The following is a 57,671-nucleotide window of genomic DNA, read 5'->3' as shown; positions in this document are numbered from 1 at the left end:
AGCGGCAATCGATCCTGCTCAGCCGTTAACGGAGGAGTCGCCAACGCCGGTCAGTCAAGCGGATTACCTGGAGAAGCATGGCATTCTCAGGGGCTATGGCTGGTATCAGGCGCAGCTGCCAACCGTTCCCGAAGCCGGACGGCAGCTAGGCTTCTTCCTGAACAAAGGCAGCGACGTGCTGTCGCTCTATGCGGAGGGGCGCTATCTAGGCACGTTCGTTCCAGGCGGCGCAAGCAAGTACATCCCGCTGGATGACAATGCCGGCATAAGGTCGATCGCCGTTCGCGCCGAAATTTGGGGCCATTCCAACTTCGACGATCCTCGTCTGCCGGGACTTCGGCTGAACGCCATGAAGGGCATTCGCGGTTTGGCCGCTATTACGCGGATTCGAGAGCTCTCCGCCAATTGGCGATACGCGATGGCAGATCCGGACGATACGAACAGACAGCCGGACGTGCCGTTCCTGTCGGCAGCCTCCAAGCCGATCGTCGCGTTCGGCGGCTGGCTGAGCGGCCGCTCGTTCAGGCGGGAGTGGTTCGCCCGCTCGATCGCCGCTTCCGCCCAGACGACGGCGCGGGTGCTCCGCTTCGACGGGCTGGAGGGGACGGCCGAAGTTTTCGTGAACGGCCGGTCCGCCGGCATGGCGCAGCCGCTGGACCCGTTCATCGATCTAACTGCGCTGACGTCGCCGGGCGAAGAGATCGAGCTCTCCGTGCTCCTCGAGCGGAATATCGGCCAGCAGGGCGGACGCGTTCAGCTCCTCGAGGGCATGGAAGCGACCGACTGGCGGCTGGTCGGCGCAGGCGAGGAAGCGCTTCGCGATTATGCGATAGCGACCCGACCATCTGCTTCGGCGGTCGAATTTCCGGTCTCGCTAGCGCCCGGCGCGGTGGCGCTGCTCTATGGCGCGCCGTCCGACCCCAGGCAAGACGCCAGCGCCGGTTGGCGCGTAACGGCGCAGGGCCAAGGCCTTAAGGCAACGGTCTTCTGGAACGGACGACTCGTCTCGCGGCTGTGGCTGCCGGGCGGGGATGCGAGGCCGACGATGACGGGCGGCAGTCCCGACGCATTCTACGTACCAGGCGCTTGGTTCCATAAGCCGGATGAAGGGACCGACGAAATCATCGTTCTGCTCGAAGCGGTAGACGGCGGCCATCCGGCCGAGCTGCGCGGCTTCGAGGTTACGCCACTATAAAATAGCCGCGACAACCGCGGCGCGAAAGGAGGAGATGGCGATGGCGCAACTAAGCCAAGCGAATCCGGCCCCGGGAGCCGCGATTCAAGCCGCCCCCCGGAACAGACTCAAGCAGCTCCGGAACAATAAGACGCTGCTTATCATGTGCCTGCCGGCGATCCTGTTCTTCATCGTGTTCGCCTACCTGCCGATGCCGGGTCTCTATCTGGCCTTCGTCAAGTACAACTACACCGACGGCATCTTCAACAGTCCGTTCGTCGGCTTCGATAATTTTCGTTTCCTGGTCATGACCGGCGATCTGTGGCGGCTGACGTTCAACACGGTCGTCTACAACTTGGCGTTCATCCTGCTGGGCAACGTGCTCCAGATCGTCGTGGCGGTGTTTCTCAACGAGCTGCGGCTCAAGTGGTTCAAGAAAGTGTCTCAGACGCTCATGTTCCTGCCGCACTTCATCTCGGCGGTCCTCATCGGCCTGATCGCGTACAACGTGCTCAGCTACGATTACGGCTTGCTGAACAGCATCCTGACTTCGCTCGGGATCGACCCGGTCAAGACGTATTCGAACGGCAGCATTTGGCCGTTCATCATCGTCCTGACGTACCTGTGGCAGTCGACGGGCTACGGCTCGATCGTCTACTTCGCGGCCATCATGGGGCTGGACAACGAAATCATCGAAGCGTCGGAGATCGACGGCGCCAACGCGTTCCAGCGCATCCGCTACATCGTGCTCCCATGGCTGAAGCCGACGTTTATCATTCTGCTGCTGTTCTCGCTCGGCGGCATTCTGCGCGGCAACTTCGGCTTGTTCTTCAACCTCGTCGGGGCGAACAACACGGCGCTGTACGCGACGACGGACATTATCGAGACGTACGTGTTCCGCGCGCTCATGACGAACTTCAACTTCTCGATCGGCAGCGCGGTGAGTTTGTACCAGTCCGTGTTCGGCTTCGTCGTCGTCCTGACCGCGAACTGGCTGGTCAAGAAATTCTCGCCCGACAATTCACTCTTCTAGGAGGCGGCTTGCTTGGAGGATTCTAACGAAATTCGCAGCATTCGGACCGATCTGAGCGGCGCGTTCGTGAAGATCGTCGGTTACGTGTTCATCGGCGCCTTCTCGCTGGCGTGCTTGCTGCCGTTCCTGCTCGTGCTCGGCACCTCGTTCACGGCAGAGGCGTCAATCAAGAAATACGGTTTCAATTTCTGGCCGCGCGACTTCAGTCTGCTCTCGTACAAAATCGTCTTCGAGAATCCGAATCTCATCATCGGCTCCTATCTCGTGACGCTCGGCATTACGGTCGTCGGCACGGCGCTTGGCCTGTTTCTCGTCGCGATGACCGGGTACGCCCTGCAGCGTCCTGATTTTCAATACCGCAACGGCATCTCGTTCTTCATCTACTTCACGACGCTGTTCACCGGCGGTCTGGTGCCGTTCTACCTGCTCATCACGCAGTATCTGAGCCTGAAGGACAGTTATTTGGCCGTGCTGCTGCCGGGGCTGCTCAGTCCGTTCCTGATTATCATGATGAAAAGCTTCGTCCGCTCGATCCCGCACGCCATTACGGAGTCGGCCAAAATCGACGGCGCCGGCGACTTCACGATTTTCATGCGCCTGATTCTGCCGATGACGACCCCGGCGCTGGCGACGATCGGTCTGTTCATCGCGCTGGGCTATTGGAACGAGTGGTACAACGCGATGCTGTTCCTCTCGCCGGACGTCAAATACCGGCCGCTGCAGCTCTTCTTGTACAACGTCATCACGAGCGCCGATTTCATCCGCAACTCCGCCGCTTCCTCGAACGTGACGCCGAGGGACGTGCCGCTGGAATCGATGAAGATGGCGACCGCTGTGGTGGCCACGGGGCCGGTCATCCTGTTTTACCCGTTCGTGCAGCGCTATTTCATAAAGGGCATTACGGTAGGCGCGGTAAAAGGTTAGGCTGATGTGCCGGGCATGCTTGCCATGTCCCTCACATAGATGCAAACGACAAAGGGGAGGCGTAAGACGATGAGAACGAAACGGAAACCGATTCTGCTGGCGCTCTTGGCGATCATGGTCGCGATGTTGGCGGCGTGCAGCGGCAATAACGGCAACGGGGGCAACGGAGGCGGCGCGAATGCCGGGAAGAACGGCGAAGTGCAATCCGGCAATAAGGGCGATGCAAGCGGCGAAAAGGCCGGCGACGGCGCGATCGACACGTCCAAGTTCGTCAAGATCAGCTATCTCGTGCTCGGCGACAAGCCGAAGAACGGTCAGTTCGAGCAGGTGCTGGACAAAGTCAACGTCATCATGAAGGAGAAAATCAACGCCGAGCTGGAATGGAAATGGATCGAATGGGCCGATTGGCAAACCAAGTACAATCTGTCGCTCGCATCCGGCGAAGCGATCGACCTGATCACGATCGGCACCGACTGGTTGGACACGTGGGGCAACGCGCAGCGCGGCGCGTTCATGAACCTGGACGATCTGCTGCCGACCTACGCGCCGGAGACGTTCAAGTCGATCCCGGCCGACGATTGGGAGCAAAGCAAGTATAACGGCAAAATCGTGCTCATCCCCGAGAACGACTATACGCAGTGGGTCAACCACGGCTTCTTCTACCGCGGCGACTGGGCGAAGGAAGCGGGCATCACCGAGCCGATCAAGGATTGGGAAGGCATCGGCCAATATTTGCAGTACGTGAAGGACAATAAGCCTGACGTCATTCCTTGGGACGCGGCATCGGGCGTGCAGACGTGGGGCGGCTACGTCTCGTCGTACACCGATCAGCTGGAGCTGCCGATCTCGACCGGCTTCCTCCCGATCTTCACGGCGAAGTCGTTCGACGAGAAATTCACGGTGGCCGGACCGGTGTTCGAGGACGTGTTCGTGAACTACGCGAAGATGATGAAGGATTGGGGCGACAAAGGCTTCTGGCGCGAGGACGCGCTCAATAACAAGAACAACAACCGCGACGCGCTCAAAGCTGGCCTGTCCGGCCTCGATCAGCATCATACGCAGACGTTCGGCGGCCTTCGCGTCGAGATGGACAAAGCGCAGCCGGGCTCCGAACTCCAAATGTTCCCGTTCAGCCGCACGCGCGGCACGAACTTGATGGAGCTGTCGATCACGCACGGCGGCACGTCCGTCGGCGCGCACAGCAAAAATCCGGAGCGCGCGCTCATGGCCTATGAGTTGATCCGCAACAACGAAGAGATTTACCATCTGCTGAACTACGGGATGGAAGGCGTGCAGTACGAAATCAAGGACGGCAAGCGGGCGCGTCCGGCCGGTTACGACGAGACGAAGGACGGCTTCTATTCCGACTTCTGGGGCGGTCGCGTCGACAAGTTCGAGATCCCGAGCGAGACGACGTACGATCAGCTGGAAGAGACGCTGTACGCGGAATACGACAAGATCAAGAAGCCTTACGTCTACGGTCAGTTCGTCTTCGACAAGACGCCGGTCGAAGCGGAGCTGACGGCGATCTCGCAGGTGACGGGCGAGCTTGGGCCGGCGATCGTGGTCGGCAAGGCGGGCGATCCGGTCGAAGCGGTCGAAGCGTTCCGCGCGAAGCTGAAGACGGCGGGTTACGACAAGGTGCTGGCCGAACTGCAGAAGCAGCTGGACGCGTACAAGGCGCAACTGGGCGAGTAGATAGGAGCGTTTTCGCAAGGCAAGAAAGAGCGGCGGGGAGTTCGGCATCAGACGGATTCCCCGTCTTCCTTATTTACGCATCCCATTCGCGAAATCCCATTCACGAGAGGGGGGATTGTTATGTAACGCAGGTACGGCTTGAAGCCTGTGATCAACGATGATCGACGATCATGTTCACGCCAGACGTTCGGCAATCCTTGCTAATCAACGGTAAAGGAGCGGATCGGGATGCGATTCGAAAGGAAGGTGGTTGCCGGCATGCTCGCAATACCTCTCATCATGAGCGCCGGATTTGGTTCGGGAGGCTTGGGTGGCGGCGAGACCGCAAGCGCTGCGGCTTATACGGCTGTCGTCAATCCAAGCGTACAGTATCAGACGTGGGAAGGGTGGGGCACTTCGCTCGCTTGGTGGGCGAACGTCGTCGGCGGCGCGCCGGAGGCGGTGCGAACCGATTACGCGAACCGGCTGTTCAGCCCGACGTCGGGGCTCGGGTTCAACATCGTCCGCTACAATATCGGCGGCGGCGAGAATCCGGCTTATCCGAACCATATGGAATACCGGGCCAGAGTGCCGGGATTCAAGACATCCGAGACCGCGGCATATGACTGGACCCGCGACTCGAATCAGCGCTGGCTGCTGAGCGCCGCCAAGTCGCGCATTCCGTCCGGCGAGTTCATCGCCGAAGCGTTCGCGAACTCGCCGCCGTGGTGGATGACCAAGAGCGGCAGCGTGACGGGCGGCACGGACGCGGCGGAGAATTTGAAGGACGACATGTACGACGAGTTCGCCGATTATTTGACGACGGTGACGCAGCATTTTCGCGACAGCTGGGGCATTACGTTCCGCACGCTCTCGCCGGCGAACGAGCCGAGCTCGAACTACTGGTACTTCGGCAACCGCCAGGAGGGCAACCGGATGTATCCGGCCAATCAGGAAAAGATGATCGGCTATCTGTATGATTCGCTAATTCAGAAAGGGCTGTCCACCCGGGTCAGCGCGCCGGAGGAGACGTCGATCGACTTGGCCCGCAACACGATCAACAGCTATTCGGCGACGACCAAATCCAAGCTCGTCCAATACAACACGCACACGTACGGCGGCAGCGACCGAGTCGGGCTGAATACGGCGGCGGGCGGCAAGCGGCTCTGGAACTCGGAGCACGGCGACGGAGACGGCACGGGCATCACGATGGCGCGCAACATCCAGTGGGACATCAAGTACATGAAGAATACCGCATGGGTGTATTGGCAAGCGGTCGAGACGCCTGGCGGCTGGGGCATGATCGAGACGGATCTGAACAACGTCTCCGGCGACCGCTCGGTCTACACGGTGACGAAGAAATATCACGTCATGTCGCAGTGGACGAAGTACATTCGCCCCGGGTACAAGATCATCGATATCTCGAACAACGACTCGATCGCCGCTTACGACGCCGCCGGCAAGAAGCTTGTCATCGTGACGGTCAACGATTCATCGAGTTCGAACAGCTACACGTACGACCTATCGGCGTTCAATATGACGTCCAGCGCCGTATCCGGCACGCGAACGAGCGGGACGGAGAACGCGGCCGCGCTTGCGGGATTGTCGCTGTCGGGCAAAAGCTTCACGCAGACGCAGCCGTCGAAGTCGGTCAGCTCGTTCGTCATAACCGGCGTGGAGCCGGCGGCGGGCGCGATCGATACGACGGGGTACTACGTGCTCAGTAACGTCAACAGCGTCAAGGCGCTTGACGTTGTCGGCAGCCAGGCGGCGGACGGCGCGGACGTCGTTCAGCAAGCGGCAAGCGGCGCGGCGAGCCAGCAATGGCAGTTCGTTAGCGCGGGCAGCGGGTATTACAAGCTGGTCAACCGGCAGAGCGGCAAGCTGCTCGACGTGAGCGGCGCGTCCTCGGCCGACGGAGCCGACGTCATCCAGTGGACCGACAACGGAGGGAACAATCAGCAGTGGCAGGCCATCTCGGTCAGCGGCGGGTATAAGCTCGTGAATCGCGCCAGCGGCAAAGCGCTCGACGTCTCGCAGGCGTCGACGCAAGACGGCGCGGACGTCATTCAGTGGACCGACAATGGCGGCTCGAACCAGCGTTGGGTGCTGACGAAGGTGAATTAACGGCCGATAGGCCGCTTCTCAGGTGCGCGAAGCGCCGGGAAGCGGCCTTGTCGCGATCATCACAGCGATTCGCATATCGAACAGTAGGCGCAAGCGGCGGCATGTGCTTCAATGAAGCCGTGCAATTACGCAGAAAGGAGTGGATCGTAGAGGATGTCGCAACTAAACAAGCTGCTGGGACTTGTTCAAGCGCGAATGTCGCTTGCGGTAACCCGATTCGACGGCTCGCGCCCGATCGGCGAGATGGATATGGACTGGAACGAAGCTAACGAATGCATGCGAATCGGCAGCGAGGGGGAACAGTCGAGATGGGAGGCGTGGGTCAAGGAGGAGATGATCGCCGTCAAGCGCGCGCCGATCATCGGGACCGACGCTCACGAAGGCATCGAGCCAAGCGCCGGGTACGAAGAGGCTCCGATTGAAGGCGTTTCGCTCGCCATCGAATGGGTGCATCGCGGCACGTCGGGCCCTTCGAGCGTCGGCGTCCGTTTCGCGTTCGGCGCATGGTCGAACCGTCATTACGTGCTCGTGCCTGGGGCGGTATACGACGGTAACCGATTCGAAGCGCAAGCCTTGTCGTATGCGCCGTGCTGGTCTCGCCTCGCGGAGCGCGGACCTCATACGCCTGCGTTCATCACCGACATCCCTCGGCTTAACCCGTCCGAAGGGCCGTCGGCGATTCATCTATTGACCGGCGATGCGTCGACGCCCGCCTTAGGGTGGCACGATCCTGCTCGCAAACTCGGATTTCTCGTCCTGACGGATCAGCGGACCGAATGGGGCGAGACGTCGATTCACATCGAGGAGTCGGATGACCGCGAGCGGTGCGTCAGCGAGTTCCGCGCGCCGGGGGGGCGGCCGCTGCGCAAATACGAGATGTGCACGACGGAGGCGCCATCGTCGGACAGCGGCGCCAGCTTCGTTGACGGCAGCATCGTGCGCATGCGGGTGAACGTATTCGCTTTTCCTTGCGAGAACGTAACCGGCTTGTTCCGCGCGTTCGCAGAAGCGCGCATGTCGCTGACGGGACCGCCGACGCTCGTTCCCGGACTGCCGTTCTCCGCCGCGTGGGACATTCAGCAATCCAAGTATAACGCCATGAACTGGCGAGAGACGTACGGTTACTACGCGGTAGGCACTGTCGACCAGAAGCATCAGGACTGGCAGATCGGATGGGTCGGAGGCGGCATGTCCAGCCTCGCGCTGCTGGCGGATGGAGATGATCTGTCGGCCGAGCGGGCGGCGCGGACGGTCGATTTCATGCTGAGCGGCCAGACCGAAGCGGGATTCTTCCCGGGCGTCTTCTACAACGGGCGTTGGTACGGAGACGAATTCAACGACGATCCGGCTCGGGATTGTCCCGAGCAGTGGCATATCGTGCGCAAGAGCGCGGATGCATTGTATTTTCTGCTCAAGCATGCGGCGATTATCGAACGTCGCGGCATCCCGGATCAAGTGCCGGCCAGCTGGCGCGCGGGTATCCGGCGGTTGGCGGACGGATTCTTGGCGCTATGGGAGCGATATGGACAGTTCGGACAATGGATTCGCGCCGATACGGGCGAGATGCTGGTCGGCGGCTCGGCCGGAGGCGCAATGGCGATCGGCGGCTTGGCGCTGGCGGCGCAATGGCTGGACGATGACCGCTATAGACGGGCGGCGCAAGCGGCGGGAGATTACTACTACGCGCATTTCACGGCAAAAGGGGTGACGACGGGCGGGCCGGGCGAGATTCTGCAATGCCCCGACAGCGAATCCGCGTTCGCGCTGCTGGAATCATTCGTGGTGTTATACGAAACGACCGGCGAACCTCGGTGGCTCGCGAAGGCGGAAGAGGCCGCGCTCCAAGCGATATCGTGGTGCGTCTCGTACGACTTCGCCTTCCCGCCCGATTCGACGTTCGGACGTCTTGGCATGCGGACGGCGGGCTCCGTCATTGCCAACGCGCAGAACAAGCATAGCGCGCCGGGCATCTGCACGTTGTCCGGCGACGCGCTGTTCAAGTTGTTCCGGGCCACGGGGAAAACGTTGTATCTGGCGCAGCTGCGGGATACCGCGCACAATCTGACGCAATATCTGTCCCGCGCGGACCGGCCGGTCCGCGGTTGGGACGGCGTCGAGATGCCGCCCGGCTATATGAGCGAGCGGGTCAATATGAGCGACTGGGAGGGGCAGGAGCTCGTCGGCGAGGCGCTCCCGCTCTCGTGCTGGTGCGAAGCGTCGCTCATGCTCGCCCATGCGGAGGTGCCCGGCGTCTATGTGCAGCCCGATACGAGGTTCGTCTGGTCTGCCGATCACGTCGATTGCGAGCTCGCGGAGTCCGAAAGGGAGACGGTGCTGCGGCTGCATAATCAGACGGCATTCCAGGCGGTCGTCAAGCTGCTCGCCGAATCCGGGCGCGACGCGGCCACGCCGCTTGGCGCATTCGCGGCGGACGATTGGGCCCGAATCGCGATCGGCGCGGGCGAAACTCGCGAGGTGCCGCTGACGGGGGGCATGCCGGCCGCAGGAGCGACATTCGTCGCCGGCGCGGCGAACCCGGTTGGACGAGGGGATGCGGACGACCGTTAAAGCAGCCGTCGTGCGCGATGAACCGCTTCGAACGAGGGTCGAGCGCGCGTTGGCGGCCAATCTCCGAATCGGAGAATAGATCATTCCGCTTGGGCGCAACCCGTCAGATCGTAGTTTGTACGCGGGCAAATGCGTCTAACTTGCTTTCGTTCCGCCTCGCTCCGACCGCTTCGAATCTTCTGCCGGAGTCGGGCGCGATCGATATGGCAGGGTCGCTCTTATGGGGCGGCCCTATTCGCGCGCAGCGCCGCTAGCATGCCTACTGCGTATCGGAGACAGTCATTCGATAAAAATACAGTAGCCGCGCCGGCGGCGAATATGGCATACTTTGGTCACGGAATGAAATGAAAACGCTTTATTTCGGGGGTCGTGCCATGCGGATGCTGCAAGCCTACAAATCGCGGAAATATCTGCTTCGAATTCTGCTCTCCCTCACGCTGTTGATGGTCGCGGGACTGTTCCTCATCTCCGTCGCGCTGCAGTACAATGCCGAGCGCGGCGCTGTCCGCATGCAGCGGGAAGCGAACCGCAAGGTTATGAATCAGATCGATTACAACATCGCCTACATGACGGACCATATCGGCAAGCTGGCTGTCAATCTGTACGCGGAGAAGCGCGTCGTCGCCCTCATGACGATGCGGGAGCCGGACGAGATGACGGTCATCGAGTCGGTCAACAATCTGCATAAAAGCTACATCCTCTCTTCGTTCCTCCATTCCATCATCGTATACAACGGCTATGCGGACCGCACGTATGCGATCGGCGAGCTGAGTTCATCCAAGCCGGATCAAGAGATGGCAGCCAAGCTGGTCGATCGCTTGAAGCAGAAGGAGAAGCTGCCGCGCATGGAGCTCCTGCCGATGAACATGAGCGGGAGGGAGCACGGCGTGGACTTCTTCTCGCTCGTCATCTACGAGACGTATTATCCGACGAATACCGGACGCGAGAGCGCGCTCGTGCTGAATATCAAGCCGGAGTGGCTGCTGGACAATTTGCGCGCGATCAACGACTTCGCGAGTCCGGACAGCTCGGGCATCTTCATCGCAGGCCGCGACGGAGACGTCATTCTATCCAGCGTCGGCGAGCGGCTTATGTCGGACCTCGAGACGCTGAACCAAGCGGTGCTGGGCGTCGGCAACGGTGACGGCAACGGCGAAGGCGACGGCGATCCGGAGCAGAAGCCGTTCGGTTCCATGACAACCCGAGTGGCTGGCGAAGGCGAGGTGCTCGTGACGTATTTGCGCGGGGACCCCTGGACGGTCATTAGCGTGCAGCCTTACGACCAGGTGCTCGGCGGCATCCTCGAGATGCGGAAGACGAGCGCGTGGGTAGGCGGCGTCTTCCTGCTCATGGCGATCGTCGGGTCCGTCATCGTGGCGCATCGTCTGTACGGGCCGGTGGAACGGATGATCGCCGAGATCGGAGGAGGTTCCGCGGCGCGCACCGCGGAGCGGCGCGGAAGAGCGGACAGCCGGGACGAATTGTCTCATGTGGCCACTCTATATAGCGAGATGGCGCAAACGCTCAGCCGCGTCTCCAGCGAGAAGGACCAGCAGCGCAGCATCGTGAGGAACTATTATCTTCGCACGATTCTGACGAGCGCGCGGACGCTGACCGCTGGACAGTTCGCCGATCTGATCCGCCAGAATGGTCTGAATATCGAGGAGCGAGGTCCATATCGTCTCGTCATCGTCAAGATCGACGGTTATCTTCGTCTGCAGCGGTCCGTCGGCTACGACCAGCGGATGCTGTATGACTTCGCGATTCGCAATATCGCCGAAGACATTATGGGCCACAGCCCGATTCGCTGCGAGATCGCGGATATGCGCAGCGACCATATCGTCATGCTGACGAGCGGCGATCACGCGCGAGAGGAAGGGACGGAAGCGTTGGCCGGCTGGCTGGGGCGCATCCAGGAGACCATATCGGCTTACTATAAGCTAACCTTGACGATGTCGATCGGCGACGTCCTCGGCAGCCACGACCTGATCGCCGAAGGATACGCCCGGGCGATCCACTACTCCATGTATAAGCTGGTCTTCGGCCAAGGGGCGATTCTGACGCCGGAACAAGTCCGGCCGAATATGGATCGCTATGAATACGCGTTCCCGGACGAACTGGAGCGCAGATTGCTGGAGAGCGCGCGCTCGAACGATCTGGACGGCATGCTCGGGACGATCGATCTCATCTTGGAGCGGTTGTCGGTCTACCACTACGACCATATCCTGCACGGGCTGCTCCATGTCGCGAACGTGCTGAAGGGAGCGGTGCGGGACATGAACAAGCACCGGGTCGTCTCGCTGCAGCTTGATCTCAGCTCGATTAGCCGGGAAGTGCTGGAGAAGGACACGATCGGCGAGATTCGCGAGCTGTTCGCAGCGGCGTGCGCGGAGCTCCACGACCGGCTGCTCGCCCAGGACGAAGAGAAGAACAAGGCGCTCATGGATACGATCAAGGACATCGTGGAGGCGAACTATCGCGACCGTAATTTAAGCTTGCAGGGCATCGCGTCGATGCTCCATATGACCCCGGCTTACGTCGGGGCCAAATTCAAGCAGAGCGAATTCATATCGGTGGCGGAATTCATGAACGAGGTTCGTTTGCGGCACGCGCAGGAGTATTTGGAGACGAAGAACTTCAGCATCAAGGAAATCATGGAGCTGGTCGGCTACTTCAACGAAAGCACGTTCTTCAAACTGTTCAAGAAGAAGTACGGGGTGACGCCGCGTGAATACCGGCTGAAGAAGCGGCTGGAGTAGCGGAGGCAATGCTGTCAGGTTAAGGTAAAACGTCACTGAAGCCACCTGTGGCCTATAGTTGCCAGGTTTGTGTCTTAGGACTGAGTTCAATACCCACTGAAGCTTTGTCCGCTAGGACAAAAGCGTGCCACACTCAAGCCTTCCCGCCGACCGCATACAAGTGCCCCAGCACGAAAAGGGTGTCCAGAGGGCAAAGCCCTTTGGCGCCTCCTCGGCGGAGGGGGACAATGCTGTCAGGTTAAGGAAAAACGGCTGGTGAACCAGCCGTGGCTATAGTTGATCGGCTTACGCACATGCATAGGTCTTAGGACGAACTTCAACACCCACTGAAGCTTTGTCCGTCAGGACAAAGCGTGCCAACTCGAAGCAACCCGCCGACCGCGAACAAGCGAACCTGCACGAAAAAGGGAGTCCAGAGGGCAAAGCCCTTTGGAGCCTCCTCGGCGGAGGAGGTGGGAGGAGGGAACAACAAAAGTGGGGTCAACGGGGCGCAGCCCTTCTTAACATGACAGCATTGCGGAGGAGGTGGGAGCAACAAAACTCGGTTCAAAAGGGCGGAGCCCTTAACCTGACAGCATTGGTAGCGGGGGTTGTGGGGAAGAATAACGAAGACAAGGCTTCGCCGCAAAGGCGAAGCCTTGTTCCATATGTCAACCCCCCGCCTTACTTACCCTTGGCCGCGAGGAACGCCTTCCATTGCTTATCCGCTTCCGCGTCGATCTTCTCTTGGCCCGACGCCTTCAGCTTGTCGATGAACTTCGGCAGCTGCTTCTCGGGATCGACGGCGCCCGTTTCCAGCGCGAGCTGGAATTCTTCCTTGGCGGCCTGGACGTTGGCGATCTCGGATTTGATGGATTCCTGGTTCAGGGAGAAGCCGTACGATTCCGAGACGACCGCGTTGTCGTTGAGCGCGACGGTGCGCGCCCAGACATCCGGCGTCTGGCCAGGCTTCAGGTACGCGTTGAATTGGTTGCCGAATACCCAGTCGACGTTCGGCGCATAGCCCGAATCCTTGATCGGTTCGATGTACATGTCGTCCTTCTTCGCGTAATGCTTGCCTTCGATGCCGTTGCAGATCAGATTGTACAAGTATTTGTCCGTGTTGAGCAGATTGATGAGCATGAGCGTCCGCTCGGGGTTCTTGCTCGTCTTGCTGATGACGTGCATCGCGCCGGAGATGCCGGTGAAATAGCTGTCCGAGATCGGCACGTAGACGACTTCGTTGCCGCCGTTTACGTTCATTTCGTCCACCTCGCCGCCCGGCTTCGACGTGAATTCAATGCCGACGGCAACGGTGCCTTTCGCCTTCAGGTCGTTGATATTCTTCAGAATCGGCGCGTCGCCGTTGATGTAGCCGGCCTTGAACCAGCTGCGCATCGTCGCGTAGTATTCCTTCCGGCGATCGAGTTGCTCAAGTTCCGAGATGCCGGTGAACGTCGGGTCGTTCTTGGCGTACGAGACGGCCAGCCCGTCGCCGCCGACGATGTCTCGGTCCACATAGATGCCCCACGAATTTTGCGCCATGCCGAACGGCACGATGCCTTTCTCGTTCTCTTTCAGCGTCTTGAGGAACGGTTCGATGTCTTTATACGTCTTGATCGTCGAGACGTCCAAGTTATATTTGTCGATGAAGCGCTTCTGGATGACGAGACTCTTCGTCTTGGCGGCCACCTGATAGATCGGGAAGGCGTACACCTTGCCGTCGACGGCTTTCATGTCCGGCCAGAATTTATCGGGAATGTTGGCTCGGGCTTCTGGCGCATATTTGGCGATCATCTCGTCGGTCAGCTCGAGGAAGGCGCCTTTGTCAACGTTGGATTGGTACGGGAGGAGCCAGTAACGCGACGACCAAGCCAGATCGAACGACTCGCCGGCCGCCATCATCGCGTTCAGCTTCGTGTCGTACTCGTCGAATGAGAGCGGTTTCAACTCCACGGTCGCGTTGATCTTCTCTTTGAGATACGTGTTGATCTCGTCTTGGACGAGCGGCTGGTCGCCTCCGGCCGGGTTGCTCGGGTAGTAGAAGGTCAGTTTCGCTTCTTTAAGCTGATCCGAGGCGCCGGCGTCCGGCTTCTCGCCGCCGTTCTGGTCGCTCTTGCCCGTATTGGCGGTATTGGTCGCCTTGTTCCCGCCGGTATTTCCGCTGTTAGCCCCGCCATTGTTCCCGCCGTTATTCCCGCCGCCCGCATTGTTCGAACAGGCCGCCAGCAGTGCCAGCAGGGTCAGGATGACGATACCTCTCAGCATTCCTTTTGTTCTCGTTCTGCTCATCGATGAACCCTCCATTTATTTGTAATCGTTATGGTTGGCATTCCCGGCTGCTTGCCAAGCCTCGCCTCCTTTCCGGTCGCGTTCAGCCTCGGGCATCGCGCTCGTTAGCCTTTCAACGAGCCGACGGTGAGGCCTTTCACGAAATATTTCTGGAAGAAGGGGAAGATGACGAGCATCGGACCGCCGGCGAGAATGGCCATCGCCATCCGGACTGACAGGGAAGGGAAATTCGCGTACTGCAGGCGATCGGCCGCTTCGGCCATCGGCGAGTTGGCGAGAAACTCGATCTGGGCGAGCGTGCGCACGAGCAGCAGCTGAAGCGGGATATACTTGTCGTTGTCGATGAAGAGCAGCGCGTTGAACCATTCGTTCCAGTAACCGAACGAGATGAACAGGCCGAGCGTGGCCAGCGCGGGCGTCGAGAGCGGCAGGATGATCCGGATGAAGATGCGCAGCTCGCTGGAACCGTCCACTTTAGCCGACTCGATAATCTCTTTCGAGATTTTATCCAGAAACCCTTTCATGATCATCACATTAAAGGGACTGAGCACCGAAGGGATGATGAGCGCGGCGAGCGTATTCTTCAAGTGCAGGTATTGCGTCATCAGAATGTAGAACGGGACCATGCCGCCGGAGAACAGAATCGTGAAGAAAATATAGAAGGTGATCGGCCGGTTGTACCGGAAGTCGCTGCGCGAGATCGGGTAGGCGGTCATGGCGGTCAAGAGGAGCGAGACGACCGTACCGATGACGGTGACGGCGATCGTGACGCCGTAGCCCTGCAGCAGACTCTGCGGCTTGCTGAGCACGATCTGGTACGCCTCCAGGCTGAGCTGCGAGGGGAGAAATTGATAGCCGTGCTCGATCAGGCTGTTCTCCGACGTGACGGAAATAATGATGACGAGCGCGAACGGCAAGGCGATCAGCAGGCAGATGACGGCGAAGAAGCCGTTGATGATCCAGTTGCCCAGCCGTCCGGAGGGGGCGTGTGTCATGAGCAGGTTCCTCCTAAGGAAAAGTTAGAATAACGCGCTATCCTTGTCGATGCGCCGCACGAGGTAGTTGGCGCCGATGACGGTAACCAGCCCGACGACCGATTGCAGAAATCCGACGGCCGCGGCGGAATTGATGTCGGCCAGCTTGGTCAGCGCGCGGAAAATGTACGTGTCGATGACGTCGGTCGTCGCGTAGTTCATCCCCACGTTGTTCGGCACGAAATAATGCAGGCCGAAGTCGCCGCGGAAGATGTTGCCGAGTCCGAGAATGAACAAAATGATGATAAGCGGCTTCAAAAGTGGAAGCGTGATGCGCAGCATCATTTGGATCCGAGTGGCGCCGTCCAGGCGGGCGGCCTCGTAGTAGTCGCTGCTAATGCCGGTGATGCCCGCGTAGTAGACGAGCGTCGAGAAGCCGACGCCTTTCCAGATCGAGACGAGCGGCAGTATGAACAGCCACGGGCCGGTCTCGAAATACCAGTTGCGCGGCTCGAAGCCGAGCATCGTCAGCAAGTTGTTGGCGAACCCGTTCTCGTGGTCGAGGAACGCGTTGCCGATGTAGCCGACGAGCACGAACGAAATGAAGAACGGCAGGAACATCGTCGTCTGATACAGCTTGACCATCCGTCCGGTCAGCTCGTTCAGCAGGAGGGCGAACAATAGGGCCGTCACCGTGCCGAGCACGATGTAGACGAAATTGTACGCGAGCGTATTGCGGATGACCCGCAGCGCGTCCTGCGATTTGACCAGAAATTCGAAGTTGTCGAAGCCGACCCAGCGGCTGCCGAAGATGCCCTCGTCGTACCGGTAGAACTTGAAGGCCAGAATAAGCCCGACCATCGGAATGTACGCGATCACGAATTTGAACAGCACGCCCGGCGCGGCCAGCAGCAGCAGCTCGCGGTTCTTGCGAAGATGCTTCCACTCCTTTCGAAACCATAACCCGATATTGCCCATGTCCATCTCCTCCACCTTTGCCCTAGTACTCACAGGCTCATCATGCCATGGCGGTCCGGGGAAGACTACGACGCAATTGGCGAAAAGCTGTACCGGCGGATTATGAATTTTGCGAATCGCTATTCGGCCGGGAAAACGCATTAATCACAGTGTCCGGCGGAAGGAATCGCAATTGCGGCAGTAGCCGGAAACGGGGCGTTCGTGCCATGATGAGGGGGCGTAGGGAGGTGAGAAGCCGCGTCTTGCACGCATCGGGAGCAGGCCATGTTTGGAATCATGACAAATGCCGCACGCCGCGAAAGCGGATGTACCTATCCGGCAATCGCGACCAAGCGAGAGCAAGCCAATTCGACAAGCGAAGGGATGGAAGATGATGAAGAGTTCATTAAGGATGCCGGCGAGGAATAAGATGCTGGCCGCGATTAGCGCGCTTACGCTGCTGCTGCCCGTCGTTCCGGCGGCGCCCGCTTTTGCCGCAACATTGAATGTAACCGCTTACGGCGCGAACGGAGGCGATACCGCGGACGACAAGGCCGCCATCCAGAGCGCGGTGAACGCCGCGTCGGCCGGCGATACGGTGCTGATTCCGGCGGGCACGTATTATTTGTCCGGCAGCGTGAGCGGCAAGTCGGGCGTCAAGATTACCGGCGAGAATCGCGCCGCGACGATCGTCAAGTTCACCTCGACCGGCGACAACACGATGTTCTCCCTCTATAACGTGAACGACGCGGAAGTATCGAACATGACGCTCGACGGCAACAGCAACACGATCGCCCAGTCGGCGGTCAAGTCCGAAGGCGGTACCGGCAACCGGATGCTCGACTTGAACGTGAAGGATTTGACCGCATCGTCCGGCTTCGGCCCGTTCGCGCTGTTCGGCATCGGCTCCACGCATCTGCGAATCGCGGGTAACGTCATTACCGACACGGGCGTAGCCTCGGATTGGGGCGGCGGCATCCGGGTCGGCTGGGGCTCAAGCCACGCGCTGATCGAGAACAACACGGTGCATAACACGGGACGCGGCGGCATTTTCCTCAACGATAACAGTCCGTGGGCGATCGTGCGCGGCAATACGGTGACGGGCACCGGCAAGAAAATGGAAGGACTCGGCATCGAGCTGCACACGGATGTCGATTATTCCCTCGTCGAGAACAACAACGTCGACCACTGGATCAGCACGGTGCGCTCCAAATACATCGCCGTGCGCAACAATTTGGTGAAAGCCACGGACGGATCGGTCGGCAACATGGGGCTGGAGGTCATGGTCGATCACGGCGTGACGAGCGGCAACCTCGTCGACGGCGGGCAGCAGGTCGGCATGCAGCAGTCGCCGGGTACGGGCTACCAGCTATGGAATTACAATACCGTGCAGAACATCGTCATGTGGGGCATGCAGCTGCAAGGCGCGGGCACGGGCGAGATCGAGCAGAATCAATATTTCTACAAGAACACGTGGAAGAACGGCCCGATCGGCCATCCGTCGGCGGCTTATCCCGGCTATGACGGCAATGCGGTCCGCATTCACGGCGACACGCGGAACATCGTCTTCGACAGCAACGAAATCGTGAACAACGGCCGCAAGGCGATCGAAATCACGACGGCGTCCGGCACGGACCGGATCAGCTTCATTAACAATACGATCACGGGCAACGGCGGCCCGTCCATCGATCAATATCCGTCCTCGGCGGCCGATCTGGAGTGGAGCGGCAATACGGTCAGCGGCAACGGCACGAATACGCAGCTGACGAGCAGAGGCTTCGCCGATCCGAAGCCGGTCGCGAATTTCTCGGCGCCGCAGACCGTTCAGCTCGGCCAGTCCGTCACTTTCACGAACACCTCGACCGACAACGGCACGATCGTGGAGAATCTATGGGATCTGGGCGAAGGCATCCCGGTTACGGACGTTAGCCCGACCTACACGTATCAGAAAGCTGGCACGTACAAAGTCATCCTCGGCGTATGGGATAACGGCGGCCGGGCGAGCGTCAAGGAGCAGACGATCGTCGTCAATGCGGGACCGCCGGATACGACGCCGCCGTCCGTGCCGGGCAATCTGACGTCGCCGTCAAAGACGGATACGAGCGTCACGCTGTCTTGGAGCGCGTCGACCGATAACCTGGGCGTCGCCGGCTACGAGATTTTCCGCGGCGCGACGCTTGCGGGCACGACGACCGGGTCTACGACTTATACGGTTACGGGGCTAAGCCCGAGCACGTCGTATACGTTCACCGTCAAAGCGAAAGACGGGTCGGGCAACCGGTCCGCGGCCAGCGGCGCCGTGAGCGTGACGACGAACGTGTCGTCGGCGAACTGGGTCCATTGCGCGGGCGAGAACAATCCGTGTACCTTCACCGGCACGAAAGAAGTCCGTTACGGCGCAAATAACAGCTATTTCTACGGCACGTACACGAATTCGGTCATGTGCGGTAACAACATCTTCGGCGATCCGGCTCCTGGCGCTTACAAAACATGCGACGTGAACATGGGCGGCGCAACCGGCGGAGGCGGCGATACGCAAGCGCCGTCCGCGCCGAGCGGGCTGACGTCCCCGTCGAAGACGGACACGAGCGTCGCGCTGACATGGACGGCATCGACCGATAACGTCGGCGTGACGGGCTACGAGATCTACCGCGGCACGACGCTCGCGGGATCGACAAGCGGGGCGACGAGCTACACGGCGACGGGATTAAGCCCGAGCACGTCCTATGCGTTCACCGTCAAGGCGAAGGATGCGGCGGGCAACGTCTCGGCCGCGAGCGGGACGTTGAACGTGACGACCAACGCGACGTCCGGCGGTCAGCCCGGGGGTCCGACCCAGACGGGCACGATCACGCGCGAATATTGGCTGAGCATCACCGGCGCGACCGTGGCGAGCATCCCCGTCGGAACGACGCCTAGCGGCACAACCGCGCTGACGAGCTTCGAAGCGCCGTCCAATATCGGCGACAACTACGGGACGCGCATTCGCGGTTATATCGTGCCGACCGTGACGGGCACGTATCAATTCGCGATCGCGGGCGACAACAATTCCGAGCTGTGGCTTAGCGCGAACGACACGGCGGCGGGCAAATCGAAGATTGCGGAAGTGATCGATTGGACGAACGAGAAAGACTGGAATCAATTCGCGTCGCAAAAATCCGGGCTGATTACGCTGACCGCCGGCCAGCGGTATTACGTCGAGGTGCTGCATAAGGAAGAAGGCGGCGGCGATCATGTGGCGGTCGCGTGGAAAACGCCGGGCAGCGCCAGCTTCGCGGTAATCGGCGGATCGAACTTGGCGCCAATCCAATAACGTGGCGCATGCGGAACAGCTTGACGTTCGAATAGCTCAGCGCAAGAAGGAATAACATTGCGGGCGAAGGTTGCATGAGCGGGGAAGGGACGGCATGTCCTTCCCCGATTCGCGCGGCGCTCGCGGAAGGGGAGTGCGCACGGTGGGAGAGGCGGGAAGAGAGACCATGCTGTCGCTGTTCGTCTGCGGGAAACATGGCGACGACGGGAACGAAGGGAGCCGGGATCGGCCGTTCGCGACGATCCGGCGGGCGCAAGCCGCCGTCCAGGAAGCGATACGTGGCGGAGATGCGGATGCCATCACGGTCGATCTGCGCGGCGGCATCTATCCGCTTGCGGAACCGCTGCGATTCGGACCGGATGACGCGGACGTCGCGCGATGTCCGGTCGTCTATCGCAATGCGGAGGGAGAGACGCCAATTCTGACGGGCGGCAGGTTGCTCGGCGGATGGGAGCGCTGGCGCGGTAACGTCTGGAGAACGCGCGTGGAGCCGGGGACGCGATTCCAGACGCTGTACGCGGACGGTATTCGGGTCGCGAAGGCGAGATGGCCGGCTGCCGGCTATTTGTTGAGCGCGGCCTCGCTCGATGGGGAGGAGCGCGAGGGTATCGGCTATCTGGAGGGCGACTTCCCGGTGCCGGCCGATACGAGCGCGCTGCAAGCCCATGTCTGGCCAGGCGAAGGGGAATGGAACTGGTTCACCGAGACGATTCCGGTCGCGGAGGTCGACGCCGACCGGCGGCGTATCGTCTTTGAGCGTCCGTGCACGTGGGGAATCGGCGCGCATTCCCGCTATTACCTGCAGGGGGCGTTGGAGTTTCTGCGCGAGCCCGGCCAGTTCCATCTCGAAGAACGCGAGGAATGGTTATATTACATTCCGGCCGCGGGCGTGCAGTCTCCGGCGGAGCAGACGATCATTGCGCCTTCCATGATGCGGTTGATCGAGATCGCGGGGGAGAGCGAGGACCGAATGGCGTCCGGGCTTACCTTTCAGGGGTTTCGCCTGGCGGGCACCGATGCCCATGCCGATCACATCATGATGCGATCCGAACCGGGCATGGACAATTGCGAGCCGGAAGCGAACCGGAGCGGCGTCATCTATGCGCGTTATGCCTCGGACGTCCGCATTGATCGGTGTACGATCAGCCAGTCTGGGACGTGCGGCATATTTCTAGACCGGAGCGCGGAGCGGTTCTCGATCGTGGGCAACGTGGTGGAGCGGTTCGGTCATTCCGGCATCTACGCTTGCGGCTATGCGCCGGGCGAAGGGGATTTCGCGACGGCCGAGCTTGCGCATCGCAACCGGGGGCATGTCATCGCGGACAACCGGATTCGGCACGGAGGCGAACTGATCGGCCATGGCAGCGGCATCGTCCTCTTCCAGAGCGGCGATAACGAGATCGCCCACAACCGGATCGAGCGGATGCCGCGCTACGGCATCTCGCTAAAGGGGCTTCGCTTCGGCGCCATGCCCGACCGGCTGCGCGGGGAGGCGGTGACCTGGGACAACCATTGGGATTTTCTCTTTACGAGGAACAACCTTATTTATGGCAACGATATTTCGGAGGTGATGACCGACAGCCAGGACGGGGGCATGATCGAATCGTGGGGCATCGGCCGCGGCAACCGGATATGCGGCAACCGGCTTCATCACAGCGGCATCCATTTCTCGTTCGGCTTCGGCATCTATCTCGACGACGCCTCGGATGACGTCGAAGTGACGGGCAACCTGCTCGACCATCTGTACAGCGACGGCGACGGCAAGCTGTGGATGGCGATCTTCGCCAAGGGCATCGGCAATCGGATCGCGAACAATCTGATCGTCGATAACCCGGACGCGGCCTGTGCGATCGGGTCGCAGGAGATGGCCGGCGAGGCGAACCGGGAGCTTGCGATCGAGCGCAATATCGTCGCGAACTCCGGTCACCTGTACTGCTGCGTCAATTGGACCCCGGAGCGACTTCGCGTCTGCGATCGGAACTTGTATTGGCGCGAAGGCGAGCCAAGCCGCGTCACCGGAAAGCTGCCTGCCGAGCCGCTCGGCGACAATCCGGTCTGGGGCCGGGAATACGCGTGGGAGACGTGGCGCTCGATGCTAGGCGGTGCGTACGACGCGGCGACGATCAACGCCGATCCGCGCTTCGCGGACCCGACGGCGGGCGACTACCGGCTGCTGCCGGACTCGCCGGCTTACCGGCTGGGGTGGAAGGATATCGATTTGACGAGCTTCGGTCCTCGCGTCCGGTAATCATCGCGACAGGGGAAGCTCGGCGACGATCCATTCCGCTCGCGCCATCAACGGGCCGGCCGTTCCTTGATGGGCAAGAATCGGCGGCCGCATGCAGCATCGACGTTTGAAGGCTCGTCTATAGGTCTACCCTTATATAGAGGTGATGACCATGACGAACTTTCGGCGCGTATTGCTTCCGGCTCTCGTCGCAATCGTTATAGCCGCGGTCGCCGCATACTTGTACGAGGCGAATCGTTCGCCTGCGTTCGAGGAGGGGCCAATCCATATTCGGCAGACGGTTGGCGGGCTGGCGTATGATGTCCGGTTGGCATCGAACCGGATCCTGGCCGGAGATGAAATCGCCGTTGACGTGAAGATTACGAATACCGGCGAGAAGCCGATCGTCTATATTTCCGGCAGTTCAAGCTGTCCGGTCCATGCGGTGGTCGACATCGCGCATCGGGCAACCGGAGCGCGGCTGGCCGAGAAACCGGGCGCGATCTGCACGGCCGATTTGGTCGCGTCCGAGTTGAAGCCGGGACAAACCGCCGACGATCGCGTCCTGCTGACGACGAGCGTATGGCGTTCATCCGGGGAGGAGCCGGCTCCGCTAGGCGATTACGAGTTTGCCGTCGCGCTGCCGAGCGAGAATGAGAACGCCCCGGCACGGAGCGGCGTACGCGGCGAGCTCCTGATTGTGCAAGCTGGATCATAACGGTATTGTGCGAACGGTCCTCCTGTTTCTCGAATATTTGATTCAAGACGCCCGCTTTCATTCGCGAAAGCGGGTTTTCGCCGTGCTTTCCGATTGAATTCGTTAATTCGGCCATTCAAATGATCTATGGTGGAAGTAATTGACGGTTATTTCCCGATAATGGTAGATTGGCTATAACCAAAAGACGACCATTCGGATGGAGTAAATAGGAATTAGCGGCGGAATAGATAGCCGATCCGAATCGGAGGCGTTCATGAAGCATGTGCTCGAAATCGAAGAGTTGACGGTGACGTTCCGCACCGAGAACGGGGACGTTAGGCCGGTTGACGATATCAGCTTCGCCGTGCGGCCGGGCGAGACCGTCTGCATCGTCGGCGAGTCGGGGAGCGGGAAGAGCGTCACCTCGCTCGCCATCTTGAACCTGCTGGGCAAGGGCGGAGAGATTGGACCGGGCCGGATCCGTCTGGCGGGGGAGCAACTTACGGAGAAGTCGGGGGCGGAGCTGCGCAAGGCGCGCGGCAAGGATGCCGCGATGATATTCCAGGAGCCGATGACCACCTTGAACCCGGTGCTCACGATCGGAGATCAACTACGGGAGGCGATCCGTCTGCACGCCGGATTGCGGGGGAAGGCGGCGAACGCCTACGCGGCGGAGCTGTTGCGGGAAGCGGGGATCGCGCGGGCGGAGCAGGTGCTGAAGCAATACCCGCACTCGCTGTCTGGCGGCATGCGGCAGCGGGTCGTCATCGCGATGGCCATCGCGGGCAAGCCGAAGCTGCTGATCGCCGACGAGCCGACGACCGCGCTCGACGTGACGGTGCAGGCGCAAATATTGGCGCTCTTGAAGCGGCTGCGTACGGATCACGATACCGCCATCTTGCTGATCACGCACGACCTGGGCGTCGTCGCTGAGATGGCGGACCGCGTGCTCGTCATGTACGCGGGCCAGATCGTGGAGGAGACCGACGTCTTCACGTTGTTTGATCGTCCGCTTCATCCGTATACAAGAGGCTTGATGAAGGCGGTGCCGGCGATCTCGGACGGTCCGGATTATCGCCTTGAGGCCATACCCGGCAGCGTGCCGGATATCGGAAGGTTGCCGCAAGGGTGCCGCTTTCATCCGCGGTGTCCGGCGGCGGCCGACCGCTGCCGCGGCGAGATGCCGACGCTGACGCCTGCCGCGCCCGCTCACCTCGTGCGATGCTGGCTAGCCGGCCAAAGTCCGGCGTCATGATCCACATGCAAAAGGTCGGAGGAGATGAATCACATGCCGGAGCCTAGCCGCGAGGCAACGCCGCTATTGCGAGCGGACCAACTCAGCACGTATTACCCGATACGCCGAGGGGTCTGGAATCGGACAACGGGTTATATCCGGGCGGTCGACGGCGTTACGCTCGAGGTGTACCCCGGCGAGACGCTCGGACTCGTCGGCGAATCCGGCTGCGGAAAGTCGACGCTCGGCCGTACGCTGTTGCGGTTAGAGGAGCCGCACGCAGGCCGGATCTATTACGAAGGCGACGAGGTGACGACGCTGACGGAACGCCGGCTGCGTCCGTATCGAACGCATTATCAGATGATCTTTCAAGACCCGTATGCTTCGCTGAATCCGCGCATGACGGCGGGCGAGCTGGTGGCCGAACCGCTGCTTGCCCACCGGCTCGCCGGCAAGGGCGAAGCGCTCCGGCTTGCTCATCGTCTGCTGGAGCTGGTCGGCCTGCCGCGCGCAAGCGCCGGCCGCTATCCGCACCAGTTCTCCGGCGGCCAGCGCCAGCGCATCGGGATCGCGCGCGCGCTCGCGGTTACGCCGAAGCTGATTGTATGCGACGAGCCGGTATCGGCGCTCGACGTCTCGGTGCAGGCGCAAATCCTTCATTTGCTGCAAGATCTGCAGCGGGAGTTGGATCTGACCTACATATTCATCGCGCACGGCTTGGGTGCCGTGCATTATATCAGCACGCGGGTGGCGGTCATGTATTTGGGGACGATCGTGGAGATCGCGGATAAGCGCGCCTTGTTCGCTTCGCCGAAGCATCCGTATACCCGGATGCTGCTGAACGCGAGTCCGGTGTCCGATCCGAGGCGGCGCGGGCGGGCGATCCTCGTTCCGGAAGGCGACGTGCCGAGCGCCTCGAACCCGCCGTCCGGCTGCCGGTTCCATACACGCTGCCCGATCGCGATGCCGCGATGCGTGGCGGAAGAGCCCGCGTTAACCGGCGGCGCGCATGCGGTCGCCTGCCATTATCCGCTTGGCGGCACGGGAGAGGAGGAGACGCATGGTCTCGTTCGTCGCGAGACGGCTGCTCGTTAGCATGCCGGTGCTGCTCGGCATAACCGTCATTAATTTCTTCATCATCAAGCTGGCGCCGGGCAATCCGGTGGAGATGTTCATCAACCCGAACACGCCGCCCGAGCTAATCGAGGCGAAGAAGGAGATGCTCGGGCTGAACAGTCCGTTCTTCGTCCAGTATTGGCAGTGGCTCCTCCAGCTCTTGCAAGGCGAGCTTGGCTATTCGTTCAGCTCGTACGCGCCGGTCGCCGGCCTCATCCAGGAGCGGATCGGGCCGACGTTATTGCTGGCGTTCTCCGCCTTGATCGCCGGCCTGCTCGTCGCGCTGCCCATCGGGATCTTCAGCGCCGTCCGGCACAATACCAAGTGGGACTATTTCCTGACCGGACTCTCCTTCGTAGGGACCTCGCTGCCGTCCTTCTTTCTAGCGCTTGGCTTGCTCTACTTGTTCGCGCTGAAGCTTCGGCTGCTGCCTACCGGCGGCATGCAGACGCTGAACGGGGACGGGGGCGTGCTAGATACCTTGCTCCATCTCATTCTGCCCGTAAGCGTGCTGGCCGTCGTCGTTATCGGCAAGAAGATTCGCTACGTGAGAGCGAGCATGCTCGACGTGCTTCAGCAGGATTACTTGCGGACCGCCCGGGCGAAAGGCGTGCGCGAATTCGCGGTGACCCACAAGCATGCGCTGCGCAACGCGCTGCTGCCGATCATCGCCGTGTTCGGGATGGAGATTCCCGCGCTGCTCGGCGGGAGTATCATTATCGAGCAAATCTTCCAATGGCCGGGCATCGGTCAGCTAACGATGCAGTCCATCCTGTCGCGCGATTATCCGACGCTGATGGCGCTCAATCTCGTGGCGGCGATCGTCGTCCTGACGACGAATCTGCTCGTCGACGTGCTGTACGCGCTCGCCGATCCGCGTATCAAATATAGGTAACGGAGGACACGCACTAAAAGGGAGGGATATCCCGCATGAGCCATTCCGAACTGCGATTAGACGCTGCCGCAATGCACGCGGCGGAGCCGCACCCGACCCAGGAGGCTGCGCCGGAGAACGGCTTGCGCCAAGCGGCTCGCAGGTTCGCCAGGCACAGACTTGCCGTCCTGGGTCTTGCGGTGACCGTTGCGCTGGCGCTGACCGCCATCCTCGCGCCGTGGCTGATGCCGCATTCGCCCTATGCCGTGACGGCGCAATTCTCCGCGCCGCCATCCGCCTCGCATTGGCTGGGGACGGACCAGGTCGGGCGCGACGTCCTCAGCCGGCTCATTATCGCCGCCCGGGTCTCGTTAATCGTCGGCTTCGCGACCGTGGCGATCTACGTGGCGTTCGGCACGCTCGTCGGCCTGGTCTCGGCTTACTTCGGCGGCTGGATCGACGCGGCGATTATGCGGCTGACCGACATGTTCCTCGCGTTCCCGTTCATGATGGTGATCCTCGTCATCGTCAGCGCCGTCGGCGCGAGTCTGCCGACGATCATTGCCGTTATCGCCTTGTTCTCATGGCCATCCGTCGCGCTGCTCGTCCGCAGCAACGTGCTGTCGCTGAAGGCGCAGGATTTCGTAACGGCCGGGCGAGCGCTCGGTTACGGCACGCCTCGCCTCCTGTTCCGGCACATTCTGCCGAATACGGCCGGCCCGATCATTGTCAACGCGACGTTCGGCATCGCGAGCGCGATACTGAGCGAGGCCGGGCTGAGTTTCCTCGGCATGGGCGTCCAGCCGCCGACCGCCAGCTGGGGCAATATGCTGTCCGAGGCGCAGTCGCTCACGGTGCTGACCGAACAGCCGTGGCTGTGGGTGCCGGCCGGGTCGATGCTGCTCGTGACCGTGCTGGCGATCAACTTCGTCGGCGACGGCCTTCGCGACGCGCTCGATCCGAAAGCCTAGCACGCGCGATACGGACGTACAGGCCATCGACTATTTTAGACGAATAAGGGGGAAGTCCAATTGAAACGATCGCTTCGCATTCCGCATGCCATAATCCTCGCTTGCCTGCTCATCCTGCTTGCCGCTTGCAGCTCGAACGGCAATAACGCCGGCGATTCCAGCGGCGCCGCGCCGGCCGAGACAGCCGCGCAAGAGACGGCCGCGAAAGCCGCGCCGGAAGAAGCCGCCGAGCCGCCGGCCGCCAAGGAGAAGGTGGTCACGATCGGCATCGTCAATTCGCCGATTACGCTGAACCAAATCAACGACCAAGGCGACTCCGCGTCCAAGACCGTCCAGGCGCTGCTGAACGACGCGCTGCTCGATATCAATACGTCGTTCGAATTTCTGCCCAAACTCGCCGATTCCGTCGAGACTGCCGACAATCAGACGTACGTCGTGAAGCTGAACCCGGCCGCGAAGTGGAACGACGGACAACCGTTCACGACCGCGGACGTCCGATTCACGCTGCTGTCCGCGCTCAATCCGAAGGTCGAGAGCTCGTTCCGGCTGAACTTCGTCGAAGGCACGGACGATGCGGGCAAGCTGCCGGAAGGTCAAAGCGAGCTGACGGGGCTGAAGGTCGTCGATGAACATACGTTCGAGCTGAAGACGAAGACGCCGATCGACCCGAACATTTTCAAGGAGACGTTCGCCACGAAAGTGTACTTCCTGCCCGAGCACGTGTTGAAGGACGTGTCGGCCGACCAGCTGAACACGCACCCGTATTTCCAGAAGCCGGAGGTGACGATCGGACCGTTCCAATACGCGAATTTCCGCAAGGATCAGTATACGGAAGTGAAGCGCAACGACAACTATTACCGTCCGGTGGCGAAGCTGGACAAAATCTTCGTCAAAGTGCTGCCGGCCACCAACCTCGTGGCCCAACTGCAAACGGGGGATGTCCAGCTGAATTCCTTGCCGGTCGGACTCATCCCGATTACCGAATACGAAAAAGTGAAGGCGCTGGCCAACGTGAACGTCGACTCCAGCGGCCCGTCGGAGCCGGCGGAAATTTTCTTCAATACGAAGTCGCTGCCGGACGCGAAGGTCCGTCAAGCGATCGCCTACGCGCTGAACCGACAGCTCATCGTGGAACAATTGTTCAAAGGCCAGGCGGAGGTCATCGACGGCAGCGTGCCGAGCGATAATCCGTACTACAACGACAAGCTGACGCCGTATACCTACGATCCGGACAAAGCAAAGGCGCTGCTGGCGGAATCCGGCTGGGATGCGAAGAAGCCGCTCCGGTTCCTCATCCCGGTCGGCAACAAGGTGCGCGAGCAAGCGGCCGACATTCTCGTGCAGAACCTGACGGACGTCGGCTTCAAGATCGACGTGCAGAAGTATGATTTCGGCACCTTGATCGACAAGGTGGATAATCAGCAGTATGAGCTGACGATCTTCAACCGCGATTATTATATCGAACCAAGCAACTACTTCTCGCTGTTCGAGAGCGGCAACGGGAACAATTTCATTCTGTATAGCAATCCGCGCGTCGACGAGCTGATCCATCAAGGCGCGACCGAGTCGGATTCGGCCAAACGGCACGTCATCTACGACGAGCTGCAGCAGATTCTGCATGACGAGCTGCCGACGATCAGCGTGTATTCGGAGAAACGGCTTCAGGCGGTGGCCAAAAACGTGCTCGTCGGCAAGCCGCTCAATTTGGGCATGTTCAATCGAGTCAACGAATGGGATTTGGCGGAGTAAGCGGCGCGTAAGCGTCATAGGAGAGGCGGCTGGTCCAAGCGACTGGCGGCCTTTTCGTGGTTTCCAGGTATTGGGTGGCATTGCTATAATGAAAAGCGGGTATTACCAAACGATTGCAAGGGAGCGTACCAATGAACGAAGCCGTGCTCTCCATATTGAAAGAGATGAACGACGAAGCCGCAATGCCTCCGAATTGCTATCGGCGCAATTCGATCTACTATTCGCTCGTCTCTTACATGAATCACATTGTCGCGTTGTATGTCAGCTCGGCGTGGTCCGCCATTCCGGTCTTCATGAACAGGGCGCACAACGCCATTCAACACTTGTCCCGGACGAACGGGGAGCATGTCTATTTCGATCGGTGCCGAAGGCTGCTTCTCCATATCGCGAGGGAACTTGAGGATTGGAAAATAACAACGGTTGATCGCGAAGCGATGCCGCTCCTTTACCGATACAAGGAGACGCGAGGGAAGCAGTGCCCGGAACAATTTTGCTTTCACTGGGTCGAACGAGGAGATAAGCATGTGCCGCTCCTATTGCCGGAACTAGAAGTGGACTTGGATTACGCGAATCGATCGAAAGCTGCATATCGCGCATATTGTGGCAGCCCATTCGGCATTTGCAGCAGGATTGACGGGTCAGACGGGAATCGGGATTGGTACGAGCCGTGCGAGCCGCTATTGCAGCGGTGGGGTGTGAAGGACGATCACTTTATGAAGCGGGAAGTGGACGGGGAGCAGGACTAGCGGAAATTAGGCGTTCATAAGCAAAAAAGGCCGCTCCTCTTCGGCAGCAGCCTTAGCCTCTATATGATCCGGGAACTTGTCCTCAGTGCTTGCACAAATTCAAGCCTTTCAGGCTGAGCAGCTCGATCACGTCCATCTGACCGGCGATGACGGCGAAGGTCCGTTTCCGGTCGAACATGTCTTGAAGGGTGTACACCCACATTTTTTTCATTTCGTCGAATCCGATGTAATGTACCGTTCCCTTTTTCTTCCGGAGATCCATGATGGTCATTGCGATCGCGCTCCTTTGTCATGTTGTGCGTGCGGGTTGGCCGACTATTACTTACAATGTTCGGAGCGCGCTTTCATTTGGGTGGGTAGCGCGAAAAAGTTTTGGTTTCCTATTGTTGGAAATCGGAGGCGATCCATGAAAAGCGGCTAAACTCGACCTGCGCAATAAGGTGGAATACATCACGTGATTTCAACTAAATAAGAACGGAAGGAAGCGGCTTCATGCAAACGAACGAAATTGGCGCCTCGACCGCCGTCCGCTCCATCATACTTAGCTTGCAGCCGACGCCGTACGGGCAAATGCTTGCCGGCAGCAAGAAATACGAATTCCGCCGCAAATTCATGAAGGCTCCGGTACGGGCGTTCATTTACGTGAGCTCGCCGGTCAAAGCGATTCGAGCATACGTGGAGTTCGACGCCCCGATCGTGGACGCGCCCGAGCGGTTAGGCCGGTTGGCCGAACAGGAAGGCACTGGAACGATTGAGAGTATTGTTACCTATTTTGCCGGACTTGAGCAAGGTTATGCGCTTCCGGTGCGGACCATTCGCGAAATCGAGCCGATGCCGCTGGAAGAGCTCCGCGATGCGTACCGATTCACGGCACCGCAATCGTATTGCCGTTTGTCTGCCTATCCCGGACTAGGCCATGCGTTATTCAAGCGGTTGCATGAGACGGACAAGGCATTGGAACGCCCAACTGAAGCGTAAGGGGAAGCTTAACATGGATAAGAAAACAACCGTCTACTTGGTTCAAATACAAGAATGTATAAGTTTCACGTTTATTCATCCATATTGTATTTCTCCGGAATGTAACGCGCCGCGCCGCTAAAAGACGGCGACACCCGTTTCACCTTGGTCACGGCGAGACGGAATGGAACGTGACGAAGCGATTTCAAGGGCATCTTTGACGCCGCTTGGCCGCAACCAGGCGTTGTGGCTGGGCGAATCGCTGCACGGGACTGCCATCGACGCCATCTACGCGAGCTCGAGCGCGCGCACGATGAAGACCGCCTCGCTGATCGCGCAGGGGATCGGAACGGATGCCCTGATTCAGCCTACCGACGCGTTCAAGGAGCTCTACCTCGGCGTATGGGAAGGGCTGGCGCTGGAGGAGGCCAAACGTCAAGATCCGCTTCAATTTCAACGGTTCTGGGAAGAGCCGGACGCCTTCCGCGTGGAAGGAAGCGGGAGGTGGAAGACCGGGCGATGGCCAAGCTGGGCGAGCTGCTGCCGCTGCATGCCGGCCAATCCATCCTGAACGTGACGCATACGGTCGTCGTGAAGGTGCTGTTGGCCTATTTCGAGCAGCGCGCGATGAACGCGATCTGGGGGCCGCCGTACATTCTCCCGACATGTCTGAGCAAAATCGAGATCGTGCAAGATATCCCGAGCATTATTTTGCACGGGGACACGAGCCACTTCCGGGAGGAGTCGGGCGAAGCGAGTCAGCGCGGTCCGCATATTCGGGTATTACAATCCGGTTTCCTTCGGAAGCTGGATTTTTTGCGATAACAACGAAGACGAGACGCAGGAGGAACGGGGAATGGACGAGCAAGAACGATTGGACCGAGCAAGAATACGGGCTTATTATTTCGGAGACAAACCGAATGCGGATAAGGCGATGAGGATAGCAGGGGTCGGACACCTCTCGGATCCAGTCGAGGTGGACCCATATGCGGGATTAAGCGATCCGGTCGACATCTTGATCACGATGATGGGAAGAATGCCTTATCGTTCGGCCGCGCACGAAGTTCCTTATCCGTTAAGCCGGGCGGATTTGTTCAAGCGCTTAACGCCGGGAGCGCAGACGAGGATGAAGCAACACGCGATGCGGCAGCTCGAGCAAGGAGACGACGCGGTCGCGATCGAAATCCTGGTCTCTCTGGTCTGCCTATGCGGCGCATCGTTAGCGGATTGTCTGCCGGCGCTGATGCAGAAGGACGTATACTTCCCCGGCATTCTCTATCGTAACGCGGGATCTGCAGTAGCCCGATGTCTTGTCGACGACATCGAGTTGAGCGGTGGGTATCAAGGCGCCAAATTGGCGGCGTTAGCCTGGACGGGCACCGAGGAGGCCGTCTCGGCGTTCCGGAGATGGCGGGCCGAAGCTTCGGAGAATGAGGTGTGGCGCGTGATCGAGTTGAAGACGGCTTCCCACGCGGCCGGCTGGGAGATCACGTCTGAAGGCGAGCGGCGCGATTTGTTCGACATGGCATGCTTCGGGTTAAACGAGGGGATGGATGCAGCCAAGGAGAACGACGTCGTAAAGCTGCTTGCCGAGTCGGACGCCGTCTGCCCGTGGTGCTCCGGCAAACTAATGACTTTGCTCGATTTGATTCCGGGCTCGGAGAAGCTCGGTTCCCTGGCATTGGAGACGAATCGGCTGCGCGTCGCGACATGCATGCACTGCGGCTGTTACGAGGATCTGTACATGGATATTTCGTCTACCGGTGACTATTGCTGGTATCCCGGCAACCGCAAACCGGACGATCTTCCCCCGAGAGGAGATGGAGACGGAGCGGTCGCCCCGGCGACTAGGTTTCTCTCCGACCGGCGACGGGACGCCTATGAAGCGGCCGATTGGACGTTAGGCATATCGGTATCGCAGATCGGCGGCTTCCCGTCGTGGGTGCAGGATGCTCGTTATCCGGCATGCCCGACCTGCCGCGGCACGATGAAGTTCGTCGCCCAAGTTGACCTCGGGGAATTCGATCGTCTTGCCCAAGGTATGTTCTATACGTTCTCGTGCGGCTCGTGCTGTCGCACCGCAACCGTCTATCAGCAGTCGTAATCCCGAATAATGATCTTTTTGCGCGGGCGGGGGTTCACTTATCTCGCATCGCTCTTCGCTCGCTCACCCACCTGAACGCGACGATGACGGCCAGCGCGATGCCGACGATCAACCCGGTCAACGTGATGAAGAGCGCGATGTACTCGAATACCGAGTACTCGGCCAGTTTGGACCAGTCGATGTCGCCTTTCAGGTCTTCGATGACCTGGTTCATGCCGTAAATCCCGCCGACGACCGTATAGAGCGTCAGGATGAGCAGCAAATTGTTCTGGCCCTTCGCTTGGTAATTTTCCTGGTACCGGAATAGGTCGGCGAGCGTTTCCTTCACGTCCTCGAACAACGCATGGCTGCCGAATACGCGTCGCAGCTGGAGGAACATCTCGCTTCCTTGGACGTTGGCGGCCAGCTCGCTGAAATAATATTTGGCGGAGAACGCGTTGATCTGGCGGATGAGCCGCTGCACGGACCGGTGGTCGCGTTCGACGTTCAGATGCGAATACTGGTTGGCCAGCTTGAGGAGCGCGATTTTGTGAAAAAGACTCATCAACACGCCATAATAATGCTCGCCGAAAAGTTGGGTCGCGAGTCGCTCGCAACGAACGTCCCCTTCCTGCGTCAAGCAAGCGAAGGCATTCTCGTTCATCGCATAGCGCGTACGGGGGGCCCAGCGATCATAGCGGCGCTCGTGCACGTATTCGGCCATGTACGCGGCATTGCCCGCGCTTGCATACGGATCGCCCGCCTCGTCGAGACCGTCGAGATGAAGCGCGCGGAACAGATCCATGTCGGAGATCGCGGCTTCTTCTTTGAATTGAAATAACGATTGGACATACATCCGCTCGTCGATGAAGAACGGCAGCGTCTCGAAATAAGCGCCTTCGGTCACTTCGTTATCCAGATGGGGGAGCAAGGAGCGGACGATTTCGCGGAAAATAAAATCCTCCGTCTGCGTGAACTCGCCCCGCGCGCCGAGCACGCTGGTCCGTTTGTCTTTGGTCGAGACATCCTGCAGCACGCGGAACCGATCCGCGAATTCCAGCGCTTCGCCGAATGAGAGGTCCTGGTGCGCAAGTTCGATGCGCAGCGTAATGAAACCGAGGTCGAACGGACAGACGATGACTTCGGCGGCATGGAGCCTAAACGGCATGTCTCCGCGTTCCGTCCGCAGCGTGCAGGCTTTGCCGATCGTCTTGGCATAACGGCGGAACCCGTTCTGATCCGAAGCGCTGCGCGGGAACAGAATACAGCACGAGTAGGGCATGAAATAGCGTTCCAGCGCTTGATGCGAAACGCCGTAACGCGGACCGTAGAACGCTCGCTCCTGCGACAGATCGTCCAGCCGGAACGGCACGAACCGATCCGCGAGCAGCTCTAGGATGAGCCGTTCGTCGCTGCCGCGCTTGTAGGCGAACGGGAAAATAAATTGCAGCACGGCCCGCTCCAGCGGCCGGTCTTCGATGAGCATAGACGCGCTCCTCCTCCGTTACATGGCTCTGCTCCTCTATACCACGGCGAGGTGGGCGTCAACCAACGTTCATTACTAATAAAGAGGGAGAGGCGGTTAGTTGGAAGCTTTACGTACGGAGATTTGTTCCTAACGGCGCCGCTTAAATCCAATACATGGAACGATCCGTTGCTTCATAAACTCTACTACCATAACTTCAAATCATGATTAGTAGAGGAGAGGAACCGCATGTTCGACGAGTATTTATTCACGGTGGAGGAAGCCGCCTTGATCCTGAAGCAGGATGTGGGAACGGTCTATCGGTGGCTTGCGGTCGGCAAGCTGAGAGGGAACCGACGGGGCAAGCGGGGAAGCTGGGAGATTCCGGCCTCGGAGTTGCAATATTGGGTAGGCGAGAAGCTGACGGAAGCGGAGAAGACGATTCTGGATATCGCGCGCCAGGTATGGTCCATGAAACGCAGCGCGGGATACGCCGAGCGCAAATCGTACGAAGAAGCGCTGGACGAGCTGCTGCTTGGACTATCCCGTCAGTTCGACGCGGCCCGGGCGGCGAAGGACGTTGGCCAGATAAAGGCGCGCATATCGGAAATCGCGGTTTCGGATTCGGAAGCAACGGACGAATCGGTTGAAGTCGTAGAATCGGAGCCGACGCTCGAAAGTTTACGACAGCTGGCGGCGCTGCGCAGACGCGGGAAGATCGGCGACGAGGAGCTGCGGGACATTCTGGTCGAGCGGGACTGGGTGGAAGTGTACGAACGGCTGACGGACGAGATGATCCTGGTCTACGAGACAGATCGGATTCATTCCATCTGACGGCCCGGCTATGGTACTATAGAAGGTAGCTTTGTTAGCATCCGATCATCATAGACTACCGGAATGGGGCCCTTATCGTTGAAAGCGTTCAAGAAAGTATATATAGAAATCACGAGCGTCTGCAATCTCGCCTGCACGTTCTGTCCCCCGACGGAACGCGCCAAGAATTTCATCAAGCCGGAGGAATTCGCCAAGCGGCTGGATGAGATCAAGCCGTTCGCCAGCTACGTTTATTTGCACGTCAAAGGCGAACCGCTGCTGCATCCGAAGATCGATCTGCTGCTCGATATCGCGCACGAGAAAGGGATCAAGGTCAACATTACGACGAACGGCACGTTGATCGCGAAGAACCGGCACAAGCTGCTCGGCAAGCCGGCGCTGCGCCAGATGAACTTCTCGTTGCATAGCTTCGACGGGCATCTCGGTTCGACGGACCGCGAAGGGTACTTGCGGGAGATTCTCGCCTTCGTGCGCGAGGCCGAAGCGAATCGGATCATTTTCTCGTTCCGGCTGTGGAACTTGACCGAGGACAATATCACGAACGCGCAGCGCCAGCGCAACCGCCAGACGTTAGCGGTGCTGGAGCAAGAATTCGGGCTGGACTACCGCATCGAAGAGAAAGTCGTGCCGGGCAGCGGCGTACGGATCGCCGAGAACGTCTATTTGAACCAAGACCACGAATTCCAATGGCCAAGCCTGGACGCGCCCGAGGATGACGGCAAAGGCTTCTGTTACGCGCTGCGCAGCCAGGCGGCGATCCTGTCGAACGGCACGGTCGTGCCTTGCTGCCTGGACGGAGAGGGCGTGATTAATCTGGGCAACGTCAACGAGACCCCTTTCGCGGATATCGTCAGCGGCGAGCGGGCAAGCAACCTGGTCGACGGATTTTCGCGCCGCGAAGCCGTCGAGGAGCTGTGCCGCCGATGCGGGTACAGGCAACGATTCGGCGCGTAAACCGGAACCGAATATAGAGGGACCACGGGGCATTTCGTCAACGAGACGGAGTGCTCTTTTTCATGTCATATAAAGAGCTACGCTAGTCCAATCCGCCGCTGCAGCCATATCTGCAAGCGGCTTATTAGCGTTGCGGTCATCGACAATTCGCGGCAGCCGAATAAAAAAACGCAACAAATGAAAAAAAGAAACCATTCCAACCCTTCTGTAAGCGCTTTATTATTGATACGTAATGTATCAGGCTAATTGGTGGTTTGCGTGCACAATCGAGATTGGGCATGAAGCATTTAGCGAATTTAACCCGCCGAGGAGGAACAGGAATTGAGGCATGGTTGGAAAAGAAGATTCGCGCGCACGGCCACGGTCTATGGCACGCTGGCCGCGTTGTGCGGCACAATGGTGATGCCGGCGCAAGCAGATGGCTTAAGCGCCGGAAGCGGAGCGGCACCCGCCGCGCCGCTTCCGGCGGCACCTGAGGATTTGCTGCTGCACTACACGTTCGATGGCGAGGGAGATGCCGCATGGAAGGATGCCTCCGGGCATGGCAACGACGGCACGCTGCACGGCGGCGCGGCGCGGAACGCATACGGCAAGACGGGGGGCGCGCTGGATTTGAACGGAACGGACGGCTATCTGCAGCTGCCGGACGGACTGCTGGCCGATCAGCATAACGTGACGGTCGCCGCTTGGGTGAACGCGGATACGCTCGGCGCTTGGAGCCGCGTGTTCGACTTCGGCACGAGCAACACGAATTATATGTTCCTATCGCTGCGGGACCACGAAGGGAACTCGCGGTTCGGCGTCAGACCGGACGGCAGCGGCGAATCGACATTGATAGGACCGGCTTTTCCGAATTCGAAATCATGGCAGCATGTCGCGGCGGTCATCGACGGCAACACCTATACGCTTTATATGAATGGCATTCAGGTCGCCAGCGTCAGCAACGTGCAGGTTGATCCCTCCGAGCTTGGTCCGACGAATCGTAACTACCTCGGCAAGTCCCAGTTCAGCGCCGACCCGTATTTCGACGGACGAATCGACGACTTCCGCATCTATGGCCGCGCGCTGTCCGAAACGGAGTTGGTCGGCATCGCGACCGGCGGGATGAGCGACGCGGAGATGCTCGCTTACGACAAGAACTGGCTCAATTTGGGCGATACATCCGAGCAGACCAAAGATCTGACGCTGCCGCGGACGGGAGTCGCGGGCTCGACGATCGCTTGGGTCTCGTCGAATCCCGAGGTTGTCGGCACGGATGGTAAAGTGACCCGTCCTCAGACCGGCGAAGGAGATAAAACCGTCACGCTGACGGCCACGTTAAGCAACGGCGCCGCGCAGGATACGAAGACGTTCACGGTCATCGTGACGGAAGCGGGATCGGCGGCTTATTCGCTGGAGATTGACGGCAAGAACGCCGCGCATGCCGTTAGCCCGACGCTCTACGGCATCTTCTACGAAGACATCAACTATGCGGCCGACGGCGGATTGTACGGCGATCTGATCGAGAACCGTTCCTTCGAGTTCGGCACGCCGCTGTTCGCCTGGACGAAGAAGACGCTTGGCGGCGGCGACGGGCAATTGACGACGGCGACGGAAGCGCCGCTAAATGCCAATAATCCCCGATATGCCCGGATTACGGTCGCGGAGCCCGGAACCGGCGTGGGCGTGTCGAATGCCGGTTACAGCGGCGGGATAGCGGTCAAAGCGGGGGAGAACTACGATTTCACGGTGTACGCGCGAAGCGCGGGCACGTTAACGAAGCCGATCATCGCCACGCTGCGCGGCGCGGATCAAGCCGTACTCGGAAGCTGCGAAGCCTCGGGCATCGCCGACGAATGGAAGAAGATCGGCTGTTCGATTACGGCGAGCGCAGCGTCCGCTAACGCCAGCTTCGACGTGACGGCAGCCGAGAAGGCGACGATCGATCTAGACATGATCTCGCTGTTCCCGGAGAAGACGTGGCATAACCGCGCCAACGGCCTGCGCTATGATCTCGCGGAGATGCTGGACGATCTGAGTCCGAACTTCCTGCGCTTCCCAGGCGGTTGTATCGTCGAAGGCGGCTCGCTCGAGAACCGGTACCGGTGGAAGAATACGATCGGCGACGTGGCGCAGCGCCAAGTGCAGCCGAACCAGTGGGCGGCCAACTACTACCAGTCGTTCGGCCTGGGCTTCCATGAATACTTCCAATTGGCCGAAGATATCGGCGCGGAGCCGCTCCCGATCATTTTCATCGGGCAAGTGTCCTGCCATTCGAACCCGCCGAAGGTGCCGATGGATCAGCTTGGACCATACATCCAAGACGCGCTCGACCTCATCGAATACGCCAACGGCGACGCGACGACGGAGTGGGGGGCGAAGCGCGCGGCGAACGGCCATCCGGAGCCGTTCAACATGAAGTATCTCGGCGTCGGCAACGAGCTGTGGGGACAGGATTACCTGGACCGCTACAATGTGTTCTATGACGCGATCAAAGCGAAATACCCCGATATGCAGCTGGTGCTGAGCGCGGGTTATTCGCCAAGCGACGAGAATTTCCGCAAAGCCTATGAATGGCTGAAGAATAACGGCAATAAGGCCGATCTGGTCGACGAGCATATGTACCAGTCGCCGGATTGGTTCTACAACAATGTCAACCGGTACGACAACTATAGCCGCACCGGACCGAAAGTATTCGTGGGCGAATACGCGGCGCACGGCGTCGGCAAGAAGAACAACATGGAGAGCGCCCTAGCGGAAGCGGCCTTCATGACCGGCTTGGAGCGGAACTCCGACGTCGTCGGCATGGCGTCGTTCGCGCCGCTGTTCGCCCGTCAGAGCAATACGCAATGGACGACGGACTTGATCTGGTTCAACAACGCGCAATCTTACGCGACGCCGAATTATTACGTCCAGCAGCTGTTCGGCAATCACATCGGGCAAGAAGTGATGCCGACGAATCTGACCAGGAAGAAAGCCTCGGCGAACGACATCGCGGGTTCGATCGTGCTCGGATCGTGGAACACGGCCGTCGAGTACGACGAGATTAAAGTCGCGAAGGCGGACGGCACCGAATTATACGCCGAGAATTTCGGCGACGACGCGGCAATCGAGAAGTGGAGCGCGCTTCAAGGCAATTGGTCCGTAATCGGCGGTTCGGTGAAGCAATCGTCCCAGACGACGACCGACGCGAGGCTTGCGCTGAAGACAGGCGCGGACTGGAGCAATTACACGGTCACGATGAAAGCCCGCAAGACGAGCGGCTCCGAAGGCTTCCTCGTCGGATTCGGCGCGAAGGACGCGAATAACTACTACTGGTGGAACCTTGGCGGCTGGAACAATACGCAGACGGTCGTCGAGAAGGCGACGAACGGACAGAAAGCGATCGTCGGCAATACGGTCGCCGGCGGCGTCGAGACGAACCGCTGGTACGAACTCAAAATCGAAGTGCAAGGAAGCGGCATCCGCGCCTATTTGGACGGCAAGCTGGTGAACGAAGTGCAGCCGGCGCAAGGACCGCTCTACAGCGTGACGACGAAGGATGCCGCGACGGGCGATCTGATCGTGAAGACGGTGAACGCCTCGGGCAACGCGCAATCCGCGAACGTTAGCGTCGATGCGAATTATATCAATCCGAAGGCGACGGTCATCGAATTGAAGGCGGATGCCCTGACGGCCGAGAACTCCTTCAGCCAGCCGGATGCCGTACGTCCGCAGACGAGAGTGGAGAGCGGCTTCGGCAAGTCCTTCACGTACGAATACCCGGCGTACTCCGTCACGGTGCTGCGCCTGAAAACCACGCCTTCGGCGCTCATCGAATCGGTTACGCCGATCGAGCTCGCGACGGCGAAAGGCACGCTGCCGGAATTGCCGGCAAAGGTTGAAGTTGCCGTGAACGGCGGTACCAAGCAAGCGAACGTGGCGTGGAACTCGCTTGATGAAGAGCAGGTCGCCAAGACGGGGACGTTCCGGATTCGGGGCGCGGTCGAAGGCACGTATTTGCAAGCAGAGGCGCTGGTTCGGGTTACCGACGCGCCGTCCGGGCAAGACGGCGCGAGTTTGACCGGACCTGCATCCGCGCAAGAAGCCGAGCTGGTGGACGTGGTCTACAGTCTCTCCGGATTGGCGGAGGCGGTCTATGCGAACGATGTGACGATCGTCTACGACCCGAGCCAATTGGAATTCCGCTCTGCGGAGGCGCTGTCGGACCAGATGCAAGTGGTCGGCCAGACCGAGCCGGGAGACTCGGGGCAAATTCGGATGCTGCTCGCCTCGACCGATCCGGCAGGCGTGGACGCCAGCGGGACGGAGGCGCTGTTGAAACTGAAATTCGCCGTTCGTCCGGTGGCGCAGCAATCGATTGCCTTCATCGCGCTGCGCGACGTCATGACGGCGGATGCGGATGGCAAAGAAACCCTTACCGCGGCATCGGCGCCGCTGCGGATTCAGCTTCGGCATGCAGACGCGCCGGCGGATAAGACGGAATTGAACAACTTGATCGCAAGCGCTCAATCGCTGCATGACGCGGCGGTCGAAGGCGCCAAGCCTGGCGAATACCGCGCCGGCGCCAAGGCTGCTCTGCAGCAGGCGATTGCGGATGCGCGCACGATCGCGGCTAACGGTTCGGCCACGGCGCGGCAGGTGAAGGAAGCGACGAAGCGTCTGCAAGCGGCGCTGCAAACGTTCAAGGACGCGGTCGTTCCGGTTCAACAAGGCGATATTAACGAGGATGGCAAGTACAGTATCGGAGATCTGTCGATCGCGGCTGCCCACTATGGCAAATCGTCGGCCGATTCGAATTGGAACAGCATCAAGAAATCGGACGTAACGGGCGACGGCCGGATCGATATCGAAGACTTGGCCCGCATTGCCAGATGGATTCTCGGTTAAACCGATCAGTTCGACAATGGAGGGAGGCTTAAGTACCTAATTGCTTAAGCCTTTTTTCATGCCCATGCCCATATGACATAAATGTAAATAGGAGGTATTTTAGATCAGGAATTATATGTTAATATAAAAGATGTTAAAAAACGCCTGTGAAAGGGGGTGAAATAATGATAATTAGATTTCTCCGCGAAAACGTTTATGCTGCGGGGTTGTTGCTGCTGCTCCGGCTGTACGTAGGCTGGAAGTGGCTGGACGCCGGATTCCACAAATTGAAAGACGGCTTCGACGCTTCGGGTTTCCTGAAGAACGCCGTTGCCAATCCGGTCGTCGATCGCGGGACGAATGAACTGATTTATCCGACGTACACCGGTTTTATCGAGCATTTCGCGCAACCGAACGTCGGCTTGTTCAACTGGCTGATTCCGATCGGCGAGACGCTGGTCGGGCTTGGACTCATTCTTGGCGGGCTCGCGGCCGTTGCCGCATTCTTTGGCGTCCTCATGAACTTTATGTTCGTCTTCGCCGGATCGGTCAGCTCGAATCCGTGGATGATTTTGCTTGGCGCGATCATTGCCGTCTCCGGCTCGAACGCCGGTAGATTCGGCTTGGACTACTACTTGCTTCCTGCGCTTCGCAGATTAAGAGGCAAGAGAAATTCGCAGCAGGGGCTCGCTGCCTGAGCGCGCGGGTCAGTAGGGTTCGAATAAGGCAAAGCAAAGCACCCGGATAGCTTCGGGTGCTTTGTCGTTCCCATGCTCCGCTTACGAGACCGTCGTGCCGTCCGGCGCCTGTTGAGCGGCGCGCAACCGTACGACGTGTATACTGTCGAACGATCCGATTTTATCTTGGCATGATTGGAATCGGCCGGAAAAGCAAACAATGATGAAGAATGCGTTTGATAGCGGGCCGGCGAGGCTGCTCTGAGGAGTGTTCGTGGCATGGCGGTGTTGAGGGCTTATATTTTCTGCGATAATGCGCGCGAGCAGGCGGAATATTATGCGCGAGTATTGAAAGGGAAGATCGGACTCGTCGAAACCTATGGGGATCTTGCGGGCAGCGATTATCACGATCCGGACCGGGTGGAGCATTTGGAGCTGCATGCCGTCGGAGCCGTGTTTTATTTGGCCGACATGAAGGGCGCCGTGCGCGGGAACGCGATGGATTTAACGCTCGAATTTGAATCGGATGAAGAAGCGGGAGACGTCTTCGAGGCGCTGGCGGAAGGCAGCTCGGTGCTCGTGCCGTTCACGTCCATGCATTGGGGAAGAATGTACGGCCGGCTTGTCGATCGTTATGGCGTCGGCTGGATGATCGCGACCTCCGGACAAGATGCGGCGGACGGCTTGTGAAGCTACCGCTGGGGGGCGTATTCCGATGAGTCGATTTCTATTCAGAGAAGTCAAGCCCATGCTGGCTTCGGTCGCGGATGAACCCTTCGATGATGAAGACTTCCTGTTCGAGCCCAAGTGGGACGGCGCGCGGATGTTCATCCACAAGCAAGGCGAACGGCTGGAAGCCTTCACGAGGAGCGGCCGGCGCGTCACCGACAAGTTCCCGGAATTGAAGGAAGCGGTCTCGGCTATTCGCGCGAAGGAGGCCGTGCTCGATTGTGAAGGCATATGCCTAAACGACGGGAGAGCGGCGTTCGACGATATCGCCTATCGGCTTCGTCTTGGCGATCCGCGCCGTATTGCCGCGGCGGTCCGGTCGCATCCCGCTGCATGGATCGCCTTCGACGTGCTCGAGACGACGGAGGAGCATCTTCGAGAACCTTTGCTTGTCCGCAAAGACATTTTACGCGAATCCATCTTGTCTTCGGAGAGACTTGCCGCGTGCGCGTTCATGCCGGGGCTGGGCACGGCGCTCTATGCCTGGACGAAGGAGCGCCGAATGGAGGGCATCGTCGCCAAGAGGCGGCAGTCGGTCTATCGTCCGGACGTCGTCTCCGCGGATTGGATCAAGGTCAAGCATCCGATTGAAATCGACGTCATTATACTCGGTTACCAGACCGTCCCCGTCTTCGCGCTCGTCATTGGACTACATTTTCGGACCGTTCGGTTCAAACCGGTCGGTCTCGTGGAATCGGGTCTCGGCGAAGAACAAAGAGAGGCGTTCCTCGACATCGCGCGCAGCCTGCTGACGAATAAGGAGGGGCCGACGCAGTGGCTGCGTCCGGAGCTGTGCTGCCGGATCGAATACCGGGATCGGAGCGATCGGCACGAGCTTGGCAGGACGACATTCATCGGGTTCCTGCCGGACAAGCGGGCCGACGAATGCGCGTGGACCTATTAGGAAACGACAGAACGGCGAGTCATCCTCCATCGGATCGACTCGCCGTTCTCGTTGTAGCCGCGCATGCGTCGCGCTTTATTCGTGCAGCTGGTATTGATTGCCGCCTAGCTGCTTGGCCAGATACATCGCGGCATCGGCATTCTTCAGCAAATATTCGCTGGTCGTTCCGGATGGGGACGAGAGCGCGCCGCCTACGCTGCCTGTCGTGCAGATCTCGTTCGATCCGATGTGGAACGGTGCGGATAGCGCGTTCACGATTCGACAGGCCGTCTGGCGAAGCTGGTCCGCGTTCGTCCGGCGGAGCAGGATCGTGAATTCGTCGCCGCTAAGCCTGGACACGACCGAGCATGTGCCGTGCGCGGCTTCCGCCAGGCGCTGCGACACCTGGAAGATAAGCTGGTCGCCAGCCGCATGCCCGAGCGAATCGTTGACCGCTTTGAACCGGTCCAGATCGATGAATAGCACGGCAACCTGCTCGCGCAGCGGATCGCACGTCAACACGGCGGCATCCAGCTCGCGCTTGAACATCCTCCGGTTAGGCAGATTCGTCAGGACGTCGTGGTTAGCCATGTAATCGGTCTGTTGCAGCACGTCCTGCAGCTTGCTCATCAACAGCCGGTTCTCGTTCACGACCGACAGCTGGCGGAAGAGGATCAAGAGCATAGCGGCCAAGATGCCGAGGAATATGCCGTCGTTCATGAGCTCGTGCTGATAGACGAGCAGGCCTACCATGAAGAAGAAACCCGCATATGGCAATGTAGCGCGCCGAAGATTATACACTTCGCTTCGCATGGCGGACTTAGGCTGCTCCTCGGCATCGGCTTCCTCGACCGGCTTCTCGAATGCGTACAGTCCGGATGATCCGATCAACAGCAATCCGATATCCCAGACCAGATCCAGCCACCCGCCCGCGATGAACGTGCCGACGGCGAGCTGGTACATGTAGAAGGCGTCGGCGACGACGAATAGCACCATGCCCGCGATGAGAAAATAAACGGTCGCGCTCTCATGCCGGCCGACGAAGCGGTAGCTGTAGAGCGCATGCAATATGCAGAACAAGATGCCCAGATCGGAAATGGGATAAACGACGTTGGTGGCGATTCCTAGCCATGTCATATTTTCCAGCATCATCTCGATGTTGGGCACGATGATGAATTCCAGGCTGAGCGTCACGAGAGTCGTCATCATAATGAAGGAATCGAGCATGAAGCGTATACCGCGGAAATGATTTTTCTCTTGAATGAGGAGCACCATAAGCGCGGCAAAAAACATAATCGTCTGAACATTCCAGAGAATATCGGCGGCATAGGAAACGGCCGAGGGAAGATCGAACCATCCGCCGGCGTAATAGATTAGGTTCGCCAAGCTGTAGCTGGCTGTCCCAAGCGTAATGAACATCCAAAATTTGCGGAGGTAACCGGTTTTGTATGCCGTGGTGACGGCTGCGAGAAATACCGCCATGACGGTAGGGATCATTAAGATGACGGTCTTGAGCGAGACGGAGTCGGGGTATAACGCCATAATTAGCACGCAGAAGCATAAATAGGCCAATATGGCGACTTGAATCGGCTTTCGAAAAGGCACGAGCGGCATTCGCATCTTCCTTCAATGTTATCAGTTCGTGTAAGGTACACCTCATTATAGGGATTGCGACTTCGCTTGTAAATAAAGTGGGGGGTGGTATTAGTTAGGACGAGAGTTGGAAATTTGGTAATTCCAATGGAGGGGTATTGTTCATCATAAAGAGCAGTAGATTAATAGCTTCCAAACTTGGTTAAGCATGAGAGAATTCCAACTTTGGGAGGTAGATACCGAGATGTTCAAGCGAATGGATGAAATCATGATTGAAATTCCTGACGTCGAGAAGCCCGACCCAAATGCAGCCGCCGCCATACAGGAGCTGCTGGGCGGCAAGTTCGGCGAGATGTCGACGTTGAACAACTACTTGTTCCAATCGTTCAATTTTCGTTCGAAAGAAAAGCTGAAGCCCTTCTATGATCTGGTCATGAGCATTACCGCCGAAGAGCTGGGACATGTCGAGCTCGTCTCCCATGCCATCAACAAATGTTTGCGGGGGTCGACGGCGTACGACGACCCGGACCGCACGCCGCTCGGCACCGTCAAGGATGCCCGGCTATCCTACCACTTCCTCGCCGGCGCGCAAGGCGCAATGCCTTACGACTCCATGGGCAACCCGTGGAACGGAACCTATGTGTTCAACAGCGGCAATCTGGTCGAAGACCTGTTGCATAATTTCTTCTTGGAATGCGGAGCGCGCACGCACAAAATGAAGGTCTACGAGATGACCGATCATCCAGCGGCTCGCGCGGTCGTCGGCTTCCTGCTCGTCCGCGGCGGCGTGCACGTCGTGGCGTATGCCAAGGCGCTTGAAATGGCCACGGGCGTGGACGTAACGAAGTTGGTGCCGATCCCGTCGCTCAGCAACAAGCTGTACAATGAAGCCCGCAAGTATGAGGAGAAGGGCGAGCATACGAAGCTGTACACGTGGAGCGACAACGATTTCAACCAGATCGGCCAAATCTGGAAAGGGACGCATCCGGAGGACGGCTTGGAGCTGGAAGTGATTCAGGGCGCGCCGGCAGGCGTACCGATTCCGGAAGCGCCGCCCGTCGAGGAGGAATTCGCGCCAGGCATATCCGCGCTGGATTTTCAGGAGATTGCGGCCAGACTTAAAGCGGCGGGCAATATAAAGTGACGCTTCGATAGCGCATGAGGTGAACGAACGATCCCTAGGGGGTCGTTCGTTTTCGTGTGCCGATAAGACGGTTCATGCTCTTCTGTCAGGCATAATCGAAGGTTAGTGACTCCCAATTAATTACAATGAAAAATAAGGGCGTAACGGCGCCTCGCGGCAAGCGACATTGACCGAGGGCGCTAATATGGAGACGCAGCGGTTGTCGCAACTCATCGAATACGTGCATGGCAGTGCGGCGACTATTGCCTCATTGTCCGCGACCGCGGAAGACGTGCTCGTCGCCGGAGCCGGGCAGATGGATTCGCTGCAAGCGCACGCGCGGGAGACGGACCGGGCGAACGGCGAAATCGCGGATACGCTCGAATCGCTCGCGGGCCGCATGAACGGCATCCGGGACATCGTCCATGCGATATACGGCATAGCGGATCAAACGAAGCTGTTGGCGCTCAACGCGAGCATCGAAGCGGCAAGGGCGGGAGAATCCGGACAAGGATTTGCCGTCGTGGCCTCGGAAATCCGCAAGCTTGCCACCCAGGCTTCCTCGGCGACTGGCGAAATTTACGAGACGATCGACGGGCTCGGCCGGGAGTTTGCGGAGGCGATGGCCGTCATGGGCAGAACGGAAGCCTTGTCGGCGGAGCAATCCGGCATGGTGAAGGAGGCGGCGCATGCGTTCCAATCCGTCGCGGAAACGGTGCACGCCATTCTCGCCTCCGTCCAAGACGCGAACGAGGGGATCGGCGAAGTTCGCGCGTTGAAGGAAACGGTCGTTATCTTATACTTCCGAAATGATTCATAATGGCGTCCCGGGTTCCCATCCCCGTGGCGCTTTTCGACGTTATTTTTCGATGCGCGCGCTAACGCGTTTTCGCCGCCGACAAGAGGGAGAAAGGAACGCTCGTGCGGATCACAAAGGACAGAAAATCATAAACAAAATCGGTAATTTGTAAATACAGCCCGAAGCCGTCGTTTATATAGTTAGGGTGTAAGCGTATCTATCAATCGGGCCGCCTATATCGGGTCGGATTTCCGCGACGAATGGCGGCGGGCGGCCAACTGGCTCGTTCACGAAGCGGAGGAAGGCCGCGGCTTCAACGTCGTCGAGCTGCAGGGCACCCCGGGTTCCGCGCCGGCGATCGGCCGCAAGCGCGGCTTCGACGAGGCGCTAAGCGGCGACGCGCGATTCCGTCGGCTTGCTTCCTATGAGGGCGACTTCACGAGGGCGAAGGGGAGGTCGCTGATGGAGCAAGCGCTGCGCGAGCATAGCCGCGAGATCGGCATCGTCTATGCGCACAACGACGACATGGCGCTCGGCGCGATCGAGGCGATTGAGGCATTCGGCCTGAAGCTGGGCAAGGATATTCGGATCATCTCGGTCGATGCGACGCGGGCGGCGCTCAAGGCGCTCAGCATCGGCAAGCTGAACTTGGTCGTCGAATGCGACCCGCTGCTCGGGCCGCAGCTCATGAAAGCGGTGAAGGACCTGGTGGCCGGGAAGGAGCTGCCGATGAAGATCGTCACGGCCGAAGGGCTATTCACGCCGCAGAGCGCGAAGGTCGAGCTGGGCAACCGGGAATTTTAAACCGGCTAATGCCGCAGGATAAGCGGGCTCCAGTAGCCTGTTCATTATGGAAAAATGCCGCACGCATCCAAAGAAATGTCCTTCAAGCACGAAATGCGGATGAATTACGATGAGGTAACGACCGCGGCCGCGGCAGGGAGACCCGTTCGCGGCAGGCTTGATTTCCAGGGGAAAGAAGGACGATGAGGATGAATAACGAGCATCGATTGCCGCAATTGGGCGGCGCCAACTATCAAAATCCGCTGACGATCGCGGATAGCGGCCAGTCGCCGGACGCGCAAGTTATTCCGGATCCCTACGTGCTTAAGCATAATGGCGAATATTACTGCTACGCCACGGGAGGACCCGGAGTTAAACTGCTCCGTTCCAAGGACTTGGTCGACTGGACGTATGAGGGCTATGCTTTACGGCAGGAGGGACAGAAGAACTTCTGGGCGCCGTCGGTGCTCTACGACAACGGCACGTTCTATATGTATTACTCCTCGACGCCGGAGCAGGAGGAGGATCCGCACTTCGAATACATGAAGGTATCGGTCTCTACCTCGCCCGAGGGACCGTTCACGTATGTGAAAACGTTCTTCGGCAATTTCAGCATCGATGCCCATGTCGTGAGGCAGGACGACGGCGCGTTCTACCTCTATTATTCCGTCAATGACTATACAGGAACCTCGGCATCGCGGCCGGGCACGGTTATTCTGCGGGATCGGCTCATCGACCTCCTGACGCCGGAGGGCAAGCCGGAGCTGGTGCTGGCGCCGACGATCGACGAGGAGATTTTCGCCCGCAACCGGTTCGGCGACGGACGCGATTGGCATACGATCGAGGGCGCGTTCTACTTGCAGCGGCGGGGCAAACACTATGTGATGTACAGCGGAAATGCGTTCACGCACGAGCATTATTACGTCGGTTATGCGATGTCGGCTGACGGCCGGAACTGGCGCAAATATCCCGACGACTTCACATACTCTCCGGTCATCCGCCGGAATGAACGCGTGGAAGGAACCGGCCATCATTCGCTCGCCATGGCGCCGAATAACGTGGATCTGTGGATGGTCTACCATGGCCGGGACGCGACGCAGCAGATCGATCAAGCGCAAGAGCAGCGTCAGCTGCGCATGGACCCGCTTCTGTGGAACGGCGAGCGCATCTGGACGCCGGGGCCGACCTATGCGAAGCAGGATGCGCCCGCGATGCCGGCTTTCCGCGATTTGTTCGAGGATACGGACGGCGAGGCGGCGGCCGCTAATTGGCGGACGCTGCGCGGGGAGTGGACGAGGCAAGGCGGGAAACTGACGCAAACGAGCCATGCTTGCGCGGCCGCGATGATCACGTCCTCCGCGTTCCGAAACTATGTATGCGAGGTAAGCTTACGTTGGCGCCATCACTTCTTGGGCGGCGTCTACGGCGTGTACGCTTGCTATCAGGACGATCGGAATTACGTCCTCGTCGAGCTCGATGCCGGACGCGGGAGGCTGACGATGCACGAGGTGCGCGGCGGGATTCGCGGCCGGGCGACCGAAGCCGCGCTGCCGCCGGCATTCCGGTTCGATTGTGACCAGACGCTCCGGATCGAGAAGCTTGGCGGCTTCTGCCGGGTGCTGCTGGGCGGCGTCCCGATGCTTCGCGAGCGATACGGACTGCGCGAAGGCGCCATCGGCCTCGCGACGCGGTTTACCTCGGCCTCGTTCGCTTCGATCGAAGTGACGCGCCATCTCGAACATAGGGAAGGCGCGGACGACGAATTCGCGGCGCTGTTCGAAGCGGCGGATACGTCCGGCGTCTTCGCTTCTTGGGCGTTCGATCAAGGCGCGTTCGTCTGCCAGACCGACGACACGGCTGCCGAGCAAACCGTCTTCTCCGCCGATAGCTTGCCCGCTAGCTGTCAGGTGCAATTGGATTTCGTGGTCGAATCGCCAGCCGCTAGCCGCTCGGTCGTGTTCTACGCCGCGTATCGGGACAAACAGAACTATTTGAAGTTCGAGCTTGACCTGGCATCCTCGGAGGTGCGCGGCCACATGTGCCGGGCCGGCGACGTGCTCGACCTGCCGCCGATTCGGCTTGCGGGCGGCTGCGAGCGGCACCTCCTGCATTCGTTCCGGTCGAGGAAGGGGCATGACCGTTTGTTCGTCATGCTGAACGAGACGATTCTTTACGACGATCTGGCCGCGTTCGACGGCGAGCGATTCGGGTTCGGTTGTCGGGGGAGAGCGAGGTTTGAAGGGATTACGGTGACGGAATAGCGCTGCCGAACCGCATCGACGAATAGAAGCTGCTTACATAGCCATCTCGGGGACGAGGGCGCGTTAGCGGCTTTTTTTGCGCTTTATTTTTTCATATACCAGGACGAATTTATACATTTTTAGGTAGTACGACTTATATGGGGATGATAAAATCAGTGTGGAACAAATTTCCTGAACTAGCAGACGGGATGGCTTCTAGTGCTCTTGTTCGCGAAAATTGTCATATTATCAATAGTTGAATCACGAAAAGACGAATAAGGAGCAATCGGGGGATGAAACGTTGGGCTGGTTTGGGAATTGCGGCACTGATTCTTTTAGCATATCCGGGTGCAATAGATGCGGAGTCGACGTGTATCGGAAACTGTGTACAAGTCTTATCGCATCTTGATCAAAACATGAAGGCGAATATTGTCCTCGTCAAGGGCGGTGGAGGAGGGGGAAGCAGCTCCGGCGGGCGAAGTTCGAGCGCTTCGAGTTCAAGCGGGAAGAGCTATGGCGGAAGTTCAAGCGGCTCAAGCTCAAGTACGAAAAGCTCCGTCCGAAGCTCAAGCGGCTCTAGCTCAAGCACGAAAAGTTCTGGCGGCAAAATTTCCGGAGGAAAAAGCACCAACGGAAAGGGCTCCGGCGGCAGCAAAAGCGGGGCTGCCGGTCAGTCGGGCAATACGGAACAGTCAATTTCAAATAGGTTGACGGCTGCCGAAAAAAAGTTGCAAAAAATCGGTAAAGCCGATGGGGCGAAAAACGGATATGCCGATGCTTACGCCGGCAGTACGTTGATCATTTATTATCAATATCAAGACGAGGCCTATATGGAAGAGTATGATGAATCCTATCGGGCAGCTTACGCGGCAGGCCAGAAGAAGCTGCAGCAGGATATCGCGAAGGCTGCCAACGAGGGCTATGCATTAGGAAAAAAGACCAACCAACTGAAGATTCCGGAAACGTATCAAAAAAGCGATAAGGTTGCCGATACGTTCAGATCCTATTTTTACAAGGCCGTCTCGGAACGAGATCAGGCGATAAGCAAAAAGTATTATCAAGACGGGTTGAAGCACGGGTTGAAGGATGTACACCTCCCGCCGCAAAAAGCAAGAAAGGTATTCGCGGATGCGTATGAGAATGGCTACGCGAAAGGTCAGTCGGATTTGAAGACGTACTACATGAAGCAAGGCCGGAATGCGGCTTTTCAGTCGTTAAAATACGAGGAGCCGGCGACAGCCAACCCGAAGTTGGCCGGTTGGTATCGCGAGGGCTTCGATGAAGCGCAAGGGGATGTTCAAGGGAGCAAGAATAACGCGTTCCTGCTCGGGGCGATCGGGAGGACCTACAAGTATCCGGACGACGCCGAGTTATCGGAAGCCGTTTATAAGCGTGCCTTTCTCGGCGGGCAAGTAGCGGCTCGGAACTTTATGGCGTTTCTTCGATTCGTTCTCTTCGTCACCGCAGCATGCTGGCTGGTTCGACGATTTATTATAGCTTGGAATTACAGCCGGTAAGGGAGCGGGATGAGGATGAGTTTATATAGGAAGCTTTGTCATGTCGTCGAGGACGGGTTCATTCATCTGCTAACCCGCAAACGGAGCGCGGAAGAGAGGGACGTGGTAAGAGCCAAAGCCGCTGCCTACCGCAGGCATCAAGCGCTGCTGCGTGAAGAGCGTTTGCGAGGAAAGCAGCGAAAAAGAGCGCTGAATGACCGACAGAGAATGCGAAATTCATGACATGGAAATAAGGAATAGATAGACTTGCAGGTACAAAGGCTAGCTGGGTAATTGCGCCCGGCTGGTCTTTTTTTTCATCTACCGCACGTCGAACCGATTCGAGAACATCGCCCCGCGAAGCCGCAGACTGACGATGATCTTGCCCGGCGTAGCCGTAAAGGAGAGGACGCCGTCATGCTTCACCTCTGGCGTGACGAGGTCGCGCAGCTCGTCGGCGTCGCCTTTCTTCGCCGCTAGATAGATCGACCAAGCGTAAGCCTTATCGCTGGCCAGCTTCTTGTACCAAGGCAGAAGGGAGGCGGCCAGGCGGGTAACGCCTTTGATGGCGGGATCTTTGCGGTGGTTGCTCTTCGTTTTGTTCGAGTTCTTCGTTGAGCTCGGAAGTGTGTTCTCGGCGGATTCCGTGTTGGACCTCGCGTTACTCTCCGTATTTGAATCCGCATAAATCACTGTCGTTAATCTCGATGCCGCCTTCATGTTACGGGGAATGTTCTTCCTCTGAATGGCCTTCGAAGTCGCACGCCGCCCGAGACGGATGTTCCGATGCCGGGCAGCGCCACGATTTGAGCTTCGTACAGCATTCCTCATCCCAATCCCTCCTGCCCGAATTGATATAGGATATGCCAACGCGCAAGCAAACGCATGGATGCGGGCAGTAAGGATCGCTTTTCAAGCTACGTGATCGCGGAACTAGCAGCGATCACCACTCTGCTTCCCCGTGAACGGGAAGCCTTCCTTTGATGTAGGTACTGTTCGAGGCTGCCTAGGAACGGAGCAGTGAAGGATTCTGGAGAAGCGGAAGCGTTCGCCTTTGTGGAGTGATTCCTACCTTCATCCTTTTCAATCAGGGAATCACGAAACAACAGCGATCGGAAGAACCTTCGACTGTGAGTGAAAATTGGCAGCCATCCCGCATTACCGAAATCACTTCAGCTCCCCGTTCACCTCCTTAATGGATTCCCGCAGCCCCATCGCCTCATACTTCGCCAACGTCGCTTGCCACAGCTGCTGCGGATCGCCCTCGCTTAGAATCGCTTGCGTCAAGTCCTCGAGCGGGGCAATCGCGGCGCTCAGCTTGTCTTTGCTCGGCGTGGACAGCGAGACCGCGCTATAGCTGAACGGCACGGCCACGGCGTGGTTGAGCAGCCAGCGCATCTCCTCCAGCGCGGCTTGAATGTTGCGCTCGCCGTAGTTGATCTTGTTGATGACGTCTAACCGGTACGTGCGCTCCATCCCCCACGAGGCGAGCGATTGGAAGACGTTCGTGGACGGATACAGCTTCTGGATGCTGACCGGCTTGCCGGTCTTCTCGTCGAGCGGACGCGTAATGACGATCTCCTCGCCTTGCATGACGTAATCCTGGCCTTCGATGCCGTAGCGCATGAGCATCATGCCCACGGGGGAGAGCAAGTAATCGTACAGCCGCAGGATGCGGTCCATTTTGGCCTCGTCTACCTTGGCGCTGAAGTAGCTCTCCGACCAATAGGTTGGCGCGACATAGTAGTAGCGGTTGCCGTCCTGCGCCGGCCAGAGGCGCATGATTTTGACCGCGTCGTAGAAGTCGGCGTCGGGGTTGTATTTGTTCCAGAGCGCGACGAATTTGCTCAAGCTGTCCGGCGTCGCCTTGTAGGCGAGCGCGCCGGCTCGGCCCTGGGCGAATTTCTCGGTCGCGTCGTCTTCCTTCAGCAGGAAAAACTCCGCATCCAGGCCGCCGCTCCGCTGCAGCCGGTCATATTGATCGACGACGCGGCTCATCTGCTTGGATGCGTAATACGGAATCCATTCGTTGTCCTCCTGCACCCATTGGCCGACGCCGAACTGCGGGAACGCGGGGGAGAAGACCCAAGCGAGATAGGGCAGTCCCGCGGCGGTTAAGCCGACGGTGTCGCGCTGGCCGTTGCGGTCGGGATCTTCGTCCGCGAAGCGCCGCATCGACTGTTGGAATTGTTCGAAATTCAGCGGATCGGGCATGGCCAGCTCGCTCATCCAATCTTTGCGGATGAAGACAACGCGGTCGAGCATCCACAGATCGTTCGTCGGATAAGCGATCCGCGGCAGCATATGGAGCTTGTTGTCGTGGCGGAGCGCGCGGGTATCGGGAATTTGGGAGAGCTCGTAGACGTAAGGGTAGGGGCTGAGGTCGTCCGGGAGCGGGCGGATCAAGTTCTGCTTGATCCAATCGGCGTACAGGCCGGGCGACTCGCTCACGACCGTATGCGCGAACACGTCGGGCAACTTGTCGGTGGCGGCCCACACTTTGAATTTCTCCGCGTAGTCGGTCCGGCTCACCTGCACGGGCTGCAGGTCGATGTCCAGATCGTGCTCGATCTTGCGAAGGACGGCGTCGCCGGCGTCGAAATAGCGCTTGATGTCCCAATAGGCGATGGAGATCGGCATCGGCTCGCTTGGCGCCCGCAAGTCGTTTACCTCCGTTCCAACTTCGTTCGGTTCGCTGCAGGCCACGCTCATCGAGGTGAAAACCGCGATCAGAAGGATAATGCCGGTTACGCGGAGCATACGCATCGTTCAACCTCCTCTGGCACTAAGGTGAGTGCCTTATCTACAAAAATAGTAATAGATCCGCGCATATCTGTAAATAAAACCTCGTAATTCCACATCAATATGGTAGAATTTGATCAAATATAGGTGGAGTGGGGGGCGAAGTGTGAGCTTTTACCGCACGCTATCGATTCGAACGCAGCTGCTATTGATGGTCGCCGTCATAGCCGTCGTCATGTTTTCTATTATCGCCGTCACGTACGTGCAGATGGCGGGCATCATTACGCGCAACAACGAACGGTACACGAACGACATCATCTCGCAAATTCGCCAGACGGTGCACGCGAACAAAGACGTCATCGACCGGCTCATGTCCAACATCGCGTTCGATGCCGACGTGCAGAATTTCCTGACCCGGCCGGATGTCGCGGATATCTACGGCACGTCGAAGAAGGTGAACAGCCTGTTCCTCAACATGAGCAATCTGAAGGAAGGCATTCTGGACATCGTCGTCTACGGCGAACAGAGCCGATGGTACGATCTCTACGGCGGCAAGAAGAAGATCATGCCGTTCGTGAACGCCATCCTCGCGCGGGATACGCCTTACTACTTCGGCATGCAAAATTTCGGCGATACGTATCAGAGCGAGAACGGTTATCTCATCGGGATGAAAATCCGCTCCTATCAGCCTGGCGAACAATTCAACGCGGTCATCGGCACGCTCTTCTTCATTCTCGATCCGAAAGCGCTGATCGGACAGGAAGGCGGCGAGCAGGCGGAGGCGATCGCGACGGAATCGTTCCTCATCGACCGCGGCAACAAAATCATGTCCAGCCGCGATCCGCAGCAGGTGGGGCTCAAGCTGAACGCGATTCTCGCCGAAGGGCAGACGGCGGGCGGCGCGCGTAACGTGGAGCTGAACGGACGCGTGTATATCGTGCAAACCGAGGATTTGCCGGAGATCAACGGGATGATCGTCAGCATGATTCCGAAGGCGGAGCTCATGCGCGACATGGTCCGGATTCAGCGCGTCGAAGGGATGCTGCTCGTCGCGGGGGCGGCCATCATTCTTCTGCTCGTCATGCTGATCATCAACAATCTGCTCGTCCCGCTCAAGAAAATGATGTCCTTCATCAGCACGATCAAGCGCGGCGATCTGAACAAACTCAAGAAACGCATTCAACTGCGCGGCTATGCCGAGATCACGGTCATGTCCACCGAATTCAACAACATGCTCGATCAGGTGGACGGGCTGACCCGACAACTGCTGGAGACGAACGCGATGCTGTACGAGGCGGAGCTGACGAAGAAGCGGTCGGAACTGCTCTTCCTGCGCAGCCAGATCAACCCGCACTTTCTGTACAACACGCTCGAGATGGTGAAAGGGATGGCGGCGGTGGCGGGGGCGAAGGACATCCGCGAGATCGCGCGGGCGCTCGGCGAGATTTTTCGCTACAGCATCAAGGGCGGAGACATCGTGCCGCTGCGCGAGGAACTGGACATCGTGCGATCGTACATGCAGATTCAGCAGCTGCGCTTCGGCGGCCGTTTCGAGGTTCGGTACGAACTGGATGAAGGGGCGATGACGCGCCAGGTGCCCAAAATGATTTTGCAGCCGCTCGTCGAGAACGCGGTGTTTCACGGGCTGGAGCTGAAGGAAGAACCGGGCACGCTCGTCATTCGGGCCGGCTTGGACGAGAACAGATGGCTCACGGTCGATATCGAGGATGACGGCATCGGGATGACCGCCGCCAGATTGGTTCAAATTCAGGAAGGATTAGGCCGCTCGTTCGCGGATCGAACGCCGCAGGCCGCGGAGGAAGAGGTCGGCGCCAGCATCGGATTGGCCAATGTCCATCACCGGATTCAGTTGACATACGGCCCGTCCGGGGGACTTCGGATCGAGAGCGCGCCGGGCGCGGGAACGACAATCCGGTTAACGATGCCGATAGGGGGAGATCAGGATGTTCAGCGTATTGATCGTGGATGACGAGAGCTGGGTGGTCGAAAGCTTGAAGGCGAGCCTGGAGTGGGAGGACTACGGTTTCGCGATCGTCGGAGAGGCCTACGGCGGGCTGGAAGCGTTGGAGCAGATCGTCAACCTCCGGCCGGACGTCGTGTTCACCGATATCCGGATGCCCGGCATGACCGGCCTGCAGCTGATCAAGCAAGGCATGGAGTCCGCCGATCCGCCGATCTTCGTCGTCGTGAGCGGCCACGCGGAATTCGCCTATGCCCAGCGGGCGCTGAATTACGGCGCGGCGGCGTATTGTCTGAAGCCCTACGACGAACGGGAAATCATTGACGTGCTGCTCAAGTTGAAGAAGCGTCTCGAGGCGTCGCGTTATTTGTCCGACATCATGCTGCTGCAGCTGATCGGCGAAGGGACGGAAGTGAGCGCCGACATGCTGAAGCGGGCGTGCGAGCAGCGCGGCTTCCGAATGGACGGCCCGGGAGGCGGAGCGGCGGTGGCGTGCATCGGAGGGAGCGGCGATTGGCTGGTAGGCGAGCGGGCGCTGCGGATTCGGATCGGCCAAGATCGCATGCTGTATCTGCTCCCGTACGATCGGATGGAGGACGCGCTCGGCCGTCTAGACGGCAGGTTGCCGGAAGGGATGAAGGGGATCGGCGTCAGCTTAAAGATCGGCGAGTACGGAATGATCAAGGAGGCGGTCGATTGCGCCTTGCTGCGCGCGAACCAATTTTTCGTCTCGGGGGTGTCCGGCATCTACCATGAACGCGAAGGCTCGAACGCCGCCGTCCATGAGCTGATGAAGAAAATCAGTCTGTCTATGGCAAGCAAAGATACCCCCGCACTCCATGCGGCGTTCGACGAAGCGGGGCGGCTGTTCGGCCATGGGAACCTGACGATTCGGCAAGCCTTCCACTTCTATAATATGACGGTCGCGTTCTTGTACCGCGCGGAGGGCGAACAGCGCGAAAGCCTGCTGCTGAGCTACGAGCAATTAATGGAGTCGTTCGCGAACGTAACGGAGATGATCGTCTATTTGCGCGCGCTGTCCATGAGGAGCCTCAGCGAGGCGGTGCCGGCCGAACCGGCCCTGACGAGCAACGAGACGATGATCGCGATTCTGAATCACGTCAAGCATAACTTCGACAAGGACATTTCGATCCAGAGCTTGGCCCATCAGCATTACATTCACCCCAATTACGTCAGCCAGCTGTTCAAGAAAGAAGTCGGCGAGACGTTCACGGCGTACATAACGCGGCTTCGGATTGCGCGCGCGTGCGAGCTGCTCGCGACGACCAATCTGATGGTTACCGAAATCGCGGAGCGGGTCGGCTACGGGGATTATTACTATTTCACGCGCATTTTCAAGAAAACAACCCTCCAGACCCCGACGCAGTACCGAGAATCGTCCGCCAAACCGATCATGTGAAGTATGCATGTGGATCTCGCGAATCCTATCGACGATTTTAAGCATTCGTATGTCCGAATGTTAGCATTTTCTGTTATGCGTTGCCTTTGGTTGCATTCGCTATGTACATAAATCTATACGCCCAATGAATACAAAGGAAGCCGAGCAGTCTCTACAATGAAGATACAAGCCGCATAGAGCCTATCGGAAGCGTCAAGGCGGCCGATGGATCACAAGGCAGCTCGTCAATGGGGAGGATGAAGATGAAGACTACGAAACGTCTTACGGTAATGCTCGCGCTCGTGATGCTTACGACGGCCGGGCTATCCGCCTGTTCCTCGGGTAATTCGGGAGGCAACGCGGGCGGCAATTCCGGGGGCAATGCCGCGAAGCCCTCCAACGCGGTTCAGAACGACGGCGCGGCGACCGGCAACCAGACGACCGTCGTGAAGGAAGAGGAACCGCCCAAGGAAGAAAGCCTCGATTTCGGCGGGCAGCCGCTTCGGATCGGGCAATGGTGGGGCATGGACGCGTACTTGAACGACGAGGAGAAGGCGAAGCAGAAGAAGGTCGAGGAGAAATACAACACGAAGATCGAATACGTCACCGTGCCCGATACGTCGTCGCGTCTGATCACCTCCTCGGTCGCGGGCGAGCCGTTCGCGGATATCGTCATGCTGCCGATTCGGGACGC

General features: G+C 59.1%; 43 protein-coding genes (2 of these 43 cut by a window edge). 35 read left to right on the top strand and 8 right to left on the bottom strand.

Translation table 11 applies throughout. The features are described from left to right. From BCM02_RS04860 to BCM02_RS04830, 7 genes are all read left to right on the top strand, one after another. On the top strand, positions 1–1,195 hold the end of the coding sequence (locus tag BCM02_RS04860; RefSeq protein ID WP_148927882.1) for a beta-galactosidase. It extends 1,622 nt beyond the left edge of the window; 1,195 of the gene's 2,817 nt are visible here — the last part of the coding sequence; its start codon lies beyond the left edge, outside the window; its stop codon occupies positions 1,193–1,195. 142 nt (positions 1,196–1,337) lie between these two features. Further along, complete coding sequence (locus tag BCM02_RS04855) at positions 1,338–2,207, top strand: ABC transporter permease (RefSeq protein ID WP_246183225.1); 870 nt, start codon at positions 1,338–1,340, stop codon at positions 2,205–2,207. Between the two features lie 12 nt (positions 2,208–2,219). Next, positions 2,220–3,131 (top strand): carbohydrate ABC transporter permease, encoded by a 912-nt coding sequence (locus BCM02_RS04850; RefSeq protein WP_148927880.1) that lies wholly within the window; start codon positions 2,220–2,222, stop codon positions 3,129–3,131. A 69-nt stretch (positions 3,132–3,200) separates the two neighbouring features. Next, entirely contained in the window at positions 3,201–4,829 is a 1,629-nt protein-coding gene (locus tag BCM02_RS04845; protein WP_148927879.1) for a DUF3502 domain-containing protein, read from the top strand. Between the two features lie 258 nt (positions 4,830–5,087). Next, positions 5,088–6,935, top strand: coding sequence for an RICIN domain-containing protein (locus BCM02_RS04840; RefSeq protein WP_187434022.1), 1,848 nt, complete (start codon positions 5,088–5,090; stop codon positions 6,933–6,935). A 153-nt stretch (positions 6,936–7,088) separates the two neighbouring features. Beyond that, positions 7,089–9,503, top strand: coding sequence for a YyaL domain-containing protein (locus tag BCM02_RS04835; RefSeq protein WP_148927877.1), 2,415 nt, complete (start codon positions 7,089–7,091; stop codon positions 9,501–9,503). Positions 9,504–9,877: 374 nt separating this feature from the next. After that, the gene (locus BCM02_RS04830; RefSeq protein ID WP_187434021.1) at positions 9,878–12,262 is read left to right on the top strand and encodes a helix-turn-helix domain-containing protein; all 2,385 of its coding nucleotides are present in this window, start codon (positions 9,878–9,880) and stop codon (positions 12,260–12,262) included. Between the two features lie 663 nt (positions 12,263–12,925). Here the strand turns inward: BCM02_RS04830 and BCM02_RS04825 are convergent. The 3 genes from BCM02_RS04825 to BCM02_RS04815 form a co-directional block, all read right to left on the bottom strand. Then, entirely contained in the window at positions 12,926–14,533 is a 1,608-nt protein-coding gene (locus BCM02_RS04825) for an ABC transporter substrate-binding protein (RefSeq protein ID WP_187434020.1), read from the bottom strand. 104 nt (positions 14,534–14,637) lie between these two features. After that, positions 14,638–15,528 (bottom strand): carbohydrate ABC transporter permease, encoded by an 891-nt coding sequence (locus BCM02_RS04820; protein ID WP_148927874.1) that lies wholly within the window; start codon positions 15,526–15,528, stop codon positions 14,638–14,640. Between the two features lie 24 nt (positions 15,529–15,552). After that, a complete protein-coding gene (locus tag BCM02_RS04815; RefSeq protein WP_246183196.1) occupies positions 15,553–16,485 on the bottom strand; it encodes an ABC transporter permease subunit in 933 nt (310 codons plus the stop codon). A 276-nt stretch (positions 16,486–16,761) separates the two neighbouring features. Between BCM02_RS04815 and BCM02_RS36270 the strand changes: the two genes are divergently transcribed. From BCM02_RS36270 to BCM02_RS04770, 10 genes are all read left to right on the top strand, one after another. Next, positions 16,762–16,893 (top strand): hypothetical protein, encoded by a 132-nt coding sequence (locus BCM02_RS36270; protein WP_281288139.1) that lies wholly within the window; start codon positions 16,762–16,764, stop codon positions 16,891–16,893. After that, the gene (locus tag BCM02_RS35835; RefSeq protein ID WP_187434019.1) at positions 16,877–19,777 is read left to right on the top strand and encodes a fibronectin type III domain-containing protein; all 2,901 of its coding nucleotides are present in this window, start codon (positions 16,877–16,879) and stop codon (positions 19,775–19,777) included. Before BCM02_RS36270 ends, BCM02_RS35835 begins: the two co-directional genes overlap by 17 nt. A gap of 142 nt (positions 19,778–19,919) precedes the next feature. Next, positions 19,920–22,025 (top strand): right-handed parallel beta-helix repeat-containing protein, encoded by a 2,106-nt coding sequence (locus BCM02_RS04805; protein ID WP_148927872.1) that lies wholly within the window; start codon positions 19,920–19,922, stop codon positions 22,023–22,025. Positions 22,026–22,176: 151 nt separating this feature from the next. Continuing rightward, entirely contained in the window at positions 22,177–22,722 is a 546-nt protein-coding gene (locus BCM02_RS04800; RefSeq protein WP_148927871.1) for a hypothetical protein, read from the top strand. Positions 22,723–22,975: 253 nt separating this feature from the next. Further along, complete coding sequence (locus BCM02_RS04795) at positions 22,976–23,956, top strand: ABC transporter ATP-binding protein (protein WP_148927870.1); 981 nt, start codon at positions 22,976–22,978, stop codon at positions 23,954–23,956. Between the two features lie 24 nt (positions 23,957–23,980). After that, positions 23,981–25,030, top strand: a complete 1,050-nt coding sequence (locus tag BCM02_RS04790) for an ABC transporter ATP-binding protein (protein ID WP_148927869.1) — start codon at positions 23,981–23,983, stop codon at positions 25,028–25,030. Continuing rightward, positions 24,996–25,946, top strand: coding sequence for an ABC transporter permease (locus BCM02_RS04785; RefSeq protein WP_148927868.1), 951 nt, complete (start codon positions 24,996–24,998; stop codon positions 25,944–25,946). The genes BCM02_RS04790 and BCM02_RS04785 overlap by 35 nt, the downstream gene beginning before the upstream one ends. Positions 25,947–26,017: 71 nt before the next feature. Further along, the gene (gene opp4C / locus BCM02_RS04780) at positions 26,018–26,896 is read left to right on the top strand and encodes an oligopeptide ABC transporter permease (protein WP_148927975.1); all 879 of its coding nucleotides are present in this window, start codon (positions 26,018–26,020) and stop codon (positions 26,894–26,896) included. Positions 26,897–26,956: 60 nt separating this feature from the next. After that, positions 26,957–28,645, top strand: a complete 1,689-nt coding sequence (locus BCM02_RS04775) for an ABC transporter substrate-binding protein (protein WP_148927867.1) — start codon at positions 26,957–26,959, stop codon at positions 28,643–28,645. A gap of 131 nt (positions 28,646–28,776) precedes the next feature. After that, positions 28,777–29,391 carry a hypothetical protein gene (locus BCM02_RS04770; protein WP_148927866.1) on the top strand — a complete coding sequence of 205 codons (615 nt, stop codon included), beginning with the start codon at positions 28,777–28,779 and terminating at the stop codon, positions 29,389–29,391. Between the two features lie 82 nt (positions 29,392–29,473). On the opposite strand, the gene BCM02_RS04765 is transcribed toward BCM02_RS04770, so the two are convergent. Next, a complete protein-coding gene (locus BCM02_RS04765) occupies positions 29,474–29,662 on the bottom strand; it encodes a hypothetical protein (RefSeq protein WP_148927865.1) in 189 nt (62 codons plus the stop codon). Positions 29,663–29,883: 221 nt separating this feature from the next. Between BCM02_RS04765 and BCM02_RS04760 the strand changes: the two genes are divergently transcribed. The 4 genes from BCM02_RS04760 (at position 29,884) to BCM02_RS04750 (ending at position 32,452) form a co-directional block, all read left to right on the top strand. Then, entirely contained in the window at positions 29,884–30,369 is a 486-nt protein-coding gene (locus tag BCM02_RS04760) for an ASCH domain-containing protein (protein ID WP_148927864.1), read from the top strand. 163 nt (positions 30,370–30,532) lie between these two features. Then, positions 30,533–30,919 (top strand): histidine phosphatase family protein, encoded by a 387-nt coding sequence (locus BCM02_RS36265; protein WP_281288138.1) that lies wholly within the window; start codon positions 30,533–30,535, stop codon positions 30,917–30,919. Beyond that, positions 30,868–31,173: a histidine phosphatase family protein gene (locus BCM02_RS36260; RefSeq protein WP_281288137.1), complete on the top strand. Its 306-nt coding sequence runs from the start codon at positions 30,868–30,870 to the stop codon at positions 31,171–31,173. The genes BCM02_RS36265 and BCM02_RS36260 overlap by 52 nt, the downstream gene beginning before the upstream one ends. A 31-nt stretch (positions 31,174–31,204) precedes the next feature. Then, positions 31,205–32,452 carry a hypothetical protein gene (locus tag BCM02_RS04750; RefSeq protein ID WP_148927863.1) on the top strand — a complete coding sequence of 416 codons (1,248 nt, stop codon included), beginning with the start codon at positions 31,205–31,207 and terminating at the stop codon, positions 32,450–32,452. 34 nt (positions 32,453–32,486) lie between these two features. Here the strand turns inward: BCM02_RS04750 and BCM02_RS04745 are convergent, their stop codons facing one another. Next, positions 32,487–33,917: a hypothetical protein gene (locus BCM02_RS04745; protein WP_148927862.1), complete on the bottom strand. Its 1,431-nt coding sequence runs from the start codon at positions 33,915–33,917 to the stop codon at positions 32,487–32,489. 228 nt (positions 33,918–34,145) lie between these two features. Here BCM02_RS04745 and BCM02_RS04740 point away from each other — a divergent pair, with 228 nt between their 5' ends. The 6 genes from BCM02_RS04740 to BCM02_RS04715 all read left to right on the top strand — a co-directional run bounded on the left by BCM02_RS04740 (position 34,146) and on the right by BCM02_RS04715 (position 42,842). Then, on the top strand, positions 34,146–34,730 hold the full coding sequence (locus BCM02_RS04740; RefSeq protein ID WP_148927861.1) for a helix-turn-helix domain-containing protein: 585 nt from the start codon (positions 34,146–34,148) through the stop codon (positions 34,728–34,730). Positions 34,731–34,808: 78 nt separating this feature from the next. Further along, complete coding sequence (locus tag BCM02_RS04735; RefSeq protein WP_148927860.1) at positions 34,809–35,684, top strand: radical SAM/SPASM domain-containing protein; 876 nt, start codon at positions 34,809–34,811, stop codon at positions 35,682–35,684. A 321-nt stretch (positions 35,685–36,005) separates the two neighbouring features. Beyond that, complete coding sequence (locus BCM02_RS04730) at positions 36,006–40,553, top strand: LamG-like jellyroll fold domain-containing protein (protein ID WP_148927859.1); 4,548 nt, start codon at positions 36,006–36,008, stop codon at positions 40,551–40,553. A 164-nt stretch (positions 40,554–40,717) separates the two neighbouring features. Beyond that, positions 40,718–41,230 (top strand): TQO small subunit DoxD, encoded by a 513-nt coding sequence (locus BCM02_RS04725; RefSeq protein WP_148927858.1) that lies wholly within the window; start codon positions 40,718–40,720, stop codon positions 41,228–41,230. A gap of 258 nt (positions 41,231–41,488) precedes the next feature. Then, complete coding sequence (locus tag BCM02_RS04720; RefSeq protein ID WP_148927857.1) at positions 41,489–41,899, top strand: VOC family protein; 411 nt, start codon at positions 41,489–41,491, stop codon at positions 41,897–41,899. Positions 41,900–41,924: 25 nt separating this feature from the next. Then, positions 41,925–42,842, top strand: a complete 918-nt coding sequence (locus BCM02_RS04715) for an ATP-dependent DNA ligase (RefSeq protein WP_148927856.1) — start codon at positions 41,925–41,927, stop codon at positions 42,840–42,842. Positions 42,843–42,917: 75 nt separating this feature from the next. Here the strand turns inward: BCM02_RS04715 and BCM02_RS04710 are convergent, their stop codons facing one another. After that, positions 42,918–44,435 (bottom strand): diguanylate cyclase domain-containing protein, encoded by a 1,518-nt coding sequence (locus tag BCM02_RS04710; protein ID WP_187434018.1) that lies wholly within the window; start codon positions 44,433–44,435, stop codon positions 42,918–42,920. A gap of 223 nt (positions 44,436–44,658) precedes the next feature. Here BCM02_RS04710 and BCM02_RS04705 point away from each other — a divergent pair, with 223 nt between their 5' ends. The 5 genes from BCM02_RS04705 to BCM02_RS04685 all read left to right on the top strand — a co-directional run bounded on the left by BCM02_RS04705 (position 44,659) and on the right by BCM02_RS04685 (position 50,876). Next, on the top strand, positions 44,659–45,558 hold the full coding sequence (locus BCM02_RS04705; protein ID WP_148927854.1) for a manganese catalase family protein: 900 nt from the start codon (positions 44,659–44,661) through the stop codon (positions 45,556–45,558). A 199-nt stretch (positions 45,559–45,757) separates the two neighbouring features. Next, the gene (locus BCM02_RS04700) at positions 45,758–46,357 is read left to right on the top strand and encodes a methyl-accepting chemotaxis protein (protein ID WP_222870988.1); all 600 of its coding nucleotides are present in this window, start codon (positions 45,758–45,760) and stop codon (positions 46,355–46,357) included. 198 nt (positions 46,358–46,555) lie between these two features. Continuing rightward, on the top strand, positions 46,556–47,140 hold the full coding sequence (locus tag BCM02_RS04695) for a substrate-binding domain-containing protein (protein ID WP_148927852.1): 585 nt from the start codon (positions 46,556–46,558) through the stop codon (positions 47,138–47,140). A 182-nt stretch (positions 47,141–47,322) separates the two neighbouring features. Next, positions 47,323–49,380: a glycoside hydrolase family 43 protein gene (locus BCM02_RS04690; RefSeq protein ID WP_148927851.1), complete on the top strand. Its 2,058-nt coding sequence runs from the start codon at positions 47,323–47,325 to the stop codon at positions 49,378–49,380. 272 nt (positions 49,381–49,652) lie between these two features. Further along, complete coding sequence (locus BCM02_RS04685; RefSeq protein ID WP_148927850.1) at positions 49,653–50,876, top strand: hypothetical protein; 1,224 nt, start codon at positions 49,653–49,655, stop codon at positions 50,874–50,876. A gap of 300 nt (positions 50,877–51,176) precedes the next feature. On the opposite strand, the gene BCM02_RS04680 is transcribed toward BCM02_RS04685, so the two are convergent. Then, positions 51,177–51,548: a hypothetical protein gene (locus tag BCM02_RS04680; RefSeq protein WP_148927849.1), complete on the bottom strand. Its 372-nt coding sequence runs from the start codon at positions 51,546–51,548 to the stop codon at positions 51,177–51,179. Between the two features lie 474 nt (positions 51,549–52,022). Beyond that, positions 52,023–53,621, bottom strand: coding sequence for a type 2 periplasmic-binding domain-containing protein (locus BCM02_RS04675; protein WP_148927848.1), 1,599 nt, complete (start codon positions 53,619–53,621; stop codon positions 52,023–52,025). A gap of 142 nt (positions 53,622–53,763) precedes the next feature. Between BCM02_RS04675 and BCM02_RS04670 the strand changes: the two genes are divergently transcribed. From BCM02_RS04670 to BCM02_RS04660, 3 genes are all read left to right on the top strand, one after another. Beyond that, a complete protein-coding gene (locus tag BCM02_RS04670; RefSeq protein WP_148927847.1) occupies positions 53,764–55,587 on the top strand; it encodes a sensor histidine kinase in 1,824 nt (607 codons plus the stop codon). Continuing rightward, positions 55,562–56,998: a response regulator gene (locus tag BCM02_RS04665; protein WP_148927846.1), complete on the top strand. Its 1,437-nt coding sequence runs from the start codon at positions 55,562–55,564 to the stop codon at positions 56,996–56,998. The genes BCM02_RS04670 and BCM02_RS04665 overlap by 26 nt, the downstream gene beginning before the upstream one ends. 242 nt (positions 56,999–57,240) lie before the next feature. Next, a protein-coding gene (locus tag BCM02_RS04660; protein WP_148927845.1) for an ABC transporter substrate-binding protein crosses the window boundary here: on the top strand, positions 57,241–57,671 show its 5' portion. 943 nt of this gene lie beyond the right edge of the window; the window shows 431 of its 1,374 coding nt (coding positions 1–431); its start codon is at positions 57,241–57,243; its stop codon lies beyond the right edge, outside the window.

Source organism: Paenibacillus methanolicus, assembly GCF_008124765.1.
Lineage (GTDB): Bacteria > Bacillota > Bacilli > Paenibacillales > Paenibacillaceae > Paenibacillus_Z > Paenibacillus_Z methanolicus.
The sequence above is the reverse complement of the archived record's forward strand: the minus strand, read 5'-3'. Positions and strand labels throughout refer to the sequence as shown.

Bases quoted from the DNA above. Each gene is read 5' to 3' on its own strand.
- BCM02_RS04855 (WP_246183225.1), top strand. From the start codon at position 1,338: ATGTGCCTGCCGGCGATCCTGTTCTTCATCGTGTTCGCCTACCTGCCG.
- BCM02_RS04845 (WP_148927879.1), top strand. From the start codon at position 3,201: ATGAGAACGAAACGGAAACCGATTCTGCTGGCGCTCTTGGCGATCATG.
- BCM02_RS04840 (WP_187434022.1), top strand. From the start codon at position 5,088: ATGCTCGCAATACCTCTCATCATGAGCGCCGGATTTGGTTCGGGAGGC.
- BCM02_RS04835 (WP_148927877.1), top strand. From the start codon at position 7,089: ATGTCGCAACTAAACAAGCTGCTGGGACTTGTTCAAGCGCGAATGTCG.
- BCM02_RS04830 (WP_187434021.1), top strand. From the start codon at position 9,878: ATGCGGATGCTGCAAGCCTACAAATCGCGGAAATATCTGCTTCGAATT.
- BCM02_RS04825 (WP_187434020.1), bottom strand. From the start codon at position 14,533: ATGAGCAGAACGAGAACAAAAGGAATGCTGAGAGGTATCGTCATCCTG.
- BCM02_RS04820 (WP_148927874.1), bottom strand. From the start codon at position 15,528: ATGACACACGCCCCCTCCGGACGGCTGGGCAACTGGATCATCAACGGC.
- BCM02_RS04815 (WP_246183196.1), bottom strand. From the start codon at position 16,485: ATGGGCAATATCGGGTTATGGTTTCGAAAGGAGTGGAAGCATCTTCGC.
- BCM02_RS36270 (WP_281288139.1), top strand. From the start codon at position 16,762: ATGACAAATGCCGCACGCCGCGAAAGCGGATGTACCTATCCGGCAATC.
- BCM02_RS35835 (WP_187434019.1), top strand. From the start codon at position 16,877: ATGCCGGCGAGGAATAAGATGCTGGCCGCGATTAGCGCGCTTACGCTG.
- BCM02_RS04800 (WP_148927871.1), top strand. From the start codon at position 22,177: ATGACGAACTTTCGGCGCGTATTGCTTCCGGCTCTCGTCGCAATCGTT.
- BCM02_RS04795 (WP_148927870.1), top strand. From the start codon at position 22,976: ATGAAGCATGTGCTCGAAATCGAAGAGTTGACGGTGACGTTCCGCACC.
- BCM02_RS04790 (WP_148927869.1), top strand. From the start codon at position 23,981: ATGAATCACATGCCGGAGCCTAGCCGCGAGGCAACGCCGCTATTGCGA.
- BCM02_RS04785 (WP_148927868.1), top strand. From the start codon at position 24,996: ATGGTCTCGTTCGTCGCGAGACGGCTGCTCGTTAGCATGCCGGTGCTG.
- opp4C (WP_148927975.1), top strand. From the start codon at position 26,018: ATGCACGCGGCGGAGCCGCACCCGACCCAGGAGGCTGCGCCGGAGAAC.
- BCM02_RS04770 (WP_148927866.1), top strand. From the start codon at position 28,777: ATGAACGAAGCCGTGCTCTCCATATTGAAAGAGATGAACGACGAAGCC.
- BCM02_RS04765 (WP_148927865.1), bottom strand. From the start codon at position 29,662: ATGACCATCATGGATCTCCGGAAGAAAAAGGGAACGGTACATTACATC.
- BCM02_RS04760 (WP_148927864.1), top strand. From the start codon at position 29,884: ATGCAAACGAACGAAATTGGCGCCTCGACCGCCGTCCGCTCCATCATA.
- BCM02_RS36265 (WP_281288138.1), top strand. From the start codon at position 30,533: ATGGAACGTGACGAAGCGATTTCAAGGGCATCTTTGACGCCGCTTGGC.
- BCM02_RS36260 (WP_281288137.1), top strand. From the start codon at position 30,868: ATGGCCAAGCTGGGCGAGCTGCTGCCGCTGCATGCCGGCCAATCCATC.
- BCM02_RS04750 (WP_148927863.1), top strand. From the start codon at position 31,205: ATGGACGAGCAAGAACGATTGGACCGAGCAAGAATACGGGCTTATTAT.
- BCM02_RS04745 (WP_148927862.1), bottom strand. From the start codon at position 33,917: ATGCTCATCGAAGACCGGCCGCTGGAGCGGGCCGTGCTGCAATTTATT.
- BCM02_RS04740 (WP_148927861.1), top strand. From the start codon at position 34,146: ATGTTCGACGAGTATTTATTCACGGTGGAGGAAGCCGCCTTGATCCTG.
- BCM02_RS04725 (WP_148927858.1), top strand. From the start codon at position 40,718: ATGATAATTAGATTTCTCCGCGAAAACGTTTATGCTGCGGGGTTGTTG.
- BCM02_RS04720 (WP_148927857.1), top strand. From the start codon at position 41,489: ATGGCGGTGTTGAGGGCTTATATTTTCTGCGATAATGCGCGCGAGCAG.
- BCM02_RS04715 (WP_148927856.1), top strand. From the start codon at position 41,925: ATGAGTCGATTTCTATTCAGAGAAGTCAAGCCCATGCTGGCTTCGGTC.
- BCM02_RS04710 (WP_187434018.1), bottom strand. From the start codon at position 44,435: ATGCCGCTCGTGCCTTTTCGAAAGCCGATTCAAGTCGCCATATTGGCC.
- BCM02_RS04705 (WP_148927854.1), top strand. From the start codon at position 44,659: ATGTTCAAGCGAATGGATGAAATCATGATTGAAATTCCTGACGTCGAG.
- BCM02_RS04690 (WP_148927851.1), top strand. From the start codon at position 47,323: ATGAGGATGAATAACGAGCATCGATTGCCGCAATTGGGCGGCGCCAAC.
- BCM02_RS04685 (WP_148927850.1), top strand. From the start codon at position 49,653: ATGAAACGTTGGGCTGGTTTGGGAATTGCGGCACTGATTCTTTTAGCA.
- BCM02_RS04675 (WP_148927848.1), bottom strand. From the start codon at position 53,621: ATGCGTATGCTCCGCGTAACCGGCATTATCCTTCTGATCGCGGTTTTC.
- BCM02_RS04665 (WP_148927846.1), top strand. From the start codon at position 55,562: ATGTTCAGCGTATTGATCGTGGATGACGAGAGCTGGGTGGTCGAAAGC.